Below are 57671 nucleotides of genomic sequence, written 5' to 3'. Positions count from 1 at the left end.
CCCTGGGATCGACGGTGACGGAACCCTGACCCTGACCCTGGGAAGCCACGACTTCTTCTGGCTGCGGATCCGTTCGGCAACCTCGAATCCGTCCTCGCCCTACACGCAGGCACTTCCCATCCTGTCCATCGAGAACTGACATGAACGAACCCACCCTTACTGCCATGTTGGTCCCTGTCCTGCGCGAATGGCTTCCGCGCCAGCGTTGGTTCCCGGTGAAGACGGCCGACTTTGCGCTGGAACAGGCGGGAAGTCTGAGGCTTGAGGACGTGTCAGGGCAGGCACGGCTGGAGGTTTTCCTGCTGGCCGTTTCATACCGCACGGCCGACGGCGGCAACCGGACGGACGTCGTCCAGGTTCCTTTGTGTTACCGGGAGTTCCCGCTCGCCGGAGCTGAGCGGGGACTGGTGGGTCGAAGGCCTGATGCCGGGATGCCTTGGATCTACGACGCCGTATATGACCCGTCCTTTGTGGCCGCGTGGCTGGAGCTGATCCGGTCAGGAGGGTCGCGCCCCGGTTCGGCGACGGGCCACAGCACCCGGTCGGACCACCGCCTGCCGACGGCCAATGGTGTCGTCAAGGTCCTCTCCGGAGAGCAGTCCAACAGCTCAGTCATAGTGGACGACGGCGAGTCGGCGGCTATTGTGAAATTCTTCCGGGTCCTGTCCGAAGGAGTGAATCCCGAGGTTGAGGTGGGAGCGGCGCTGACCGCCGTGGGCACCTCCGAAGTGCCGGCCACGCTTGGCTGGGTGCGCGGAGAATGGACCGTCCCGTTTTCGCAGCCACCGGGCCAGTTGCCTTCAGCTTCCCGGCAGGTCCAGGGCGAGCTGGCCGTGGCCCACGAATTCCTCGCCGGCGGCCGTGATGCCTGGCGCCTCGCGGTGGACGCCGCCCGCACCGGAACTGACTTCACCGCCGAGGCACACGGCCTTGGTGCCGCAACGGCAACTGTCCACCGCAGGCTGGCGGACGCTCTCGGCACCAGCGGTGAGTCTGTTCCGGGCGGGATCATTGCCCCCGGAGTAGCCCAACGCGTCCGGCAGGCATGGGCGGAAGCCGGTGCCGCCGTCGGGCCTTACGACGCAGAGTTGAACACGCTTCTTGGTGAGCTTGACGGCGTCCCGGCCGGCCCGCTGCAGCGGATCCACGGCGACCTGCACCTTGGCCAGATCCTCCAGGTCCCGGGCCGGGCCGATGAGCCTGGCCGCTGGGCCATCCTCGATTTTGAAGGCGAGCCGCTGCGGCCCATCTCCGAGCGGAACTTCCCTGACGTCCCGCTCCGTGACGTCGTGGGGATGCTGCGGTCCTTTGACTACGCCGCGGGCGCGGCCGAACGGGAATACCAGGGCGCCCACGTTCCCGCCTCCTGGGTGGACGATTGCGCGGATGCGTTCCTTGCCGGCTATGCCGCTGTCACTCCCGGCACGATCGACCGCGCCTCACCGCTCTTTGTGGCATTGTGGCTGGACAAGGCGCTCTATGAAGTGGTTTATGAATTGCGGAACAGACCCGACTGGCTGGCCATTCCTGCGAATGCGTCCAGACGGCTCCTCAGCGGTAAAGGCCCCGGCGATCATGCCGAGGCAGCAGCGGAAGGTATTAACATGACAGGCTCAGCACGTACAGACAGGCCCGGTGTGCCGCTCCACGTGGACGCGGACACGCTTGCCCGGGTGGGCAACGGGGAACACCATGCGCCGCACTCGGTACTCGGCGCCCATCTGGACGACCACGGACACGTGACTGTCCGGACGGTGAAGCACCTCGCAGAAGAGGTCAGCGTCGTGACCGCCGCCGGTACCGTTCCCATGACCCACGAAGCCAACGGTGTGTGGGTGGCGGTGCTGGAGCCGCTCCAGGCCGGCCATGTTCCTGACTACCGGCTGGAAGTTACCTACGCGGGTGCCGCACCCCAGACCATGGACGAGCCCTACCGCTACCTGCCCACCGTGGGAGAAGTGGACCTCCACCTCATTGGCGAAGGCCGGCACGAGAAACTCTGGGAAGTGCTGGGCGCACACGTCCAGCACTACAAGTCCTCCCTCGGTGACGTGGACGGTGTCTCCTTTGCCGTGTGGGCCCCGAATGCACAGGCTGTCAGGATCAAAGGCGACTTCAACGCCTGGGACGGCCGCGAAAATTCGCTCCGCTCGCTGGGCTCCTCCGGTGTGTGGGAAGTCTTCCTGCCGGGCGTTTTAGCAGGGGCGTGCTACAAATTCGAAATCAAGACCAAGAGCGGCTATTGGGTTGAAAAGGCTGATCCGCTGGCGTTCGGTACGGAGGTCCCGCCTCTGACCGCGTCCAGGGTGGTGGAGCCGTCCTACGCTTTCCAGGACTCCGAGTGGATGGAAGCCCGCGCCCAGCGTGATCCCCACAATTCGCCGATGAGCGTCTATGAAGTCCACCTCGGATCCTGGCGCCTCGGCCTGGGCTACCGCGAGCTGGCCAAGGACCTGGTGGAGTACGTCAAGTGGCTCGGATTCACGCACGTTGAGTTCATGCCGGTGGCCGAGCACCCCTTCGGCGGCTCCTGGGGCTACCAGGTCACGTCCTACTTTGCGCCCACCTCACGGTTCGGCCACCCTGACGAGTTCCGGTACCTCGTTGATGCCCTCCACCAGGCCGGAATCGGCGTTCTGCTGGACTGGGTCCCGGCGCACTTCCCCAAGGACTCCTGGGCCCTGGCCCAGTTCGACGGCGAACCGCTGTACGAGCACGCCGATCCAAACCTCGGCGAGCACCCCGACTGGGGAACGCTGATCTTCGATTTCGGCCGGACCGAGGTGCGCAACTTCCTGGTGGCCAACGCCCTCTACTGGCTTGACGAGTTCCACATTGACGGCCTCCGGGTGGATGCCGTGGCGTCAATGCTTTACCTGGACTATTCGCGGGAAGACGGCCAGTGGTCGCCCAACCGTTTCGGCGGCCGGGAGAACCTGGAAGCCATGTCGTTCCTGCAGGAAGTCAACGCCACCGTCTACAAGACCCACCCGGGAGCGGTGATGATCGCCGAGGAGTCCACAGCGTTCCCCGGCGTAACCGCCCCCACCAGCCACTCCGGGCTCGGTTTCGGCCTGAAGTGGAATATGGGCTGGATGCACGACTCCCTCAAGTACATCTCCGAGGACCCGGTCAACCGCAAGTGGCACCACGGTACGGTGACGTTCTCGATGGTGTACGCCTTCACTGAGAACTTCCTGCTGCCCATCAGCCATGACGAGGTAGTGCATGGCAAGGGCTCCATGCTCCGGAAGATGCCGGGGGACCGCTGGCAGCAGCTGGCCAACCTGCGTGCCTTCCTGGCGTACCAGTGGGCGCACCCGGGCAAGCAGCTCATCTTCATGGGCACCGAATTCGGCCAGGAAGCCGAATGGTCCGAACAGCATGGCCTCGACTGGTACCTGGCCGATATCCCCGCCCACCGCGGGATCCAGCTCCTCACCAAGGACCTGAACGAGCTGTACAGCTCGACGCCGGCGCTCTACACCCGGGACAACGAGCCCGGCGGCTTCCAGTGGATCAACGGTGGCGACGCTGACCATAACGTCCTGAGTTTTGTCCGTTGGGACAAGGAAGGCAGCCCCCTGGTGTGTGCCATCAACTTCTCGGGCGGACCGCATGTGGGCTACACCCTGGGAGTTCCGGCCGCCGGCGCGTGGACCGAAGTCCTCAATACAGACGCGGCGGCCTACGGCGGATCAGGTGTCCTGAACGCCGGTCAGCTGACTGCGACGGGCGAAGGGCGGGACGGCCAGCCGGCATCGCTGACCGTAACGCTTCCGCCCCTGGGGGCGGCGTACTTCAAGCCCGCCACCAAGGCGGCAGGAATACTGCAGTAGTGTGAGCCCGCTCTCTTAAATTGGCGGCAAAAAGCCCGGAATCCCTTGAGATTCCGGGCTTTTTCGTCAAACGGGCCTTGGGTGTCAAGGGGCTCTCGGGGGTCCCGGTGGCCATCCCGCCAAAGTGGTGGTAGAGTTTATTTCCGCGCTGCTCCACGGAGTCAGACCGAAAAAACCGACACGGAAGCCCTCAGGGCAGAGCGAGTCGGGATGCGGATTTGACAAGATGGAAGACAGTCGGTAAGTTTGAAAAGTTGCTCCGGAGCGATCCACGGCTGAGAAGTGTTGTGGTGGTGCCGGGTGTGTCTGTTGTTTGAGAACTCAATAGTGTGCCAAGTTTGTTGATACCAATTGTTTTATTGATTGGTTGTTTTGGCCAGGCCTGTCCACCCCGTGGATTGTGGTCTGGTTTTTACAGCTGGTTTCAAATTTTGCAGCCGTTTTGTCCCGTTTTCCCGGGGCTGGTGGTTGTGTTCGTTTTTGTTTTACTTCAACGGAGAGTTTGATCCTGGCTCAGGATGAACGCTGGCGGCGTGCTTAACACATGCAAGTCGAACGATGAAGCCAGCTTGCTGGTGGATTAGTGGCGAACGGGTGAGTAACACGTGAGTAACCTGCCCTTAACTCTGGGATAAGCCTGGGAAACTGGGTCTAATACCGGATATGACTCCTCATCGCATGGTGGGGGGTGGAAAGCTTTTTGTGGTTTTGGATGGACTCGCGGCCTATCAGCTTGTTGGTGAGGTAATGGCTCACCAAGGCGACGACGGGTAGCCGGCCTGAGAGGGTGACCGGCCACACTGGGACTGAGACACGGCCCAGACTCCTACGGGAGGCAGCAGTGGGGAATATTGCACAATGGGCGCAAGCCTGATGCAGCGACGCCGCGTGAGGGATGACGGCCTTCGGGTTGTAAACCTCTTTCAGTAGGGAAGAAGCGAAAGTGACGGTACCTGCAGAAGAAGCGCCGGCTAACTACGTGCCAGCAGCCGCGGTAATACGTAGGGCGCAAGCGTTATCCGGAATTATTGGGCGTAAAGAGCTCGTAGGCGGTTTGTCGCGTCTGCCGTGAAAGTCCGGGGCTCAACTCCGGATCTGCGGTGGGTACGGGCAGACTAGAGTGATGTAGGGGAGACTGGAATTCCTGGTGTAGCGGTGAAATGCGCAGATATCAGGAGGAACACCGATGGCGAAGGCAGGTCTCTGGGCATTAACTGACGCTGAGGAGCGAAAGCATGGGGAGCGAACAGGATTAGATACCCTGGTAGTCCATGCCGTAAACGTTGGGCACTAGGTGTGGGGGACATTCCACGTTTTCCGCGCCGTAGCTAACGCATTAAGTGCCCCGCCTGGGGAGTACGGCCGCAAGGCTAAAACTCAAAGGAATTGACGGGGGCCCGCACAAGCGGCGGAGCATGCGGATTAATTCGATGCAACGCGAAGAACCTTACCAAGGCTTGACATGGACTGGAAATACCTGGAAACAGGTGCCCCGCTTGCGGTCGGTTCACAGGTGGTGCATGGTTGTCGTCAGCTCGTGTCGTGAGATGTTGGGTTAAGTCCCGCAACGAGCGCAACCCTCGTTCTATGTTGCCAGCGCGTTATGGCGGGGACTCATAGGAGACTGCCGGGGTCAACTCGGAGGAAGGTGGGGACGACGTCAAATCATCATGCCCCTTATGTCTTGGGCTTCACGCATGCTACAATGGCCGGTACAAAGGGTTGCGATACTGTGAGGTGGAGCTAATCCCAAAAAGCCGGTCTCAGTTCGGATTGGGGTCTGCAACTCGACCCCATGAAGTCGGAGTCGCTAGTAATCGCAGATCAGCAACGCTGCGGTGAATACGTTCCCGGGCCTTGTACACACCGCCCGTCAAGTCACGAAAGTTGGTAACACCCGAAGCCGGTGGCCTAACCCCTTGTGGGAGGGAGCTGTCGAAGGTGGGACTGGCGATTGGGACTAAGTCGTAACAAGGTAGCCGTACCGGAAGGTGCGGCTGGATCACCTCCTTTCTAAGGAGCACCTACAACCATCCTGCCGGATGTATGTCCGTGTGGTGGGGTTGTCAGGAGTATATGCCCGTTGCGCAGACGATTGTTCTGCGGCGGGTGCTCAAGGGTGGAATATCAACAAGTAGCGGCCGCGTGTTTTTTGTCCCGTCCAGTACGGATGTCCTGTTGTGGTTTACCACGGCCGGTGTCCTGGAACGGTGGGGTGGGGAATGGGTGGTTTAGTGTTTGGCACACTGTTGGGTCCTGAGGCAACAGGGCCGGGTTCTTCCCTGATGGGGAGGGGTTCGGGTTTGTTTGTTTCTGGTTTCCTGGCTGCACCGATCATGCATGTTGGTCCCTTTGGGGGTTGTGTGTGGGGTGTGTGGTATGGGGTTGTTGTTTGAGAACTACATAGTGGACGCGAGCATCTTTTATAAGAAGCAATTTCCAAGAATATGAACCTGGATCTGTCCGGGCGTCTGTTGCTGTGGCCTTTGGGTTGTGGTGGTGGTGTCCGGGTGGTTTTCGTGGTTCTCTCGAAAATTAGTTTTTTTGATCTTTTGTGGTCAAGTTTTTAAGAGCACACGGTGGATGCCTTGGCATTAGGAGCCGAAGAAGGACGTAGGAATCTGCGATAAGCCTGGGGGAGTCGATAACCGGACTGTGATCCCAGGGTGTCCGAATGGGGAAACCCCGCCAGACGCGCGAGTGATCTGGTGACCCGCATCTGAACACATAGGGTGCGTGGAGGGAACGCGGGGAAGTGAAACATCTCAGTACCCGCAGGAAGAGAAAACAATAGTGATTCCGTTAGTAGTGGCGAGCGAACGCGGATCAGGCTAAACCGTTCCATGTGTGATAGCCGGCGGGCGTTGCATGGTCGGGGTTGTGGGACTTTCCGTACTGTCTCTGCCGGGACAGTGAGGTGTGATGTGCAGGCATAGGTGAACGGTCTTGAAAGGCCGGCCAGAGAGGGTGTGAGCCCCGTAACCGAAATGTTTTGTGCCGCCTGGAGAGTATCCCAAGTAGCACGGGGCCCGAGAAATCCCGTGCGAATCTGTCAGGACCACCTGATAAGCCTAAATACTCCCTAATGACCGATAGCGGACCAGTACCGTGAGGGAAAGGTGAAAAGTACCCCGGGAGGGGAGTGAAACAGTACCTGAAACCGTGTGCTTACAATCCGTCGGAGCAGCCTTTGTAGTTGTGACGGCGTGCCTTTTGAAGAATGAGCCTGCGAGTTAGTGTTACGTCGCGAGGTTAACCCGTGTGGGGAAGCCGTAGCGAAAGCGAGTCTGAATAGGGCGTTGCAGTGGCGTGATCTAGACCCGAAGCGAAGTGATCTACCCATGGCCAGGTTGAAGCGACGGTAAGACGTCGTGGAGGACCGAACCCACTTCAGTTGAAAATGGAGGGGATGAGCTGTGGGTAGGGGTGAAAGGCCAATCAAACTTCGTGATAGCTGGTTCTCCCCGAAATGCATTTAGGTGCAGCGTTGCGTGTTTCTTACCGGAGGTAGAGCTACTGGATGGCTAATGGGCCCTACAAGGTTACTGACGTCAGCCAAACTCCGAATGCCGGTAAGTGAGAGCGCAGCAGTGAGACTGTGGGGGATAAGCTTCATAGTCGAGAGGGAAACAGCCCAGACCACCAACTAAGGCCCCTAAGCGTGTGCTAAGTGGGAAAGGATGTGGAGTTGCGAAGACAACCAGGAGGTTGGCTTAGAAGCAGCCATCCTTAAAAGAGTGCGTAATAGCTCACTGGTCAAGTGATTCCGCGCCGACAATGTAGCGGGGCTCAAGTACACCGCCGAAGTTGTGGATTTCAGATAGTAGCCAAGCCGCCCACTTGTTGGGTTGGTTCAGGCGTCTGGAGTGGTAGGGGAGCGTCGTGTGGGCAGTGAAGTCGCGGTGTAAACCAGCGGTGGAGCCTACACGAGTGAGAATGCAGGCATGAGTAGCGAAAGACGGGTGAGAAACCCGTCCGCCGAATGATCAAGGGTTCCAGGGTCAAGCTAATCTGCCCTGGGTAAGTCGGGACCTAAGGCGAGGCCGACAGGCGTAGTCGATGGACAACGGGTTGATATTCCCGTACCGGCGAAAAACCGCCCATGCTGAACAGGGGATACTAACCGCCCGAGACCTGCCCGATCACCCTTGTGGTGTGAGGGTTTTGATGGAGCGCGGGACCTGATCCTGGGAGGCAAGCGTATTAACAGGTGTGACGCAGGAAGGTAGCCAAGCCGGGCGATGGTTGTCCCGGTCTAAGGATGTAGGGCGAACGGTAGGCAAATCCGCCGTTCATGATGCCTGAGATCTGATGGGACCCCCGTTTGGGGGGATTTGGTGATCCTATGCTGCCGAGAAAAGCATCGACGCGAGGTTTTAGCCGCCCGTACCCCAAACCGACACAGGTGATCAGGTAGAGAATACTAAGGCGATCGAGAGAATTATGGTTAAGGAACTCGGCAAAATGCCCCCGTAACTTCGGGAGAAGGGGGGCCCCAACCTTGATGGACACTTGCTGTCCGGAGGGGATCGGGGCCGCAGAGACCAGGGGGAAGCGACTGTTTACTAAAAACACAGGTCCGTGCGAAGTCGCAAGACGATGTATACGGACTGACTCCTGCCCGGTGCTGGAAGGTTAAGAGGACCGGTTAGCCTCACGGCGAAGCTGAGAATTCAAGCCCCAGTAAACGGCGGTGGTAACTATAACCATCCTAAGGTAGCGAAATTCCTTGTCGGGTAAGTTCCGACCTGCACGAATGGAGTAACGACTTCCCCGCTGTCTCAACCATAAACTCGGCGAAATTGCAGTACGAGTAAAGATGCTCGTTACGCGCAGCAGGACGGAAAGACCCCGAGACCTTTACTATAGTTTGGTATTGGTGTTCGGAGTGGCTTGTGTAGGATAGGTGGGAGACGTTGAAGCCCGGACGCCAGTTCGGGTGGAGTCATCGTTGAAATACCACTCTGGTCACTTTGGACATCTAACTTCGGCCCGTAATCCGGGTCAGGGACAGTGCCTGATGGGTAGTTTAACTGGGGCGGTTGCCTCCTAAAAAGTAACGGAGGCGCCCAAAGGTTCCCTCAGCCTGGTTGGCAATCAGGTGTCGAGTGTAAGTGCACAAGGGAGCTTGACTGTGAGAGAGACATCTCGAGCAGGGACGAAAGTCGGGACTAGTGATCCGGCGGTACATTGTGGAATGGCCGTCGCTCAACGGATAAAAGGTACCTCGGGGATAACAGGCTGATCTTGCCCAAGAGTCCATATCGACGGCATGGTTTGGCACCTCGATGTCGGCTCGTCGCATCCTGGGGCTGGAGTAGGTCCCAAGGGTTGGGCTGTTCGCCCATTAAAGCGGTACGCGAGCTGGGTTTAGAACGTCGTGAGACAGTTCGGTCCCTATCCGCTGCGCGCGCAGGAAATTTGAGAAGGGCTGTCCTTAGTACGAGAGGACCGGGACGGACGAACCTCTGGTGTGTCAGTTGTACTGCCAAGTGCACCGCTGATTAGCTACGTTCGGATGGGATAACCGCTGAAAGCATCTAAGCGGGAAGCTCGCTTCGAGATGAGATTTCCATACACCTTGTGTGTGAGAGGCCCCCAGCCAGACCACTGGGTTGATAGGCCGGATGTGGAAGCGAGGACTAACGACTCGTGAAGCTGACCGGTACTAATAGGCCGATAACTTACACCACACACCACCCCGCAAACGGATTCAAAAGCGTTTGCACCACGGGGTCGGTAAAAAGATAAACAAGACTGCTTGCGTCCACTATGTGGTTCCCAACCAACAAACCCGTCACACGGTAAGTTGCACAGGAACCAACAACTGAATAACAACACCACAGCTCCAACCAAAAACTGGAGCACAGTTGTAACCACAAATTTTCCCACCCCAAGCCAGGCCCAAACAAACAGGGCCCGGACGGGTGCGGAGCAAGGGTTACGGCGGTCATAGCGTGGGGGAAACGCCCGGTCCCATTCCGAACCCGGAAGCTAAGACCCACAGCGCCGATGGTACTGCACCCGGGAGGGTGTGGGAGAGTAGGTCACCGCCGGAACATCATTCAAGGCCAGGCCCCGACACACACGTGTCGGGGCCTGACCCATTTAAACAACAACACCCACCACACACCCACACCACCCACGCCAGCCCCAAGCAACCGGGGAACCCTCTGGCAGTACCTGCACCGATTCTCCCAACGCCCAGGCAGCACCCGCACGAACCCAGGGAACCCTCTGGCACTCCCTGCGCCGATCTTCCCAACGCTGTAGCAGCACCCGCAGAAAGTCCACGACCCCACGCCAGCCACACACCGCCGTCGGACCTTACCAGGAACTTTCCCCGAAGGTCGCTGATGACCAGACAGAGCGCTCCTTCAGACGGTGCAGGAAGTGAGAGAGCGTCCGCCCAAACGGTGCAGCAACTGCCAGAGCGTCCACCCAAACGGTGCAGCTACTGCCAGAGCGTTCCCTCAAACTGTGCAGCTACTGCCAGAGCGTCCGCCCAAAAGGTGCAGGTACTGCCAGAGCGTGCCCCAGGCGGTGCAGGAGGAGGGAGGGCCGGCGGCGTAGAGTTGGCGTCCATGGATAACCTTTTCAGCCACGCGAAGGCGTCGATCCCCGAAGACAACGAGGCAGGGGCAGAGCCCGATCCGGTGATCTCGACTGTGGTGGTGCCGGGGCCGGTTGCGCAGACCTTTGCTGGTTTCACCGACCACACCCATCTGTGGTGGCCGATGGAATCCAACAGCGTGTTTGGTGCGGGCTCCTACGTTGAGTTCGAGGACATTCTCATCCTGGAGACGGCTGACGATGGCAGGACGGCCGTCTGGGGCACCATCGACGACTGGCAGCCGCCGCTGTCCTTCCACGCCTCCTGGCACCCCGGCACAACGGCCCTGTGGTCCACCGAGCTGAGAGTCGCCTTCCGCGCCGTTGCCGAGGGCACAGAGGTGCGGCTGGTCCAGGATGGCTGGGAGGGTGCCGAGGATCCGGCTGCAACCCGGATGGCTGCCGCGGGCAGCTGGCCGGTGGTGCTGGACCGGTTTGTTCGATTTATGGGCGGCCAGGCGGCCTAGCCCGACGGCCAGGCGTCCTAGCCCTGCGAGGGCGGTACGGCTGTGCTGGAGCGGACCAGGAACTCCGTGGGGTATTCGTGGTCGGTGGCCGCGGGAGCCGGTGCGGTGAGCCTGGTACCGGGCTTGGCGCCGTCGTCGAGCGTTTCCAGCAGCATGCGGGCTGCGAGGGCGCCCTGGCCGCGGGCATCCTGGTTGATGGTGGTGAGTCCAAAGACTTCGCCGAGTTCGTGACCGTCCATGCCGATCACGGACAGATCCTGGGGCACGCGCAAACCGAAATCGCGGGCGGCGAGGATGGTACCGATGGCCATTTCGTCGGACGCGGCAAACACTGCGGTGGGACGCTCGGACGCCGTGGCCAGGAGGTTGCGGGCCCTCGCATACGCGCCCTGGATGGTGAAGTCCGCGGAGACCTCCCATTCGGGCCTGACGGCATGCCCGGCGTCCGCCATCGCCGCTTCGAAGCCGGCCTGGCGGAGACCAGGGAGCTTGAAGTCCCTGTTCAGCTCGGCGTCGCCCGTTATGTGTGCGATGCGGGTGTGCCCCAGCCCGATCAGGTGTTCAGTGGCTGTTCGGGCGAGGCGGGCGTCGTCAATCCTGATGGTCGATGCCCCGGCCAGCGCTCCGCCGATGCCCACAATGGGCCGGCGGATAGCCAGCAGCTGCTTGATCTCCGCCTCGCTGAGGACCAACGCCACCGCGATGACGGCATCGAGCCGTTTGCGCAGCAGGAAGTCAGCCAGGACGCTTTGGCGCCGTGCCGGCTGGTCGCCCACGTTGTAGAGCGTGAGGTCGTAGCCTGCATCCAGCAGGGTGGCGGACACCCCTTCAACCACCGAAGAGAAGTACCAGCGGTTGATAGTGGGCACAACCAGCCCTACATTGTGGCTCCGGCCGGAGGCCAGGCTGGAGGCATGGTAGGAAGGAATGAAGCCGAGCTCGTCGGCGGCTGCCTGCGCCAGCTGCCGGCTTTTCGTGGAGACGTTCGCCTTGCCGCTGAGTGCCCGCGACACTGTGGCGATGGAGAGCCCGGCGCGGTCGGCAACGTCCTTGATGCCCGCAAGTCCCACTATTCTGAGTCGCCTCCGTCAATCCGCAGCCATGCGGTCTCCCCGCTTGCCAGGAAGCGGCTCGAACCGGATTCCGCGCTGCGGAGCAGCATCCGGCCAACGGGCAGTTCGAGGGGCTCATGGTTGAGGTTCATGACCACCAGCGTAGCGCCGTTGAGGTAGGCCAGGGACGAACCGCTGCACCAGTCTTCGACCCACGCCAGGGATCCGCTGCCCAGGCCCAGTTCGCGGCGCAGGGCCAGCATGTTCCGGTAGAGGGAGAGGTGCGACGACGGCGATGCGGCCTGCGCGTCCCGCGCCAGTTCCGTGAAGCTCGGGGGAAGGGGGAGCCAAGGGTCCTGGCCGGAGCCGAAGCCGAGGTGCCGCTCTTCGGCGCGCCACGGCAGGGGCACCCGGCAGCCGTCGCGGCCAAGGCGTTCCCCGCCGGTGCGCGCGAACGTTGGATCCTGGCGCAGGTGCTCGGGGATGTCGATGCCGTCCGGCAGGCCGAGTTCCTCTCCCTGGAACAGGTAGGCGGCACCCGGAAGCCCGAGCATGAACATGGAGGCGGCAGCGGCGCGGCGCCTGCCAAGGCCGGTGTCCGGCTGGGGATCGGCCGGGCCGATCCCGTCACCGTCGCGGGGGCCGTGGCCGTTGTAGCCGAAGCGGGATGCATGCCGCACGACGTCGTGGTTGGAGAGCACCCAGGTACTGGGTGCGCCCACGCCGTTCAGGACTGTCAGGGAATCGGTAATGACACCCCGGAGACGGTGAACGTCCAGGCCGGCATGCAGGTACGGGAAGTTGAAGGCCTGGTGCATTTCGTCGGGCCGGACCCAGTGGGCCAGTCGGTCCAGGTCCACGCTGGCTTCCGCACACAGGATCCTGTCAGGCCCGTACTCGTCAAGGATCCTGCGCCAGGTCCGGTAGATGTCGTGGACGGCCGGCTGGCCAAACATAGGAGCCTCATGGCCGGGGAAACCGTCAGAGCTGCCGCCGTCGGCCCTCCCGCCCCAGGCAGGCAGGCCGGGAGCCTTGACCAAGGCGTGGGCAACATCCACCCGGAAGCCTGAGACGCCGCGGTCCAGCCAGAAACGGAGCACCCGCTCAAATTCGGCGTGGACAGCGGGGTTGTCCCAGTTGAAGTCCGGCTGGGACGAATCAAAGAGGTGCAGGTACCACTGGTCCGGCTGGCCGTCAGGGGCAATGACCCGCGTCCAGGCCGGTCCGCCGAAGTGGGACTGCCAGTTGTTCGGCGGCTCATGGCCCTCGAAGCCGGTTCCGTCGCGGAAGATGAACATATCCCGCTCAGGGCTTCCTGCCGGCGCGGCAAGGGCCGCCTGGAAAGCCGAATGCTGGTCCGAGCAGTGATTGGGAACAAGGTCCACAATGACGCGCAGGCCCAGGCGGTTGGCCTCGGCCATCATCACGTCGAAGTCCTGCAGGGTCCCGAAGATCGGATCCACATCGCAGTAGTCGCTGACGTCGTAGCCTGCGTCGCGCTGCGGTGACCGGTAGAACGGGGACAGCCAGACGGCGTCGACGTCCAGGTCTGCCAAATGCGGCAGTTCCTCCGTGATTCCCGCAATGTCCCCGATGCCGTCCCCGTTGAGGTCGCGGAACGACCGCGGGTACACTTGGTAGATGACGGCGGAGCGCCACCAGCCCGGAGCCTTGTCAGCGGCGTGGATGAGGGTGAGGGGACCCGTCAGGGCCGGTGTGGCGGAGATCACTGTATCTACAGACATGGGAGCCAGCTTAGACGCGCCGAGCCCAAAAACTGAAAACGCTTCCAGCGTGTTTCTTCGCGCCATGGGCGTAGTCGTGGAAGAGTGCGCCTCTGACCTGTGGAAACGGTTGCAGGAATGCGGGCCGACACATTACCCCTGAGTAACGTCATGCGGGCGCAACCTAGACTGGTACAAACATTTGCGACGACGGAACTGGAGGCTGCGTGGGCAGCATAGGTGAAGAGCTGGTGACCGCATTTGGCGGCGGGCAGGTCAGTACGGAACCGGACGTATTGGCCAAATACGCGGTGGACCAGGCCCCCATACTGGATTTCCACTTGCCGGAAGCCGTGGTCTTTGCCCGCTCCGTCAGCGACGTCCAGGACCTGGTCAGGCTCTGTGCCGCGAACGGCGTTTCGGTCGTAGCCCGCGGGGCTGGCACCGGCGTTTCCGGCGGGGCGCACGCCAGCAGGAACTCCGTGATCCTGTCCCTGGAACGAATGAACCGCATCCTTGAGCTGAATCCGGACGACGAGACCGCCGTCGTCGAACCCGGGGTGGTCAACGCTGCCCTGAACGAAGCGGCGGCCGCCTACGGCCTGATGTATGCCCCGGATCCGGCGAGCTTCCGCACGTCAACCATCGGCGGCAACGTCGCCACCAATGCCGGCGGCCTGCGCTGCGCCAAGTACGGGGTTACGAGGGACTCGGTCCTGGCGCTGGACGTGGTGCTGGCCGATGGTTCGCTCATCCACACCGGCCACCAGACGTTCAAGGGCGTGGCCGGCTACGACCTCACCGGGCTGTTCGTCGGTTCCGAGGGGACGCTGGGGATCGTCGTGGGGGCAACAGTGAGGCTCAAGTACCTGCCCCGCGACGTGCACACCATCGCCGCGTTCTACCCGGACTTCCGGCAGGCGGCCGCAGGGGTCCTGGCCGTTGGCAGGGCACGGGTGCAGCCGGCCATCATGGAACTGCTCGACGGCGGCACGCTCGCCCAGCTGGATGCGCTTCACGGCTCCGATCTGAGCTCCCGTGGCCTTTCGCTGCTCCTGATCCAGACAGACGGGTTCGGGGCCGAGGCGGAGGCCGCCGTCGTCCGTTCAGTCCTTGCCGCCGGCGGTGCCGTGGTCAGCACGGAATCCACTGCGGAGGCCGAGCAGCTCGTGGAGCTGCGCCGGAACAGCCGCGGCGTGGAGGTGGATGACGAATACCGGGTGGGCGAGGACGTGGCCGTCCCGCGGTCGCGCCTGGTGGACTACATCGCCGTTCTGGAGGGATTGGCCGCCACGCACAGCGTGAGCCTGAAGGTGGTGGCCCATGCAGGGGACGGTAACCTCCACCCCACCTTCTGGATCGACCGGGAGGGCGAGGCCGTGGATGCAGGCGCGATGGACAGGCTGAACCTTGCGCTGGACGGCTCTGTGACGGCTGCCCTGGAGATGGGCGGCACCATCACCGGCGAGCATGGGATCGGACAGTACAAGCTGCGCTGGCTCGGCCTGGAGCAGTCGGAACCGGTCCGGGAACTCCAGCGCAGAATCAAGGACCTGTTCGACCCGGCCGGCATCCTCAACCCCGGGAAGGCGATTTAGCGCAGCCGGGTTAACTGCTGGACTGGGGGCTCTCAGTCGTCGACGTCCGGGTATTCGTCGATCGATTCGTCGGCGCCGTACCTGGACTCTTCGGTCTCCACTTCCAGGATCTTCAGCAGCCCGGTGTCCGGGTTCAGCATGATCGCGGCCTCGTCCCGGCGGTGGCGCAGGATGGAATCGATGTAGGACTGCACCGCCTCCGCGAGCGGGATGTGCCGCTCCTGCTTTTCGGACATGTACCAGCGGTGTTCGAGGACCTCGTGGACCGCTTCAGCAGGCTCCAGCTTGCGGGAAAGGTCCCGCGGGATGGAGCGCACAATGGGCTCGAAGACCTGGCTCACCCAGAGGTGGGCGCTGTATTCCTCGTCCATCTCCGGGTTGTTGTCCGCGCGGAAGGTGTCCATGTCATTGAGCAGCCGCCTGGCCTGGTTCTCCTGGGCGTCGAGCCCGGTGAGGCGCAGGAGCCGGCGCTGGTGGTGGCCGGCGTCCACTACTTTGGGCTGGAGCTGGATGGTGGAACCGTTCTGGGTGGTCTTGATCGCGTATTCCTCGACGTCGAAGCCGAGCTCGTTGAGCCGCCGGATCCTGGCACCAACGCGCCACCGTTCGCCAAGTTCGAAGGACTCTTTTTCGGTCAGCTCGGCCCACAGGCGGCGGTAGCTTTCCATGATGAGTTCGCTGGTGGCCACGGGGTCCACCTTTTCCTCGATGAGGCCGCCGTCCAGGAGGTCCATCAGTTCGCCGGCAATGTTGACCCGGGCGATCTCGAGATCGTACTCGCGCTGGCCGGTGGAGAGGTCTGGGTAGAGCTCACCGGTCTCGGCATCCACCAGGTAGGCGGCGAACGCGCCTGCGTCGCGGCGGAACAGCGTGTTGGAGAGCGAGACGTCGCCCCAGTAGAAGCCGATGAGGTGCAGCCGCACCATCAGCAGGGCCTGGGCGTCGATGAGCCTGGTCAGGGTGTCCTTGCGCAGCATCTGCGAAAACAGGGCGCGGTAGGGCATGGAGAACTTCAGATGCCGCGTGACCAGGACGGGGTTCAGCGGACGGCCGTCCAGGGTGGTCCGGCCGGTGATGACCGCCACCGGGACGACGCAGGGGACATCCAGCCGGGCCAGTTTGCGGAGCATGTGGTATTCGTGGCGGGCCACGTGCTCGGAGGTCTCCTTGATGGCAATGACAGAGCCGCCGAGGTGGGCGAAGCGCACAATATGGCGGGAGATACCGCGGGGCAGGGCTGCCAGGTTTGCCGCCGGCCAGTCCTCCAAAGCGATGTGCCAAGGCAGGTCCAGGAGTTCGGGCTCGGCTGCGGCGGCCGTGATGTTCAGCGAGCTGGAGACGGCGGCAAGTTTGGAGTCGTTGGCGCTGGCTGCCTCAAACCGCGGCAGTTTGCCCACCTGTGCATAGTCGGTGGGTTCGTCGTGCCACTGTGCGCTGTTTTCATCGGTCATAGGTCAATTCTTCCGTACATTGGGGTGGCCTGGGCAACGGGCTCAAAGGCTGACGGGCACAAACGCCGACGGCGGCCCTCCCGGTGTGGGGAGAGCCGCCGTCGGTCAGGCGCGATCAGCGGTGGGGATTAGTCGCCCAGGCGCAGGCCGGTCTTGGTGTCGAAGAGGTGCACGTGGCCCGACTGCGGACGGACGTAGATGGAATCACCCTTCAGCGGAGGACGGCGGCCGTCGACACGGGCCACGATGTCGTGGTCCTTGCCGTCAAGCGTGGTGTGGCCGTAGACGTAGGCGTCGGCACCGAGTTCTTCAACAACGTCAACCTCGACCTTGAGGCCCTCACCCTGCGGTGCGGTCTCGAGGTCTTCGGGGCGGGAGCCCAGGGTGACGGTGCTGCCGTGTGCTTCTTCGAGGACGTCGCGCGGCACCGGGTAGACCGTTCCGCCGAACTGGACGCCGCCGTCGACGACGGGGAGCTCGAGCAGGTTCATGGCGGGAGAGCCGATGAAGCCGGCGACGAAGACGTTCTTGGGCTTGTCGTAGAGGTTGCGCGGGGTGTCAACCTGCATCAGCAGGCCGTCCTTCAGCACAGCCACGCGGTCACCCATGGTCATGGCCTCGACCTGGTCGTGGGTCACGTAGACCGTGGTGACGCCGAGGCGGCGGGTCAGGGATGCGATCTGCGTACGGGTCTGGACGCGGAGCTTGGCGTCAAGGTTGGACAGCGGCTCATCCATGAGGAAGACCTGCGGGTTACGCACGATGGCGCGGCCCATGGCAACACGCTGGCGCTGACCGCCGGAGAGTGCCTTCGGCTTGCGGTCCAGGTAAGGCTCAAGGTCAAGAAGCTTGGCGGCTTCACGGACACGCTCGGCGCGCTCTTCCTTGGAGACGCCGGCGATCTTCAGCGCGAAGCCCATGTTGTCCGCAACGGTCATGTGCGGGTACAGAGCGTAGTTCTGGAAGACCATGGCGATGTCGCGGTCTTTCGGGGGAACGTCGGTGACGTCGCGATCGCCAATGAGGATGCGGCCGGCGTTGACGTCCTCGAGGCCTGCGAGCATGCGCAGGGAGGTGGACTTACCGCAACCGGAGGGTCCAACGAGGACCAGGAATTCGCCATCGGCGATTTCAATGTTGAGCTTGTCAACAGCGGGCTTCTCTGTGCCCGGGTACAGACGCGTAGCGTTATCAAAAGTAACTGTAGCCACAGTTATCAATCCCTTCACCGGCAGGTACGTGCCGGACGATCCGTTGTGAATGGTTCATGTTTGTTCAGTTGTCCACGGCATCACAGCCGTGTACTCCCCGGCCGAAGCCGAGGAGTATCGCGTGACGCCGCACGGTTCTTGTGCGCCACATCACAACCAAGAGTATGTCAGACGAAAGACAAATCGTTGTGAATGTTACGAAGCTCACATGTGAGCTTCGCCAAGCCGGCTGTCCCTAGACGTCGCCGGGCTCCTCTTCGGCCACCACCAGGCTCCGCTCCTGGAGGAGGGCTTCCAGCAGTTCCGCCACATGAACGGGCGCCTCCACGCGGAATTCGGCCTGCGTGAAATCAAGGCCCACCTTGACGCCGACGTCGCCTGGTTCGAGGCGTGCCAAGGCGTCCTCGTCCGTGGCATCATCGCCCGCGAAGAGGACAGCGGTGGCCCCTGTGATCTGCCGCAGGAAGGTCAGGCCCTCGCCTTTGGACGCGTTGACCACCGAGGTTTCCAGGACGCGTTTGCCGTTCTTCAGGAAGACGCCCTTGCGGTCCTGCAGCACGGCGCGGGCGGCTGCCACCGCATCCTCTGCGACGTCGTCCGTAGCGAGCCTGGTGTGGAGGACCACGCCTGCCGGTTTGTCCTCCAGCAGCGTTCCGGGTGCCTGCTCAACAATGTCCTCGAGGACACTGCGGACTTCGGCAAGCAGCTGGCGCTGGTCCTCGTCCAGGGTCAGCTCCGTGGATCCGGGGCCAAGCCAGGCTTCGGCGCCGTGGCTGCCGATGAGCAGGGTGTCCACCGGCGGTGAAGCCGCCGCGCGCAGGCTGGCGAGGGCCCTGCCGGAGATGAGTGCCGTCGTCGTGCGCGGCAGGGCAGCAAGCCCGGCGAAGGCAACTGCTGAGCGTTGGAGGGGGCGGGCATCACCGGCACGGTCGACTATCGGGGCGATGGTGCCGTCGAAGTCCATGGCCACCAGCAGATGGTCCGTCCGGGCGATCCGTTGAAGGGCTTCGCGCAGTTCCGGGGACAGGGTCAGCGGTCCCTTGGCGTGGCGGGCATCAGGAGTCATCGCGCACAACTTTCTCGTTCAGGGCTTTGAGGAAATCAGCTGACCAGTGGTCGACGTCGTGCTCAAGGATCTGCTTGCGCATGGACCGCATACGGCGGCCGGCGTCCCTGGGGGACATGACGACGGCCTGCATGATGGTGTCCTTGAGGCCGTCGATGTCGTGCGGATTCATGAGCAATGCCTGTTTGAGCTGGTCCGCGGCGCCTGCGAACTCGCTGAGCACCAGGGCGCCGTCGTTGTCCTTGCGGGCGGTGACGTACTCCTTCGCCACGAGGTTCATGCCGTCCCGGAGCGCCGTTACCAGCATGACGTCGGCGGCGAGGTACAGCGCCACCATCTCCTCCACGGGGTAGCTGTGGTGAAGGTAGCGGACGGCTGTGTTCTCGATGGTGTCGTAGGTGCCGTTGATGTGGCCGACGGTTCCCTCGACCTCCTCGCGCAGCAGCCGGTACTGTTCCACGCGTTCGCGGCTGGGGCTTGCCACCTGGATCAGCGTGGCCTCACCCACCTTGAGCTTGCCCTCCTGGAGGAGCTCCTCGTAGGCCTTGAGCCGGTGCCGGATGCCTTTGGTGTAATCGAGCCGGTCCACGCCCAGGAGAATGGTCTTGGGGTTGCCGAGGTCCTGCCGGATCTGCCGGGCGCGCTCGATGATGTCCGGGTTGTTGGCAAGCTCGGTGATGTGGGCAACGTCGATCGAGATGGGAAAAGCCTGCGCACGCGCGATGTGCGTGACATTGCCGTCCTGGCCCTTGACGTGCACCTGCTGCTGTTTCACGCTGGCGCCCAGGAACCGGCGGGCGGAGCGCATGAAATTCCCGGCGTCGCTGGGGCGCTGGAAGCCGACCAGATCCGCGCCCATCAGCCCGTCGATGATGGCGTGGCGCCAGGGGAGCTGGGCGAAGATCTCCGGCGGTGGGAAGGGAATGTGGTTGAAAAATCCGATCCGCAGATCAGGCCGCGCTTCGCGCAGCATCCGCGGCACCAGCTGCAGCTGGTAGTCCTGGATCCACACTGTTGCGCCGTCGTCGGCGTGGCGTACGACGGCGTCGGCGAACCTTCGATTGACCTTGCGGTAGGCGTCCCACCAGGTCCGGTGAAACTCCGGCGGGGCGATGACGTCGTGGTAGAGCGGCCACAGCGTGGCGTTGGAGAATCCCTCGTAGTACAGCTCGACGTCGTCGGTGCTCAGCTGCACCGGGACCAGGTCCATTCCGCCGTGACTGAACGGTTCCACGGTTTCATCCGGAGCGCCGTGCCAGCCCACCCAGGCGCCGTCGGTTTTGGTCATCATGGGTGCGAGGGCCGTCACGAGGCCTCCGGGGGAGCGACGCCAGCCCGAGCCGTCGTCGCCGCTCTCGCCTGGCGTGGTGCGGTCGACGGGCAACCTGTTGGACACCACCATAAAGTCGTATTTGGTGGCATGGCCGTGGCTGTGCGCGGCCGGGCCGGTTTCAGTTCCGGCTGACGGTTTTTCCTGGACAGGTGATTGCATTGCGGCCCCCTGGGGTTGCTTGTGCCTCTAAGCAACCCTAATAGGATGGAATCTTCGGGGCTATTCGTCCGTTGGTCAATGGGGCGGAATACTTGAAGGCGCAAGCTCTCAGCTTTCTGCCCTAAAATGATGGAGTCGCCACAGAGTGGTCCCCCTATGTCGATCGACCCAAGGAACACATGAGCCCCGCAAATGAAATACGTAAGTCCAAAGCTGAGCGAACCTCGGAGGCGCGCGAAAAGGCGCGCCTGATCCGCGAGGCCCAGCTTAAAAAGGACAAGCGCAACAAGCTGCTCATCGGTTGGGGCATTGTGGTGGCCGTTGTTGCCATCCTGGCGATTGTGGCATTGGTGGTCACCACCAGCATCCGGCAGAACACCCCCATCGCGGACCAGGGTCCCGTGCCCGCCGGCGCCAACGTCAACGGCGGTGTGACCCTGCTGGCCAACACCGAGGTGAAGAAGACGGATGCCGCCACGGTGGACATGGCCAACCTTCCGGCCAAACCGGACACGTTGCCCAGCCCCGTTGTGGCTCCCGGTGCTGAAGCTGAAGCCGGGCAGCCGGTCAAAGTGATCGCCTACATCGACTTCATCTGCCCTGTCTGCCTCCGGTTCGAGAACACCTACAACGAGGCACTCACCACTCTTCGCAATGAAGGCAAAATCACCATGGAGTATCGGCCGCTGGGCTTCCTGGACCGCCAGTCCAGCACCAACTACTCCTCACGCGCCGCCAACGCCGCGGCGTGCGTAGCTGACAAGGCACCGGATAAGTACGCCGAGTACGTCAATGTGCTCTTCGCCAACCAGCCCGCTGAAGGCGGAGCCGGCCTCTCGGATGACAAGCTGAAGTCCCTTGCCTCGGATATCGGGGCTGATATCAACAGCTGTGTTGATGAGAAGACCTTCCGCCCCTATGTGAAGTACTCCACCGGCCTCGCTGAGAACACCGGGATCACCGGAACACCCACCGTCTTTATTGACGGCAAGAAGTGGGAAGGCACCACGGACCTGAACGCTGACATCCAGGCCGCGATCGACGCCAAGGCCTAAGCCTTCTTCGTCACCCTGAGGACCCGCCTCCGGAAGATTCCGGGGGCGGGTTCTTTTTTGCCCTTTTTCTGCCCTTTGGCGCACTCGCCGGGACTGCGGTTTTTACCAGCGCCCGGACTTGGGCTAACCTTATCTAGCGCCGTTGCGGCGCACGCCCCGCGTGGGCGCGCCTCCTTAGCTCAGTTGGCCAGAGCACCGCTCTTGTAAAGCGGGGGTCGTCGGTTCGAATCCGACAGGAGGCTCCGATTGTGGCTTTGACCTGCAGCTTTGTTCCAGGGCTCTCGCCGTGCAGGACTAGATTTCATTCAGGACCTGAGAGGTTTACGTCGGTTCTAAATCGTCCGCGCGGCTAGTAAACGGCCCTGACCTGCGGATCAAGTGCAGATGCCACTCACGCAAAGCCGGCCGATAAATTAGCAGGTAAGGGGTGGATCTTCGGTTGGAATCCGCTGGCGGGTCAAATCGGGCGCTGACCTGCGGGGTTACTTCCGCCAGCGGCCGGTAGAGGCCAGTTCCGCTCAGTACTCACCCTTTACTCACCCTGATCAGCGTCGCCGGCGCAGCTGAAGGCATCATCATGTGCTGTCCATAGGCCTAATGACACCACCCTACGAGTGGGGGAGTGAACCCAACAGTTCCGCGCGAACTTGGCACCTATCCAAGTCGGATCCGCTGCCATTTTCGCGCCCCTAGTTTTGGTGCCGACTTTTCGACACCGTGAACCAGCCTGAAAGGTAGCACCGACGAGAGGCGCCGCAGGTATCTGCCTCGCTGACTTGGGGCCGGGCTACCCAAATCTTTGGCACGGTAGCCCGGCTACCACTACATGGCTTACTTCATGAGGTGAATAAGGGAAGCCGTGATGTAGAGGATCGGAGTTACCAAACGCATAAGCTGCGGAGTGGTGGGATGGTACCGATCGTGCTGGCAGGAACAGGGTTTCTTGCGGGCCATACGGCGTCTCATTCCCGGCATGCACTGCATTCACGGCTTGCACGGGCATGAAGCGCATGCAAACATGAAGACAGACACACCAATTGCTGGTTGTCCTTTAGTCGGTGCCCCTCCGCGACCAAACCTTGGGGCGCCGGCTGCTTACGTTTCAAGCCTAGCCGGAAGATCGGGGATTAACCCACCCCCGGGCGGGATGGCCACCATTGCGGGCAGTTGAGCGCAGTCACGCGTAGATCAGCGCATTTTCGCGCTAGCATTGGGAACGCTTGCTCTCTCGCCCCAGCTGTCCCCGGAACAATCCACAGGCTTATCCACAGCCTGCTCTGCCAGTCCCGAGACTGTCAGGCGGCGGAAGACTACATCCTCGCGAGCACACCAGATTGAGCGGCACCAGGTGCCCGTCGAGTACATCTGGAACCCATCCACGGCCGAGGCGTTGCAGGCCGCGCATGATGCGATGACACCGGCCGCCGTCGAAGCCGCCGACACTACTACTAAGGAACGTCTGTACCTGATCGGCAAAGACGACATCAACGCTCCCACCATCGACCAGCTCAGGGAAGAGACCACCGTGAATTTCAATGGTGCCGGCGAAGACCACTTCAAGGACGTGGGCTTCGTGAACGCAGCCAAAGAATGGCATGAAGCCAAACTCCTCGCGGAGGTGGCTCCCAGGCACACCCAGGAACAGCCCCTCGAGCAGCGCTACGAACGCACCGAAGCTGATCTTCTTGCCCGCATTGAGGCCATGGGCCGCGAGTGAGGGCGAGAAGGCCGAAAGCAGCTCATCAGCTGAGTATGGCTCCGTAACCCATCACCAGGCGCTCGCCGCATCCCTTACGGCACAGCCACCAACGAGCAGGTGAAGGGCAGACTCGCAGCAGAACGCAGTGAAGGCACCCACCCCCCCAGACAGTGCCTGCACAGTTACGCGATGTCCTCAAGTTTGCCGTAGACAAAGTGGATCAATCCAGCCAATCCCAGCCGGGCAGGGTGTACCCGCTACAAGGTGAGTTTCCGCACTCCATCTGTCAGATTGGCATCCAAGACCGTTCATCAGAAGGCTGCAGGAAACACCTTCTGGACCCTATCTTGACGGTGTTTGAGTGGCAGCCAGACGCCTAGCTGGGGTGTACCCAAAAACATTGGAGCCAGTGCCCGCAAGATCAAGCTCGGGCTGCATGAGGTCCCAGACCTTCCTCGAGCAAGGCGGTGGGCGCCGCCCGGAGCGGTCTTGTCCAGAGCGCAGTGACGGCAGCTCCGAGGAGTACGCACCTGCGGAGAAAACGCCCGCGACCACCTTGGCAGCCGTACTCGGCTTACGAAGTCAGAAATACCCATGGTCGGGCCCGCATCTCGTCACCCGGCCCGGGCAGCTCCGGGACCTCTTCTCCTGCCCGCTGGCGTCGCCCGCCGGTTATGCGTGCGTTTGGTCCGAGAAACTCGCCGCCACTTCTCCTTGGTTTGCAGGCCCTCTTGACAGCCATGTGATCCAGGCCGCAATATCGTTGCATAGTAATTGAGTAGCTGCATAAAAATTTGCAGCCACAACTACGCCGCTGAGGCAGAGGAGACGATGATGACTTCACCCAAGATGTTCCGTATGGGCGGTGCCGTCCTGACGGCCGCCGTTCTGGCACTCTCGCTTGCTGCCTGCGGCGGCAACGCCCCCGCCGCCGAAGGCCAGAAAAAGGTGATCGGCGTCTCGGTGGCCGACCAGAAGTCGCTTTTCTACGTGGCCGAGGTGGCGGGCATCAAAGACGAGGCCGAGAAGCTCGGCTACGAGGTCAATATCACAGCGGCAAACAACGATTCGTCGGCCCAGATCAAGCAGGTTGACGACCTCCTCACCAAGGAGATCGGTGCGCTGATCTTCACCCCCCAGGACTCGACGGCCGCTGCGGCCGGCGTGCGGGCAGCCAACAAGGCCGACGTTCCCGTTGTAGCCGTCGACCAGCGCCCGGAGTCCGGCCAGGGCAAGCTCGCCACTTACATCGCGACCGACAGCGTCAAGGCCGCCTACGAGCTGTGCACGTGGATGTTCGAGCAGATCGGCGGGGAGGGTGAGATCGCAATCCTGCACGGCGTTCTCGGGTCCACCGCCGAGATCCAGCGCACCGAGGGATGCCAGAAGGCACTCAAGGAGACGCCCGGCGTCAAGGTTGTCGCCGAGGAAACAGCCAACTGGGACGAGACCGAAGCATACAAGGCTACCCAGAACATCCTGACCGCCCACCCCGACATCAAGGCGGTATTCGGCGAGAGCGACGCGATGTCACTCGGTGCCTCGAAGGCGGCCAAGGCCTCCGGCAAGACGATCTTCTCGGTGGGCATCGACGGCTTCCCGACCATGTTCGACGGCGTGACGAGTGGCCTGACCCAGGCGACGATGGCCCAGCAACCGTACATGATGGGTCAGCTCGCGGTGCGCAACGCCGTCGCCCTCATGGAGGGCAAGGGAGTGGACATTCCGCAGGAGCAGTACCAGGACACCGTGCTGATCAACAAGGACACGGTGGCCAAGCACAAGGTCGAAGACTTTTACGGCCCGGACGCCCAGTCCTTCAAGTGATCACGGCCATGACGACACATCCAGCATCCGCCGGCCTGGAGGGTACGGGCCTGATGAAGGCCTACTCGGGGGTTACAGTCCTGAAGTCGGTTGACTTCCGGGTCCTGCCGGGCAGCGTCGTCGGCCTCGTGGGGGAGAACGGCGCGGGGAAGTCAACCCTCAGCTCGATCATCACAGGCGTGGTGAAGCCGGACGGCGGGAGCATGCGGCTCGACGGGGCGGACTACGCCCCGTCGAGCCCGGCCGAAGCCCTCCGGCAGGGTGTGGCGCTCATCCACCAGGAGACGCGCCTCATCCAGGACCTCTCGGTCGCCGAGAACATCTTCCTCGGCCGGCTTCCCCGCCGGGGAGGCCGCGTGGACTGGGAGCATGTCCGCCGGGAGTCGCGGGCGGTCCTGGATTCGCTCGGTGTCGACCTCGACGTGCGGCGTCCGGTCCGTGGGCTTTCCATGGCGATGCAGCAGGAGATTGAGATTGCCAAGGCTCTCAGCCGGCAGCCCGGTTACGTCGTCTTCGACGAACCCTCGGCCTCCCTCGGTGAATCCGAGACGGAGCACGTCCTGGAGAGGATCCGCGCGCTGCGGGCCGGCGGCACCGGCGTCGTCTACATCTCCCACCGCCTCGACGAGGTCCAGGAGGTCGCGGACCAGATCGTCTGCCTGCGCGACGGTTCCCGTGTCCAGTCCTGGAACTCGGGTGACGTGGACAAGGAGAAGATCATCAACGCGATGGTCGGGCGCGAGTTCACGTACGAGCACGTTCCGCCCCTGCCGAGCCGCGAGACCACCGTGCTGGAAGTCCGCGGCCTCGGGCGGCGCGGTTCGTTCGCAGACATCAACTTCGAGCTGGCGGCAGGCGAGGTCCTCGGGATCGCCGGCCTCGTCGGTGCAGGACGGACCGAGGTGGTCCGTGCTATCGCCGGCGTGGACCGGCCCGACTCGGGCGAGGTGGTTCTCGAGGGCCGCAAACTCCCGTGCACCAGCCCCCAGTCGGCGATCCGCGCCGGGATCGTCATGGTCCCCGAAGACCGCAAGGGCCAGGGCCTGAACCTCGACCGCAGCGCCGAGGAGAACGTGACCCTTCCCTGGGAACGCGAGCTCTCCCGGAAGGGCCTCCTCACCCGGAAGGCGATCCGGGAAGTCGCCGCCGTGCAGGCCCACAGGCTCGACGTCCGCGGCAACATGGCGCTTCCGGTCAAGTCAATGTCCGGCGGCAACCAGCAGAAGGTCCTCATCGGCAAGTGGCTGGTCAAGGACCCGAAGGTCCTCATCATCGACGAGCCGACCCGCGGCGTCGACGTGGGCGCCAAGATGGCCATCTACGAGATCATCCGGGCCCTCGCAGCCGAGGGGATGGCGGTCATCGTCGTCTCATCCGAGCTGGATGAGGTCCTCGGCCTCTCGCACCGGGTGCTCGTGATGTCGGGGGGCCGCCAGCGCGGGATCCTCCACCGTGGCGAAGCCACCCCCAAGAGCGTCATGTCGCTGGCCGTGCACTCGGCCTCCCGGACGCCATCCACCCTCACTCCCCAGCAGTAGAAAGAGCATCAGCCATGCCAACAACGGATCGAGATGTCAGCCAGAGGTCCTCGGGGCACGAAGACCGGACAGCGGAAAGCGTAAGGACCGTCCCGTCCAGGGGCCAGGGCGCCGGGGACAAGGGCGCCGCGTACAAGGGTGCAGGGGCCAAAGGCGTCCGCGGCACGGCGCTGCGCGAGGCGGCAGCCAAAATTTTCCGGACGGTGCCAGGGCCGCTGCTCGGCCTTCTCGCCGTCATGATCGCGCTGTCTGTGTTGTCCCCGTACTTCCTGACGTGGCGCAACCTGACCAACGTCGTCACCCAGATCTCTGACATCGGCATCATGGCGGTGGGCGCCGCGCTCGTGATCCTGATCGGCGGAATCGACCTGTCTGTGGGCTCCACACTGGCCCTGTCGCTCATGACCAGTGCCTGGCTGTACCGCTCGGCGGGGCTGCCGTTCGAACTGTGCGTCGTAGCCGGCCTCGCGGTCGGCGCGTTGGTCGGCCTGGTCAACGGGGTGCTCTCGACATATGGCCGCATCCAGCCGTTCGTCGCCACCCTCGCCACGATGTCCGCCGGCGCCGGCCTGGCCCTGTACCTCACCAACGGAAACCCGATCAACGGCTTCCCTGAGTGGTTCCTGGCCATCACCAGCAACGAGATCCTTGGGATCCCGCTCGAGGGCCTCATCATGGCCGCCACCTTCCTCCTCGCGGCCTACTGGCTCCGTTTCCGCCCCTCCGGACGCGCACTGTACGCCATCGGCGGGAACGCCGAGGTGGCGCGGCTCTCCGGGCTGAACGTCACGCGTATCAAGATCGGCGTCTACGTCATCGCCGGGGTGCTCGCAGCGCTCGCCGGCATCATCGTGGCATCCCGGCTCGACTCTGCACAGCCCACGGCGGGCGCAGCCGACCTCCTGAACGTCATCGCTGTCGTCGTGATTGGCGGCGCGAGCCTGTCCGGCGGCTCCGGCGGCATGCTCAACACGTTCATTGGACTGCTCATCATTGGTGTGCTGAACAACGGAATGTCACTCCTGAACGTCTCGCCCAACCTCCAACCGGTCGTGATCGGCATCGCGATCATCGTCGCCGTGCTGACCGACCGGGTCAGCCGCTCCCGCCAAGGCGCCTGACGGCGCACCCCCGTTCCGAGAGGACACCATGACCACCGACACCTACGTCGTAGAGCCCATCGAGGCGCTGCTCGCCGAGGCCGATCCCGACCAAACGCTCGCTCCCTGCGGGCTCCGGCAGCTCATCATCGGCCCCGGCGCCGTTGGGGCAGTGGCCGACGCCGTCACCCGGCTCCTGCCGGCCGCGCAGACTGGCAGCGCGGCCACGCCGCCGCGGGTCTCGCTCCTGGTGGACCGTACCCGGATCGCGCGTTCCGGGGAGGACGTCAAAGACCTCATTCAGGCCCAGCTCGCCGCCAGGTTCACTGTGGTCCGCACAGTGCTCGACGACGGGCACGCTGAACTCCACGTCGTCGACAGCGTCCTCGATGCGGCCGCTGAAGTCGTCCTTGGCGCCGATGCCGTCGTAGCTGTCGGCGGCGGCACCATCAGCGACATCGCAAAGGTAGCAGTCCAGCGTGCAGGTGCCGCAGGCAGAACCCTGGTCCTGGTTTCGGTTCAGACAGCCGCCTCCGTCGACGGGTACACCGACGACGTTTCCGTGGTTCTGCGGGACGGGGTGAAACGCACCATACCCTCCTGCTGGCCGGACGCAGTCATCTCCGACACGGACGTTATCGCCGAGGCGCCGGAAGCCATGAACCGTGCCGGATTCGGCGAGATGACGTCCATGCTGGTTGCTCCGGCGGACTGGCGGCTGGCTTCGCTGGTCGGCACCGACCCGACGTGCAAGCCCAGCGCCGTGCGCCTGCTCGGCATGGTCGGCAAGGACCTGGAGAGCTGGAGCGCAGGGGTACGGGAGGCCCAGCCAGAATCGGTGGGGGCCCTCGCCCGCGCCCTTGCACTGCGCGGGATCGTCACCGGTGTCGCCGGAACGACGGCCGTCCTGTCCGGCGTCGAGCACCTTATCAGCCACATGCTGGACCAGTACCACGGCGCCCATGACCAACCCATCGGCTTCCACGGTGCCCAGGTGGGGGCCGGTTCCGTGATTGCCGCCAGCGCCTGGGACATGCTGTTCGAGCGGCTGGCAGCAGCACCCGGCACCCGGCCGCGCCTGGCAGCCCTTGACCACGGACCGGCCAGGAAAAGAGTCCTTGCCGCCTTCGAACGGGTCGATCCGAGCCTGCGCGTGGCCGAGGAATGCTGGCGTGACTACTCCACGAAGCTCGATACCGTGGGGCGCGAGCTGGCCCGGGTCGGTGCGTTGCTGGAGGGCTGGACAGGCGTCCGCGGGGAACTTAGGGACCTCGTCCGGCCCGCGGAGTCGATCGCCTCGGCGCTCGCGGGCGCCGGTGCCGCTGCCACCCTGGCCGAGCTTGAGCCTTCGGTGGATGCCGAACTGGGGCGGTGGGCGGTCGAGAACTGCGCCCTCATGCGCAACCGTTTCACGGTCGTGGACCTGCTGACGCTCCTCGGCTGGTGGGAGGCCGCGGACGTGGCCGAGGTGCTGGAGCGCGCGGCCCAGGCGGCGGCAGCTGCGGGCGCGGAAAGGAAGTGAAACCATGCTGCGCGACTATGTGATCGGCGTCGACTGCTCCACCACGGCCGCCAAGGCCGTCGTCTGGAACGCCCGTGGCGAGGCACTCTCGCAGGCGCGCTGCGCCTTCGGCCTCAGCCAGCCCCGTCCGGGGTGGGGGGAACAGAACGCCGAGGACTGGTGGACCGCCTCCGCTGAAGCGATCCGGCGGGCAGCCCAGACCGTGGACACCTCCCGGATCGGCGCCATCTGCATTACCCATCAGCGGGAGAGCTTCGTTTGCCTCGACGACGAGGGCATCCCGCTCCGGCCGGCCATGCTGTGGCTCGACACCCGTGCCACCGGGGAGGTATCCACCTTCGGCACGGAAGACGTCCACCGCCTCACCGGCAAGCCCGCCAACCCGACCCCGGCCTGGTACAAGCTCCACTGGCTCCAGGCCCATGAACCGGACACGGTCTCACGCATCGGCAAGGTGGTGGACGTTCACGGGTTCCTGGTCCACCGCCTCACCGGTGCCTGGCTCACTTCCTGGGCCTCGGCGGATCCGCTCGGGCTGGTGGACATGTCCACCTTCGAGTACGACGACGGTCTGGTCGCCGCGGTGGGCCTTGACTGCGGGCAGCTCAGCGAACTCTGGCCACCCGGCAGCGTCCTGGGCAATCTCACGGACGACGCCGCCGCGCGCCTAGGCCTTCCGTCGGGAGTCGCCGTCGTGGCTGGCGCGGGGGACGGGCAATGCGCGCAGCTGGGTGCCGGGGCAACCTCGGGCGGCCGGGCCTACCTTAACCTTGGCAGCGGAATCGTGTCGGGGACGTTCGCGGAGCAATATTCCTATGCACGGGAGTACAGGACGCTGTCGGCCGCCGTTCCCGGGGCCTATACCTTGGAGACCTTCATCGGCGGCGGCACCATCAACCTGGTCTGGTTCATCGAGAAATTCTCTGGAATCGACGCCCAGGGCCTCGGCCTGGGGCTGAGCCCCGAGCAGGTCCTTGAGACCGCCGCGGCTGCTCTTCCCCCCGGTTCAGAGGGCCTGCTGGCCCTGCCGTATTGGACCGGCGCCCTAACTCCATACTGGGACCACAATGCGCGCGGTGCCCTGCTCGGCCTCACCGGCGTTCATGGCAAGGCGCACGTGTACCGGGCGCTGCTTGAGGGCCTCGCTTTCGAACAGCGGCTCCTGACCACCGGGGCGGAGAAGGCCCTGGCAGAGCCCGTGGCCGAAGTGGTCGCCCTGGGCGGCGGCTCGCGCAGCCCGGTCTGGTGCCAGATTATCGCCGACGTCATGCAGCGCAGCGTCTCCGTGGTGCGCGATCCGGAGAGCACCTGCCTTGGTGCGGGGATGTTGGCCGCGGCCGCTGTGGGCATCCACGATTCCGTGGCCTCCGCCGCCAAGGCCATGAGCGGAACAGGGCTGTCCTACGAGCCCCGACCCGCCGCGGCCGCAGCGTACGAGCGGCTCTACGACGTCTACCGCGATATTTATCCGGCCAACCGGGCTGTTTTCGCCAAGCTCGCGGAGGCAGCGCGATGAATGCTTCAACGACCCTGACGTCCAGGCCGGTGAGAGCCTATGCCGGCTATCTCTTCGACCTCGACGGCACGATCTATCTGGGCGATGAGTTGCTCCCGGGGGCTGCGGAGCTGGTGCACGGGCTCCGGGAGGCGGGACGCGAGACACTGTTCCTCTCCAATAACCCCACCAAGAATCCGCAGATGTACGCGGACAAGCTGACCCGCCTGGGCCTGCCGACCCCCGTCAACCGGATCGTGAACCCGCTGGTCACCATCGTCGCGTGGCTGCGCAAGGAAGCTCCGGGGGCGGGAGTCTTCGTCATCGGTGAAGAGCCGCTCCAACAGGCCATCCGCTCGGCCGGTTTCCGGCTGACCGAGGATCCCCGGGACATTGACGTCGTGGTCGCGAGCTATGACCGCGGCTTCGACTACCGCAAGCTCCAGATCGCCTTTGACGCACTCTGGCAGCACCGGCGGGCGCGCCTGGTGGCCACAAACCCCGATGCCTACTGTCCCATGCCGATGGGCCGCGGGGAGCCTGACGCCGCGGCAGTGATCGCCGCGATCGAGGCGTGCACCGGAGTGCGGTGCGAGGCCAACGTGGGAAAGCCGGCCGGAGTCATGCTGCAAACGGCGCTGGACGTCCTGGGGCTCTCCGGATCGGACTGCGTCATGGTGGGGGACCGGCTGCAGACAGACATCGCCATGGCGGTGGACGCCTGCATGGATTCTGCCCTCGTCCTCACGGGCGAGGCCACTGTGGAGATGGCGGGGCTGCTGCCCCCTGAGCGGCAGCCGACTATGGTGCTGCCGCGCATCGATGCACTCCTGGAGCCGTTCCGGGCGTCTTGAACGGGCGCAGTCAAGGCTGTACCGCGCGATCGGCCGAAGCTATTGCCAAGTTCGGCTACCCGCGAATAGAATTAGAATTCATACTATGAATATTTACTCAGAAAGGAGCCGTGATGGATCTTTCATCGCAGAATTTGCTGGAGATGCAGCGGCGCATGCTGCGGATCCGCCGTTTTGACGAGCGGGCATCCCGGATGGTCAAGCGGGGCCAAATCCCGGGCACCGTGCACACCAGCATCGGTCAGGAGGCGCAGGTTGTCGGCGCGTGCATGGCGCTCGGGGACGGCGACTACATGTCGGGGAACCACCGCAGCCACGGCCACCCGATCGGGAAGGGCTCGCCGCTGGGCCCGCTCATGGCCGAGCTCGTGGGCAAGGCCACGGGAGTGTGCGGTGGCAAGGGCGGATCGCTGCACCTGGCCGACTTCGCAGTGGGCAGCCTCGGCGAGTCCGGCATCGTGGGGTCCTCGATCCCCATCGCCACCGGGGCCGCGCTCTCGAGCAAGGTGCTCGGCAACGGCAAAGTGTCCCTGGCCTTCTTCGGCGACGGCGCGGCGAACCAGGGCTGTCTCTACGAGGCGATGAACATCTCCGGGGTCTGGAACCTGCCGGTGGTGTTCCTCTGCGAGAACAACCAGTACGCCCTCTCCACCCCGGCACACACAGTGACCTCGGGCGTGATCGCGGACCGGGCTGCCGGCTTCGGGATGCCGGGCGTGCGGGTCGAGGACGGCCAGGATGTGCTGGCGGTCTTCGAAGCAGTCACGGCTGCGGTGGAGCGCGCCCGCCGGGGTGAGGGACCCTCGCTCGTGGAAGTCATCACGTACCGGTTCAACGAGCACTCCGAGGGTCTGCGCCTGGGCACGGACTACCGTGACGCGGACGAGAAAGCCGCCTGGGCCGGGCGCGACCCCATCGTCCTTTTCCGTCAGTACCTCGAGCGCGAGGGGATCGCCACGGCTGAGGAGCTCGACGCTCTCGAGGCCGAAGTCCTCGCCGAGGTTGACGAAGCCGTGCGCTTCACCGACGAGAGCCCCTACCCCGACCCCAGTGTCGCCTTCAAAGACCTCTACACCGAACCGATCGGAGCGATCGCATGACTGTCATGAGCTACCTCGGCGCCATCGGCGCCGCCCAGCGTGAGGCGATGGACGCCGACGAGCGGGTGGTCATCATCGGCGAGGACGTCGAGGCCAACGTGTACGGCACCACCGGTGCCGGCAAGTCGCGCAAGGACAAGGGCGACTTCCTGGAGATGTACGGGGCCAACCGCATCCGCAACACCCCCATCTCCGAGGAAGTCATCGTCGGTGCCGCGATCGGTGCCGCGATGACCGGCCTGCGGCCCATCGTGGACCTCTCGTACTCGAGCTTCCTGTACATGGCAATGGACCAGTTCGTGAACCAGGCCGCCAAGAACCGGTATATGTTCGGCGGGCAGGCGTCCATCCCGGTCGTGTTCCGCTCGGCCATGTTCTACGGGCTCAACACCGGCGCTCACCACTCCGACCGCCCGTACCCGATGTTCATGAACGTCCCGGGGTTGAAGATCATTGTCCCGTCCACCCCGTACGACGCCAAGGGCCTGCTCAGGACCGCGGTGGACACCGACGACCCGGTCCTGACCTTCGAGGCGTGCACGCTCTGGGGCAGCAAGGGTGAGGTCCCGGAGGAGGAGTATCGTATCCCGTTCGGCCAGGCCAATGTCGCCAGGACCGGCGACGACGTAACCGTCGTCGCGATCGCCAGCGCCGTTCCGGAGGCCCTCGCGGCCGCGGAGTCGCTCGCCTTGGAGGGCGTCTCGGTAGAGGTCATCGACCCGCGCACCCTCGTCCCGTTCGACACCGAGGCCGTGATCCGCTCGGTACAGCGCACCGGGCGGCTGGTCATCGCTGATCCGGCCCACCGCACCTGCTCGGCCGCGGCCGAGATTTCGGCCATCGTCGCCGAGGAGGCGTTCGAGTCCCTCAGGGCCCCGATCGTCCGCGTCACCACCCCGGATACCCAGATCCCGTTCAGCCCCGCCCTCGAGAAGCAGCTCTATCCGAACCGGACAAAGATCGAGGACGCGATCCGCCGGATCACGGGCTTGATGGCGAACACCCTGAACACCGAACTCACATCGCCCGCACCGCGCATGTGACACCCCGTACAGAACACCAAAGCAAGGAGAAAGAAAATGGCAAGAGTTGAGGTCCTGCTGCCCCAGTGGGGAATGGGCATGAGCGAAGGCACCATCGCCACATGGCTCAAGAACGTCGGCGACACCGTCACCGAGGACGAGCCGCTGGCCGAGGTCGAGGCCGAGAAGGTTGAGGAGACCCTGGAATCCCCCGCATCCGGCGTCCTTGCCGAGATTGTCGTCCCCGAAGGCGAGACCGTGGATGTCCGATCGATCCTCGCTTACATCGAGACGGCCTGACGGGCCAGAGCTAGGAAGGGGAACAGATATGCCACAGGTCGATCCACGTCAGATCGTCAAAGACGCAGCCGACGGCAGATACGCCGTCGGAGCATTCAACATGCACAACGAGGAGACCACGGAGGCGCTGGTCAGGGCCGCAGAGCGTGCCAAGTCTCCGGTTTTCCTCCAGGTGGGCCGGGCGATCGTGCCCCACATGGGGCTCAAGAAGGCCTATGAGATGACGCGCCGCATCGCCGAGGAGTCCGAGGCCGAGTATGTAATCCATTTGGACCACGGACCGTGGGAGGAAGTGTTCGAGGCCATTAAGCTCGGGTTCACCTCCATCATGTACGACGGCGCGCACCTTCCGTTCGAGGAGAACATCCGCACCACGCGGAAGGTCGTGGAGGTGGCGCACTCCTTCGGCATCCCCGTGGAGGCCGAGCTGGGGAAGATCCCCGACGCCGACCAGCAGGTCGACTGGCAGTCCTACTACACCAATGTTGCCGAAGCGGAGCGTTTCGTTGCGGAAACGGGAGTTGACTTCCTCGCTATTTCCGTGGGAATCGTGCACGGTGTTCCGCTGGCGACAGCGCAGCCTCTGGACATCCAGAGGGTCAAGGAGATCGAGTCCGCCGTGGGCATTCCGCTGGTCCTCCATGGCGCGTCCGGCGTCCCGGATGACGAGATCCGCGCTGCAATGGCCGCCGGGGTGCACAAGTTCAACGCCGACACGGACCTGCGGCTCGCGTTCCGTTCAGGCATCGAGGCCGTGTGGTCAAACGGCGACCGCCAGCTCGAGGATGCGATGGCGGAAGGCCGGGAGCGGATGATCAACGCAACCATCGAGAAGATGGAGCTCTACGGGTGCGCGGGCAAGACACGGGGCCTGGCGCAGGTGCAGCGGTGACCGCTGTCGAGGAGGAGGGCAGGACTGTCGTCCCGCTCAAGGGAATCCGGCGCACTGCTGCGCGGCGCATGGTCGCCGCGTGGGAGGCGCCGGCTTTCCATCTCGCCGTCGAGGCGGACATGGGGGCTGCGCTCCGCGTGAAGGAGCGCAGCCCTGGCGCCACCGTCACGGATGCGATCCTGGCCGCCTGTGCGGCCGCGCTGCGGGACCACCCGGCCCTCAACGCTCACTACGCAGAGGAAACGGTCACCCGGTTCGACCGTGTCAACGTCGGCATGGCCGTCGATACGCCGGCCGGGCTGGTGGTTCCTGTCATCAAGGACGTGACGTCCCTGGGTCTGGCGGGTATCGCGGCTGCGCGCAGGGACGTCGTCCAGCGCGCCCGCGAGGGCAAGCTCACCATGGAGGACGTGACGGACGGTACCTTCACCGTCTCCAACCTCGGCATGATGGGCATCGACGCCTTCGATGCGATCCTCAACGTCCCGCAGGTGGCCATCCTCGCGGTCGGAGCAACACGCCAGCAGTTCGTCCCGACGGATGACGGGACCGGCGCGTGGAGGCCCCGCGCCAGGCTTACCCTCACGTGTGACCACCGGGCCGTTGACGGTGCCACCGGAGCCCGTTTCCTGGCCGCTATCCGGGACAACCTCGAAGCGAGCTGACGAAGACTCATCCGTGCTGTGAGGGGCCCGGGCAACCGAGAGGTTGCCCGGGCCTCCTTTATGCCTGCTCTGCCCCTTTGCGGGCCTCTGCCCGCCGCAAGCCTGGGGGCATCCCACCAGTGCCTGTGCTCCCGGAGGGCGATGCCTCATGCTGGCTGCCATCCACGGGCGCGGGTACCAGCTGCACCCGTCACGAGACATGCAGACTCTTTAGGCACAATGCCGTTTACTTTGTGTTTTTTGGTGTTCGTTTGAGTGGCCAGTGGGACATTTTGCGTTTGACGGCTTCAGTCAGTTTGTGAGGGGGAAAAAGCCGGGCGCGCGGCGAGGGATCGCCGCGCGGCCCGGAGGGCGGGTGTGAAGGAGAACTGCAGGGGGGTCTTCGTCGAATTCTGCGGCGACGGCGCCGATGAGGGACCGGATCGCGTAGTGCGCGCAGAGGTGGCCGTAGATTTCCTGCAGCACCCCGTCCGGTGTTTTGGAGCGCAGGACGATGTCGGTGAACCGTTTGAGAACAACGCCAAAGCCATCACTCAACCGCTCGGGACCCTCCGGAATCACCCATCCACTACGCGCCATGCCGAAAGAATCACACAGCTGTGCTAAGTAACGGCGTTGCCTTTAGACATGAGGGAACCCCCGGCCGTCACGGCCGGGGGTTCCCTGGTTGCGGGGAGGCGGTGCGTGTTCAGCTAAGGCGGGAGACGACTTCCTTTACCAGGGGCCATACACGGGTCACTGAGGTGTGGTTGACGGTCTCCTTGGGCGAATGGAGGTCATGCAGCTCTGTGCCGATGGAGATGATGTCCAGCCCGGGGATCTTCTGGCTGAACATGCCCAGTTCGAGGCTGCACTGGGAGACGTGAACGTCGGCGTCGTGGCCCATGACGTCACTGAATGCCTCACGTGCCGTCTTCAGCAGCGGCGAATCGGGCCGGTACGGGAATTCGGCCGCGTCCAGCCCGTACTCTTCTACGGTGACCCCGCCGCCTGCCAGTGCGGCCAGCGCGCGGACACGGTCCAGGATCTCGTGCTTGCGGGATGTGACGGCGGCGGTAATCGTGGCCATGAGCCTGGCTCCCTCGGGTGTGGTGCGCACGGTGCCGAGGTTGTTCGAGCTTTCCACAATGCCCGGAACGGTGAGGCTCCAGCTGAGGACGCCGTTGGGGACAAGCGCGGTCAGGCGGGCAAAGCGGGCGCCGGCCTCGGGGGAGAAGACCCGGTCGGGGGCCTCGGCAGCCGCCAGTTCGAGGCGCAGCCCGGGTTCAGCCTTCCGGTACTCGTTCTGCAGCTCACCCTCGAGCTCGAAGATCACCTTGCGCACGCCGTCCGTGTCCTCGGGCCGCACGAGCAGGGTGCTCTGGGCGTCCGCCGGGATGGCGTTGTTCTGGGCACCGCCATGCGGCTCAGAGATCCGCACGTCGTACTTGGCGAGCACGGTGTTGAGTGCCCGGGCGAGGACCAGGACGGCGTTGGCGCGCTCAAGGTGGATGTCGAACTCGCAATGGCCGCCGGACAGGCCGCGGACCTTGAGCAGCAGTGCCTCCGAATGCGTCCTGGGAGCCGGTTCCCACTCGGCGGGGATGTCCACCGTGAAGGTTATGTCGCCGCTGCAGCCGGCGAGGATCTCCTTATCGGTGATCCAGTTGAAGTCGATCATGCGCTTGCCTGACAGCTTCGAGGTGTCGAACCCGGCGGCTCCGACCTTCCCCTTTTCCTCCATCGCGGTCAGGACCGCTTCGAGGGGAGGATGCGGGATGTCGGTGGAGTCAAGGAGGGCCAGGATGTAGGAGACGCCGATGCCGTTGTCGGCGCCCAGGGAGGTGCCGTTGGCCGTGACGAAGTCACCGTCGATGAGGAGCTCGATCGGGTCCCGCTCGAAGTCGTGCACCACGCCGTCTTCCTTCTCGCACACCATGTCGAGGTGCCCGTGGAGGATGAGCGGCGGTGCGTCCTCCAGCCCGAGCTGGCCGGGCTTGCGGACCAGGACGCAATGCAGGTCGTCTTGGGTGGCTTCCAGGCCGCGGTCCCGGGCGAAGCCGACGACCCAGTCGGCGACCTCTTTCTCGTTGCCCGAGCCGCGCGGGATGCCGGCGAGGGTCTCGAAGAAGGAGAACACCTCCTGCGGTTGGAGTGCTTTCAGGACTGACATGGGGTGGGTACCTTTCGGGAAGGGTATGGGAGTCCCCGCGGCGTTGCGGAGGACGGGAACATGACGTGTGTGGTGGTAGGCAGTGCTATTTGACCACTTCGTTGTGGCCTCGGCCCATAGTAAGTGCTACAGCGGCGATGATAACCAGGCCGTAGACCAGGCTCTGCGCCTGTGGTGTAACGCCGACGGCGGCCGCACCAATCGGCACGAGCGCGACGGTCAGGGCGCCGAAGACGATGTTGATCGGGTTCGTAATGCCACCGGTGATGGCCGTTCCGCCAACGATGGCGGCGGCGATGCCCGGCAGCAGCAGGTCACTTCCCAGGCCGAAGGACGACGCCGCCCCGGCCTGCGCAATGACGAGGACCCCGGCGACGCCAGCCATAAGGCCGGAGAGGGCGAAAGCGAGGACCTTGAGCCATCGGGTCTGCAGGCCCGAGAACAGCGCACCTGTCTCGTTGAGTCCCACCGCGGTCATGCCCTCGCCCGGGCGGGTGAACCGGAGGAAGGCCCACAGGCCCACCGCCAGGACCACACCGACCCAGAAGGCCAACGGCAGGCCGGCGAACGCGGTCCCAAACAGGGGAGCGAGCAGCTGGCTGTTCGCCGTGGCATACACGGTGGTCGCATCGCTGATCACCAGTGAAGCTGCCTGCAGGATGCCGAGCGTGCCGAGCGTCAGGGCGAAGGACGGGATCTGGCCGAACGCAACCAGGAAACCGTTGGCGGCTCCGATGAGCGTAACCAGGCCGAGGGTGACCACGGGCGCCGCGGGACCGAGTGGTCCAAGAGTCTGGGCGAGGATGATCGCCGCGAATATCACGATCGCTGCATTGGACAGGTCGATCGAACCCACGTGGAGCACCATGGCATGTCCTAGCGCGACCAAGAGGATGGTCGCGGCCTGAACGGCAAGGATTGCCATGCCGCCGCCGGTCAGGAACGCCGGCCGGAGGATGGCCACGAGGGCGAACAGGGCAAGGAACACCGCGAACGGCCCGATGCTGAACCACAGATTCCGTGGCGGCCGGCGCACGGACATCGTCTTGCCGTCGGCGGCTGCCGGCACCGTGGCCGGCTGCTCGAGAAGAGCTTTCTTTGACATGGGATTCACACCATCTTTTCAAGCAGGTCGAGAGACGTCGGGCTGTCAACGGAGAGATCGAAGCGGGCGGTGATTTCGCCGTCGCGCATCACGATGATCTCGTCCGCCATCTCGAGGGCCTCCTCGAGCGTGTCGGGCAGCAGGATCACAGCAGCGCCATTCTCCTGGGCGGCACGGATCTGGTCGTTCACCGTTTGTGATGCTCCCGGGTCGAGGCCGCGGAGCGGGTGATCAAGGATCAGGACGCTGAGCTCCTCAGCGCGCAGCCACTTGGCCATGACCACCTTTTGTTGGTTGCCGCCGGAGAAGCGCCCAAGGGGCAGGCGGGGATCCCGGGGCCGGACGTCAAGGCGTTCGAACCATTCCTCGGCTGCCTTCATGCGGGCCTTGCGCCGAAGGATCGGGCCCTTGGCTGCCTCCCGGGGATGTACGAGGGTGAGGTTCTCGGCAGCGCTCAGCCCGCCGACAATGCCTTCCACCTTCCGTTCGGAGGGGATGTAGGCCAGTCCGTGCCGGACGGCGCGGCGCATCGACCAGCCTTGGACGGAACGGCCTCCCACCTCGAGGGTGCCGGAGTCCATAGGCTCGGCTCCGAAGACCGCACGGCAGACGGATTCGCGGCCGGAACCCATGGCGCCCACGATGGCGAGGGACCGCCCCGAGGAGACAGCGAACGAAACGTCCTTGAAGTGCCCTTTCCTGCCCAGCCCTTTTGCTTCGACGGCGGCCACGGCGCCCACGGCGCTTCCGCCCTTGCGCACCCGCGCCCGTGATTCCTGGCCGATCATGAGGCGGAAGAGTTCCTCTTCGGTGACTTCCTCCCGCCGCACGTCTGCCACAACTTCGCCGTGCCGCATGACCACTACGCGGTCGCAGATCCGGAGGACTTCGTCGAGCCGGTGGGAAACGAACAGTACCGAGCCGATTTCCCGCAGTGAACGGATCTCACGCTCTAGGATTGCCGTTTCGTTGCGCTCCAGCACGGAGGTCGGCTCGTCGAGAATCACCAGCGGTGTTGCGTGGATGGCCTCGTCCACCCGCAGTGCGCGGGCGATTTCGACCATCTGGCGGTCCACGAACGAGAGGTCGCTGACCTTGGTCCTCGGGTCGATCGTGGAGCCCACGCGGGCGAGGATAGCGGCTGCCTCCTGGTTCAGCCGCTTCCAGCGGTAGAACCCGTAGCGGGTGGCCGCGTCCTTGGAGGACAGGGCATTCATTGCGATGTTCTCCGCAACGGACAGGTTGGACAGGAGCGACTGCTCCTGGTGCACCACGCCGATGCCCGCGGCAACGGCGTCCTGAGGCCTGCGGAACTTCACGGGCTGGCCGTCTGCCTCGATGACTCCGGAGTCCGGCTGGTACAGCCCGGTGAGGATCTTCAGCAGGGTCGATTTGCCGGCGCCGTTTTCACCGATCAGCCCGACCACCTCGTGGCGCGGGACCTCGAGGGAGACATTCTTGACCGCGTGGGTCGCGCCGAAGGATTTCGAGATGTTGGTCAGCTTAAGTGCAGGGGGGGCGACGCCGGTGCGGGGCGCCAGGGAAGCGTTCGTCATTTTACGATCCTCAGTCTGCTGCGGTGCGGCCAGGTAGCCACGAGGACAGCCGCGATCAGGACGGTTCCGGAGACCGCGGATTGGATGTTCGGGCTGACTCCGCTGAGGATGAGCCCGTTGTTGAGGACGGTCAGCATGAGCACACCGATCGCGGTGCGGAGGATACCGCCCTTACCGCCTCCCAGGGAGGTGCCGCCGATCACCACGGCCGCGATGGTCAGGAAGAGCGTACCCACGCCGATGGTGGCCGAGCCTGCGCCGAGCTTGAGGGCCGCCAACACGCCGGCGGCCGCGCTGCACGCGCCGGCGACAACGAACACGTAGAGCTTGTACCGGAGCACCGGAATGCCGTTGCCCTTTGAGATCTCTTCGCTGTCACCGATCGCGTAGGCGAAGCGCCCGAGCCTCGTGAAGCGGGCCACGAACATCCCGGCCAGGACGAACGCGGCGGCGAGCAGGAAGGAGTTAGGCAACCCGAAGGTGAGGGTCGAGGGCCAGGCCTTGATGCCGCCGTCGGGCAGGAAGGGGATGGCCTGGTCGCCGAAGAGTACGGTGGCGATCCCGAGGCCCACGAACCAGACGCCGAGCGTGACGATGAAGGAGGGCACCTTGAGGCGCGTGTGGACGAGGCCGCTCATCAGCCCCAGGCCCACGCCGACCGCGAGCGCCGCAACAATGGCCCACGGGCCCAGGTCAGCACTCCCGCGGCTGTTGGCCGTCATGAGGACGAAGGTCATGCCTGCCGCGCCCATCACACCCTCGATGGAGAGGTCAATTGAACCGGTCAGGATGACCAGGGTGGCGCCGACGCCGAGGATCAGCGGAAGGGACGCGTGGTCCAGGATGGTCCGCAGGTTCTCCGGCGTCAGGAACGTCGCGGGGTTCAGTGCAGTGAAGACGGCGATCAGTCCGAGCAGGGCAAGCACTTCGCCGAGGTTCTTGACCTGGAACCGGCGGCCTGTCCGGAGGGGTGGCTGTGATGGGGCGGGCGCCGCCTCGAGGAGGCCGGTCCCGGTGTCCTTGTCTATCATTACTCTCACCTGTCGTGGTTACTGTGGATGGGGCGGCTCCGAGCCCGCCTGCGCGGTGCCCGGAGCCGCCCTGCGGTTGCGATCCGTCAGGGCAGTTTCTCCGGGCCGCCCGAGACCAGCGGGACGGGCTCGGTGTCCCAGGGGCCCTTCTCGATGAGCGTGTCCATCCACCCGTCGATGTCGCCGTCGAACTTCGTAAATTCGGAGAGCTTGTCCGGGGTGACGCAGCTCAGCTTGAACAGGCTGTTGCGCTTCTCCTTGGGCAGCTCAGAGGGTTTGATCTCGCCAGTGGCTGCCAGGTAGGAGGTGTAGAGGCCGATCGCGGCGGCCATGAATCCACGGTGGAAGGTCTCGCCGGCGATCGCGCCGCCGCCCATGTTCTGCTTCATCATGTCGATGACCGGCGGGTAGAGGCCGTCCGAGGCGAACTTGACGTCGTTGATCCGGCCCGCATCCTTCACGGCCTGCACGGCGCCGATGATCATGCCGTCGTCGGCGGCCCAGATGCCGTCGATCTTGTCTCCGTGTTTGGCGAGGAGGTTCTGGGTCTCCTTGAGGCCGAGCTGCGGGTCCCAGTTGGCCGGGCGCGTGTCGAGCAGGTTCACGTCCGGGTAGGCCTTGAGCGCGTCCTTCAGGCCGGCCACGCGGGTCTGGCTGGTGGTGCTGTCGAGCACGCCCGCGAGTGCCACGACGTTGCCCTTGCCGCCGATGCTGTCGGCGAGCGCCTTGGCCGTGCACTGGCCGCTCTCGACCCCGGAGTGCTTCTGGAAGGCGACGAAGTTATCGCCCTGGTCCCACGGCTCGAAATTGTCCGGCTTGTTCCACCAGACTGTCGCGTAACCGCCTGCGGCCTTCACGGCGTTGATGATGGGCGGAGCATCCGAGCTTGCGACGGTGTTGACCATCAGCGCCACCTTCTTGCCCTGGGCAAGGATGGCCTGGATCTTGGAGATCTCGGTCTGCGAGCTGCCCTCGGAGTCGACGATCTCAAGGGGCACATCGAGCTTCTTGGACAGTGCCTTGGCGCCCTCGATCATGGAGGCCATATAGGGGTTGGTGGTGTTGATGACGGATGCAACGAGGACGATGTCCTTCTTGTCAATCGGCTGCTGGGAGCTGGCAGCGGTCGACGAGCAGGCGGTGGTGGCCAGAAGGCCGGCCACGAGCCCGAATGCCGCAATGCGGCGCCGAACGGGTTTTTTGAGGTGCATCAAAGACTCCTTTGTGAGAGACGACCAGAAGCGAGTGCAGTTTCGAGGAAGATATTTATTCAGCCACTGCATTAGCATTCTTAGAGTGTGCTTCATCTCACAGCAGCCTGTCAAGAGGCTCGCGGAATGAGGCTTAAAAGACTGTGGGGAGCCTGCTCGACAGGCTCCCCACAGCTGGTCAGGCGGAGGTCAGCGGAAAGTGCGGAAGAACGTCCTCACGTCGTCCACATACGTGTCCGGCACCTCGAGCGGGGCGAAGTGGCCGCCCTCGTCATGTACGCGGTACTGCTGGAGGTTGAAGTATTTTTCCGTCCAGGTCCGCGGCGGCTTGTAGATTTCACCGGGATAGATGCCCACCGCAGTGGGCGCGCCCACGACGGGGAACCTGTCGTGCGAGGGCTTCCAGGGATTCCCCCGGCATTCCCAGTAGTAGCGCGAGGACGTGCCCCCGGTGTTGGTGAGGAAGTACACCGCAGCTGTCGTGACGAGGTCTTCCCTCGGCCACACCCGTTCAAAGGCCTCGGTCCCCGTGCCCCGTTCCTCGAGGCCCCAGAAGTACCGCTTCTCGGTGATCCAGGCCAGCTGTGCTGCAGGGGAGTCCGCGACGAGCGCGGCCAGGGTCTGGGGCTTTGTCAGCTGGATCTCGCCGTAGCCGCTCTCCTTCTGGACGAAGAGCTTGCCGCGTTCGAACCAGCCCTTCTCTTCGGCCTCGTTGTACTCGCTCTCGTCGGGGAGCCCGAGAAAGGGGTCGTACTTCACGCCCGGAGGGGCGTCGGGGTGCTCGGCGAGATAGTGGCTCATCTGGGCCGGGAAGTGCGTGTAGACGCCATAGACGTCCTGCTCGTACTTGTGGCCGTGCTGCTGGGCGATGAGGGCGCCCCAGTCACCGCCGGCCGTCGCGTACTTCTCATAGCCCAGGACGTCCTTCATGAGGGCGTTCTCCAGGTCCGCGGTCCGCCACCAGTTCCAGCCCGGTTCGGTCAGCGGCGAGGAGAAGCCGTACCCCGGGAGGGAGATGAGGACGACGTCGAAGGAGTCTGCCGGGTCTCCTCCGTAGCTCGCCGGGTCGGACAGCGGGCCGATCACCTTGCGCAGGTCCCAGAAGGTCCAGGGCCAGCCGTGATGGATGAGCAGGGGCATGGGGTTCGGCCCCTTGCCCTTAACATGGATGAAATGCAGCGGGACCCCCATGAGCTCCGTCTTGAAGTGCGGCAGCTCGTTCATGCGCCGCTCGACGTCCCGCCAGTCGTACTCGTCGATCCAGTACTCGATGAGCTGCTTGTGGTAGTCGGTGTTGTATCCGTACCGCCAGTCATCGTTGGCGAAGTCCACCGGATACCTCGTGCGGCGAAGCCGCTCGTTCATATCCTTGATGTCCTCATCCGGGATCGAGATGGTGAAGGGCGTGATCTCGCCTTCGTTCTGCGCAGCCATTGCGCCTCCTTGTGAAGTGGGTGGTTCGGTTTCAGTGCTCAGGTGATGTTGTACAGGGCCCGCGCTTCTTCATGGGTCGCTATCGGCCGGCCTACCTCCCGCGCGATCTCCTGGGCCTGCTGCAGGAGTTCGAGGTTGGTGGGATTGCGGGCGGGATCATAGAAGAGCTCGAGGCCGGTCTTGATGTGGCCGCCGAGCTCGATGGCCCGGCGGAGGATGGCGGTGTCGTCGAGGGCGCCCTGCCCCCAAACCGAGATGTACCAGGGGTGCTTGACCTTTGCTTCCTCGATCATGGAGAGGTAGTAGTAGAGGCTTTCAAGGCTGGGTTTCATGCCGTTTGTGCCGATCGGGTCCATGGCAGTGAGCCCGTAGTCGCCGATGAGGTAGAAGTCCCACATGGAGCCCTGCGTCGAGAGGCCCCGGTTGACGTAGTGCATGGCGTGGCGCAGGTGGCCTGGCTCGTATATGCCGAACACCATGGCCAGGTCCCTTTCGCGGAACATTTTGACCTGGCTTGCCACGCGCTGGTAGTTGAACCCGAACTCCGGTCCGGAGAGGTAGCCTTCCGCGTCCTCCTCGACGGCGAAAAGCGTCAGGCCGGTGTCGACGCAGCCGATCCGCACATTGCCGCCCTCGTACAGGTGCGGCACGTGCTCGAGCCCGTTTTCATGAGGCAGCAGCCGGAGGTTGTTGCAGGTGGTGGGGTACCACGTGATGTCCGGGTGCTTCTCGAGGACCCGGTCCCACGTGCGCATGTAGTCCTTGTAGGCGTTCTCCCCGAGGAGGTCGAAGCTTGTGTTGTGCGCGTGGATTGCACCTGCGCCCGCTTCCCAGCACCTGATCGCGTCCTCCGCGATCTCCTCGTAGGAGATGGGCGTGTTCGGGTTCATCTCCTTCGTTCGGATCCCGTTGATGTGGGACTCGATCACCACCGGATAGTCCCATGTGGGCTTCATGTCGGCGTATTTGTCAAGGGCGGTGGGCACAGTACCTCCTGGCAGATGGAGTGGCGCCGATCCACTGGCAGTCATCCGCCGGGGGTGTGAATCGTTATGCGCACTTCTAATGAATATGCCATCGATCATGGGACGTACATCACACCATTGTCAATAGGTGCCTGGCGCTGACCCCGGGTCAGCCCTTCGCTGCGGGCGTACGACGGCGGCTGGGACGCCTTGCCGGGTCCCCTTGTGTCCGGGGTGAGGATGGAGCGGAATCGACCAGGAACTGGGCGGTCCTGACGTCGGTGACGAGCGTGTCCACCCACCCGCCGGCCGCCGCTGCCCTGATGGCCCGGTGCTTGCGGGCGCCGCCGGCAACGGCCCACCGGTGCCGCGCGTTGCGCAGCTGCTCCCGGGTGATGCCGACCACCAGGTCCTCGAGTTCCGAGTCGATCGGATTCCCGTCAGCGTCCAGGAAATGCAGGCAGACTTCCCCTACCGCTCCGAGTTCACGCACGCGGGCGAACTGCGCGTCCGTGAAGAAGTTGTCGCCGGGGCGCAGGTCCGGATCGATCTCGTCGGCGCCGATACCCACCAGCGCCAGGTCCACCGAGTCGAGCATCTGCAGCGCCTCCCGCGCGTGCGGATCGCCGCTCAGCAGGAGTTCCTTCATCTCCGGGCTTGCTGCAACGCCGGGGGTCCGGAGGAAAACGGGCTGCGCCCCGGTGAGGGCGGCGAACTGCTGGGTGGACCGGGCCGTGGCGTGCTGGAGCGGGGGCGGGCCGAGGTCGCCCAGTGTTTCGATGACGTGCTTGCACCGGGTGCGCATGGGCAGCATGGTGTCGATCATCATCCGCATCGTCTTGCTCCAGGAGGTCAACGCGATCGTGCGCACCTCGAAGGCCACGTCCTGCAGGAGCGAGGCCATCGTGTGCGCCAGGTCCTTGCCCAGCTCTTCCTCGTTATCGCTGACGGCGTCGATGATGTGGACCTCACTGAGTCCGTAAAGTGCCTCCACGCGTTCTTCAAGCTCCGCGTGGACGTGCGGCGGCACCGCCACTACGGTCCGTACAATCGAGGCCTCCTCGGCCTGGGCCAGCAGCCTCGAGACGCGGGACTGTGAAATCTGCAGCCGCTTGGCGATGTCGGTCTGGCGCATCTCGTGGGTATGGTAAAGGCGCGCCACCTTGATCATCAGCCGCTGCGCGTCGACGTCGGTCATCAGACTCCTTTTGTTTCCTGGCCTATTTTAGGGCCCCTTGACACGTGACCCGGGGCACATAACACTTGTAGATGGAAATGCAGCCTATAAATATTTATTCTATTGCTCGTGGGGCCGGAAGGGAAGCGCTATGGAGGAGTTCAGCAGTCCGTTCGACATCGTAGTCGTCGGGGCAGGCATCAACGGCTTGGGGATCGCCCGTGACGCCGCCGTCAGGGGCCTGCGGGTGGTTTTGCTCGAGCAGGACGACATCTGCAGCGGAGTCTCTGCGTGGTCGGGGCGGCTGGTCCACGGCGGGCTCCGCTACCTCGAGCACCGCGACTTCGCGCTTGTGCGCGAATCGCTCCGGGAACGGGAGCTCCTCTTCCGCCTGGCCCCCCACCTCGTCAAGCCGTTGCGGCTCATCATGCCACTGAGCTCGCACAGCCGCCGTCCTGCCTGGCTCATCAGAATCGGCATGTTCCTCTATGACGCACTGTCCTTCGACAAGAAGACCCAGGGCCACGAAGTCCTGAACCGCACCGCGATCCTCCGCCGATTCCCGGGCATATCCCCCGAAGGTCTTCGCGGGGCGGTGGTCTTCACGGACGGCCAGGTCGAATACGCGGAGCGCCTCTGCACCGAAGTCGCCGTCGCGGCTGCGGGCGCCGGGGCAGTGATCCGGACGAAGTCGCGGGTCGAAGAGCCCATCCTCGAGGGAGGTCGGGTCGTCGGGGTGCGCTACCGGGACACCCTGACCGATGAGATGCATGAGGTCCGTGCGCCGATCGTCCTTAATGTCGCAGGCCCCTGGATCGACCGGATCTTCCGGCGGGGTGCGCCGGACCAGCCCCGCCTCAACGGGGGCACGAAGGGCAGCCATCTGGTCGTGGACTCCTTCCCCGGCGCCCCGGACGACGTCGTCTACTACGAGTCCAAGACCGATGGCCGCCTTGTCCTCGTGATTCCGTGGATGGGCCGGTACCTCATCGGAACCACGGACCTCCGTTTCGACGCCGATCCCGGCGAGGCGCGCTGCGACGCCGACGAGATGGACTACCTGCTCGGCGAGGTGAACGAACTCATTCCCAGCGCGAACCTCACGTCAAACGACGTCCTCTTCACCTACTCGGGCGTCCGCCCGCTGCCGTACGCACCGGATGTCGAAGAGTGGGAGATCCCCCGGAGCCATGTCCTCCACGACCACGCCCCGGACCTCCCCGGCCTCATCACCGTGGTGGGCGGGAAGCTCACCACCTACCGGCAGCTTGCTGAGGACGCGGTGGACGATGCCTTCAAGCGGCTCGGGCGCAGAAGCCCGAAGTGTGTCACGGCGAGCCTTCCCCTCCCCGGTGCGGCCGGGGACTTCGAGGAGGCCCGGGTGGCGCTCCGCGCCGAAGGCCTCGCCGACGTGACGGTCGAGCGGCTTCTGGCCCTCTACGGGATCCGGGCACTCGACGTCGTAGCCCAGGCGGGCCGGGCTGGCGGCGGCTTTTCCGTCCTCGATCCCGCGACGGGTGCACTCGAAGTCGAGATCCTCCTCGCGGTACGGCATGAGTTCGCAAAGACGCTCACGGACGTCCTCGCCCGCCGCATGCTCCTGGCGTTCGAGCCCGGGCATGGCCTCGACGTCGCCGAGCGGGCTGCCGCCGTCATGGGCGCCGAGGTGGGCTGGGACGAGGCCCGCCAGGCAGCGGAAGTCCGTGGCTACCGCGAGTGGCTCGAACGGCTCGCCGTTCCCTCCCGTGCCGCGCAGGAACGGCCCGCAGTCGAGGGCTCCACGCCGTGAGCCCGCGGTACGTCCTGGCACTCGACGAAGGATCGACCAGTGCCCGTGCGGTCCTGGTCTCCCTCGAGGGAAAGATTGTGGCGGAGGCCCGACATCCCGTGACCCCGCTCTTCCCGAAGCCGCGGTGGGTGGAGCTCGATCCCATGGCGCTGTGGGAGGCCCAGCGGCAGAGCATGCAGGCCGTCATGGCCAAGGTTGGCGCGACCACCGACGACCTCGCCGCGGTTGGCATCACAACGCACCGGGAGTCCTGCCTGCTCTGGGACCGGCGGACCGGCGAGCCCGTCCACAACGCGATCATGTGGATGTCCAAGCAGACGGATACGATCGTGCAGCGCTGGAGCACGGACGGTCTCGACGACGAGTTCCGGCAGCGGACCGGACTTTTCAACGACTCCTTCTTCAGCGCCTCCAAGCTCGCGTGGGTGCTTGAGAACGTCCCCGGCGTCCGGGAACGCGCCGAGCGGGGGGAACTCGCTGCCGGCACGGTGGACACCTGGCTGCTGTGGCAGCTGACCGGCGGCCGCTCGCACTTCACGGACCACAGCGAGGCGTCCCGGACAGCGCTCTTCTCCCTCGAGACCCGAGACTGGGACGAGAAGCTCATCGAGGCCTGCGGAATCCCCGCACGCCTGCTGCCCCCGGCGCTGCCGTCCGATTCGCACTTCGGCGATATGCGCCCCGCCGACGTCGGACTGCCAGGGGCGTCCAGCGTGCCCGTCATGGCGATCATGGGCGACCAGCAGGCCGGCATGTTCGGCCAGGCGTGTTTCGCCACCGGATCGGTGAAGAACACCTACGGTACCGCGGGTGTGCTCACCGCCAACAGCGGCCCGACGCCCGCCATCCTGGACGGGCTCACCGCCAGCGTGGGCTGGACGGCGGGAGGGACCACCGCCTATGAGGTAGAGGGTGTCGTGTTCCACTGCGGCCAGACGCTGCAGTGGATGCGGGAGCGCCTGGGCATCATCACCGCCGAGACCGACTTCGAGGAACTCGGGCGCCGGGTGCCGGACACCAGGGGTGTCTATATCGTGCCCGCCTTCGCCGGCCTGTGCGCGCCGCACTGGTCGCGGGACAGCACGGCCAGCATTGTCGGACTCACGCTGGAGACCGGCGCCGAGCACATCGTGCGCGCCGGGATCGAGGCCATGGCTTACCAGACGCGGGACAACATTGACGTGCTCGTCGCCGGCGGGAACCCGGTTCCCGAGCTCAAGGTGGACGGCGGCGCGGCGCGCAGCGACCTCCTGTGCCAGTTCCAAGCGGACATCCTGGGCATCCCGGTGCTCCGCCCCACCGAGCTTGAGCGGACGGCGCTGGGCGTCGCGCACCTCGCGGGCATGGGGGTCGGCCTCTGGAGCCGGGACGCCCTCGAGACCGGGTGGCAGCTCGACCGGGTGTTCGAACCCGCGATGGCGGGCGACCGGCGCGAGGGGCTTTACGCCGGATGGTGCGACGCCGTGCGGAGCGTGACGGGGCGCAATCCCGGCTCCGGAACACCGTGACGGGCGCGCACCCGCCCTTCGGCGCCGGCGTCGTGCGCGTTGTCCGTGACCGGCGGCCGCGCCCCGGCGGCGAGGACATGGAATTCATCGCGGACCACCTTGCCGCGCTTCCCGGCGCGGCCGGCGGAGAGCTGAACCTCTCCCGGCCGCTTGCCACGGCAGCCTTCAGCCGCCGTGATTCCCTCCGCCCCGGCTACCAGGAGGCCCTCGCGGTCCTGGCCGGACGCGGCTATGCGCCGATCATCAGGCCCGTCGGGGGACACCTCGCGGTGTACGGCCCCGGTGACCTGGTGGTCCACCTCTGGGCACCGCACCCCGACGCCCGGTCCTCGATCCGTGAGCGCTTCGAGGCCTTCGGCGAAGGGGCCGCCCTGGCCCTGCAGGGGCTCGGCGTCGACGCGCGCGTCGGTGCCGTGCCCGGCGAATACTGCACCGGCGAATTCAGCGTCAACGATTCCGGCCGCGCCAAGCTGGTGGGGACAGGGCAGCGCCTCACCAGGCACGGGTACCTGTTCAGCGCCGTCGTCATGGTCGAGGAGGCCGCGCAGGCGCGGGCGGCCCTGGCCGAGGCGTACGCGCTCATGGGCCTCGACTTCCGCCCGGAATCCGTGGGCTGCGTCGCGGACGCTGCACCGGGCGCCACCGTCGAAGACGTCTCCGAAGCCCTGGTGGACACACTCCTGCCGTTGCTGCATTCCAGTGCCACGCCCTTCCAATTCCCATCCCCGGCGCGCAGCGCGGCGCGCGCCAACCACCACTCGTCCAACACCCTGTCAGGAGCCTCCCGTGTCTAACCAGTCCGCCCGGTCCACTATCCAAGCCCTCAAGGACCATCCCCGGGCGCGCGTCCTCATCGTGGGGGGCGGCATCAACGGCGTGGGCACCTTCCGTGACCTTGCGCTCCAGGGCGTCGAGGTAGCGCTCGTGGAGAGGGGCGATTTCTGCCAGGGTGCCTCCGGAGCCTCATCCCACATGATCCACGGCGGAATCCGGTACCTCGAGAACGGGGAATTCCGACTCGTGCACGAGTCGGTCGTCGAGAGGAACCGGCTGCTGCGCATCGCACCGCACTACGTCAAGCCGCTGCAGACCACCATCCCGGTGTTCTCGACGTTCTCAGGGCTGTTAAACGCCCCGCTGCGCTTCATCACCCACCGGTCGGGCAAGCCCCAGGAACGTGGGGCGCTCCTGGTGAAGGTGGGCTTGAGCCTGTATGACGCGTTCTCCCGCCGCGGCGGGACGGTGCCGAGGCACCGGTTCCTCGGACGCAAGCGGTCCTTGGCAGAGTTGCCGGCCCTGCGGGCGGACGTAAAGTACACGGCCACGTACTTTGACGCTTCGGTGCATGATCCCGAGCGGCTCACCCTGGACGCGCTCCGGGACGGGCTTGAGGCGGGGTCCCATGCGCGCGCTGCCAACTACGTGTCCCTCGTAGGGACGGACGACGGCGGCGCCCGGCTCCGTGACGAGCTCACCGGTGAGGAATTCACCTTCGAGGCCGACGTCGTGGTGAACATGACCGGCGCCTGGGTGGACAACACGAACGGCGCCCTGGGATCGCCGTCGCGGTTCATGGGCGGGACCAAAGGCTCGCACATCGTCCTGGACCACCCCGGGCTTCTGGCCGCCACCGCCGGCAGGGAGATCTTCTTCGAGCACAGCGACGGACGGATTGTCCTCATCTACCCCATGGGCGACCGCGTGCTGGTGGGCACGACGGATGTAGACGCGGGGGAGGACCTCGAGCCCGTGTGCACGGACGCTGAAATCCAGTATTTCTTCGATCTCATCCACCACGTGTTCCCCACTGTCGCGGTGGCCCGGAAGGACATCGTGTACACGTTCTCCGGTGTCCGGCCCCTGCCGCGCCATGATGAGACGGCCCCGGGTTTCGTGTCCCGGGACTACCGCATCGAACGCTCAGTGGTCCCGGGCACCGACCGGCCGGTGCTGAGCGTGGTCGGCGGGAAGTGGACCACCTTCCGGGCATTGTCCGAGCATGTGGCCAACGAGGTCCTGGGCTTGCTGGGGCGCGGCCGCGCCGTGAATACCGCGGACCTTCCGATCGGGGGAGGACGGGGCTACCCCGTTGATGAGGCGGGCGTCCAGGCCTGGATCACGGGCCGCACTGGGCCGGGGGCGGAGCGCCAGCGGGTCCGGACCCTGCTCGCCCGCTATGGCACCCGTGCGGAGGATGTCCTGGCGTACCTGGCCCAAGGAGAGGACGCCCCGCTGCGGAGTACTGCCGGGCTGAGCGTGCGTGAGCTGGCCTGGATGGCTGAGCACGAGCACGTGGCCCACGTCGCCGATGTCCTGATCCGCCGGACCAGCCTGGCGTTCCGTGGCCTGGTCACCGCCGAACTTGCCCACGAGGTCGCCTTGCACCTGGCGCCCCATCTCGGCTGGGACGCCCACCAGGCGCAGCATGAGGCAGAGGCAGCATTGTCGCTGCTCGCTGAACGCCACAGCCTCGACACGGTAAATGCGGGGGTCCTGCTGTGACGCTCGCACCAGAAGGACGGCGCCTGTTGCGCGTCGAGGCCCGCAACGCCGAGGTGCCCGTGGAGCGCAAGCCGGAGTGGATGAAGGCCAAGGTCCAGATGGGCCCGGAGTTTGTCCAGCTCAAGAACCTGGTCAAGAAGGAAGGCCTGCACACGGTGTGTGAGGAGGCCGGCTGCCCCAACATCTTCGAGTGCTGGGAGGACAAGGAAGCCACGTTCCTCATCGGCGGTTCCGAATGCACCCGCCGCTGTGATTTCTGCCAGATCGATACGGGCAAGCCCTCCCCGGTGGACATGTTTGAACCCACCAAGGTGGCCCGGTCCGTCCAGGCGATGCAGCTGCGCTACGCCACGGTGACGGGTGTGGCCCGGGATGACCTGGCGGATGAGGGTGTGTGGCTGTATGCCGAGACGGTCCGGAAGATCCACGAGCTGAACCCGGGCACCGGCGTGGAACTGTTGATCCCTGACTTCTCCGGCAAGCCCGAGCACATCGCGGCGATCTGTGATTCGAAGCCGGAGGTCTTCGCGCACAACGTCGAGACCGTGCCCCGGATTTTCAAGCGGAGCCGGCCCGCGTTCCGGTATGACCGGTCCCTGGATGTCATCACGCAGGGCCGGAAGCTGGGGATGGTGACCAAGTCGAACCTGATCCTGGGCATGGGCGAGACCCGTGAGGAGATCTCCGAGGCGTTGCGGGACCTGCACGAGGCAGGGTGTGACCTGATCACCATCACCCAGTACCTGCGCCCGTCCGAACGGCACCTTCCGGTGGACCGGTGGGTCAAACCCCAGGAATTCGTGGACCTCCAGAACGAAGCCACAGAGCTGGGCTTCCTGGGCGTCATGAGTGGCCCGCTGGTCCGCTCCTCCTACCGGGCCGGCCGGCTCTGGGCCACCGCCATCGCCAAGAAGGAGCTGCAAACGCGATGAGAGAAAGGAACGGACACCATGTTGGCAGATATCAATGAGGCGGCGGAAGCACTGCGTAGCGGGGGCGCCGTCATCGTCGTTGATGACGAGGACCGGGAAAACGAGGGAGACATCGTCATGGCGGCCGAACATGCCACGGCAGAGTGGCTCGCATGGATCATCAAGGTGTCGAGCGGTTTCGTTTGCGCCCCGATGCCAAATGACATCGCGGACACGCTTGAGCTGCCGCTAATGACGCAGGACAACAAGGACTCCCTGCGTACCGCCTACACCATCACCGTGGACGCCGCAGATCAGGTGACGACAGGGATCAGCGCCAAAGACAGGGCTCGGACCCTGCGCGTCCTCGCCGACCCGTCCTCGGCTCCCACCGATCTGATCCGGCCGGGCCATATCCTTCCTCTCCGTGCGGTAGACGGAGGGGTGCGACAGCGACCCGGCCACACAGAGGCTGCAGTGGACCTCCTCACTATGGCCGGCATCCGGCCTGTCGGCGTGATCGCCGAAGTCGTCGCCGACGACGGGGAAATGATGCGTCTCCCCGGATTGCTCGCGCTAGGCCGGAAGAAGGGACTCCCGGTCATCAGCATCGCTCAACTGGTCGAACGGCTCGAAACGCAGGAGCCCCGAGTGCAGCACTTAAAGGCCCGCTCGAGGTGACCTGCGGCAGTGGCGTCTCGGCATCAGTCTCCCGCCGCCGTACTCAAGGGCCTGGGCAGGAACACGAGGTCTTAGACGAGTCCGCGGACAGGCACCAGGAGATCCACCTACGCAGCCAGGCGCCCCACCATGTGCTGCTTGCACCAACCGCTCCCCTGCTTGCCCGCTGGGGTAAGCCGAACGCAGAACCGAAAGAGGAAGCATGATCGACCACGCCACCCAGCCTCCGGACTTGGCCGCAGATGTGCTGGTCCAGCTCGCACAATGGCCCGGCGCCCCATCTGTTGTCGTCGTGGGAGCGGAGGGGGTCCTTGGTTCCCACGACAATGGCGGAGTCTATCGGCTGGCCTCGGTGACCAAACTCCTCACTGCCCTCACCGTCCTCGTCGTCGCAGAGCATGGAGAGGTCTCGCTCGACTCTCCGATCGGCCCCCCGGGCTCCACACTTCGCCACCTTCTCGCCCATGCCTCAGGTCTCGGATTCGAGGAGGATGAGGTCCGGGCTGCCGTCGGGGCCAAGAGGATCTACTCGAACCGGGGCATGGACCTGGCCGCGGCCTACCTCAGCGCCCAAACCGACAGGCCCTTTGAAACTGAGATGAGCGAGCGGGTCCTGCAGCCGCTCGGGATGCACCAGACATCGCTCGCGGGCCCCCCGTCCAAAGGAGGCCTGGCACCCATCGGCGACCTCGCTCGACTTTCCCAAGAGCTCTTGCAGCCTCGCACGCTCCCCAGCTCCGTGGTGGAAGCGCTGTCCGAGGTTGCTTTCCAAGGGCTGGCCGGGATACTGCCCGGGTTTGGCCGTCAAAATGACAACTCATGGGGTCTGGGTGCCGAGGTGCGGGGCATCAAGGAACCCCACTGGACGAGTCCGTACAATTCTCCCGCCACTTTCGGGCACTTCGGCATGGCGGGCAGCTTCCTCTGGGTCGACCGTGAGGCAGGTGTGGCATGCGCCGCGCTGTCCACCGTCGATTTCGGGCCTTGGGCCACACGCGTTTGGCCAGCGGTATCTTCCGACGTCCTTAGGTGTTACAGCGGTTCGCCCCCACAGCCCACAAGCCAGGCTGGAGCAGCTGAATCCGGCCCCAGCGTGACGCCGGGACCTTAAGTCAAAAGGGTCGGTCGTCCGCTCCGCCTCGAAGTCCCTAACGGCGAGGCGCCGGAATAGCAGAACCGGCCTCTGGGGCTGGGTCTGTCGACAGGTGCAGCCCACATGAAAACATCCCGAACCCTGCGCGCGGCTTGCTGGTAAAGCTGGACGTATCTCTCCAAGGAAAAACAAAGCGATGCACTGTTCCCACTTCGTCGTCGAGGACAATCCGAACAAAATATTCTCGACGGACGACGTCAAAGTCTCGTTCCGCAAGGAACCCGACGTAGGTAGGGTCTGGACGATGTCCTATGAGCAATTAGCCGACCTCAAGGAGGTCATAGCCACATTCCTAGCCGCGAAACAGCTTGGATAGGCAGCCGGATCCCCGTCACTCCTTATCCTGCCAAGTCCTCGGGGTGCTCATCGGAACGTTCGTCCACGCCGCCAACTAACCCGCCCATCAATATGACCGAATGAGGTAGGTGCCTGATCCGGCAGCAGTAGGCACTGGGTTTGACCTTCCATAACTGTCCCTAGAAACTGCGGTTTGTCCCTTTAGAAAGGTTGCAGGTCTTGGATATCTACCCCAATACCCAGCCGTATTCCCAATTTGTATCGGTAGCAAACCGTCACGACCTGGAAGCTGCACTCCAGCAAGCCGTTGAGCGTGCGATTGCAAGAGCAATGTTGTTTCCCGTCAGGGGGATACTCGTTATTCGCCACGACCACGGGTCATTCACAGTGACATTATCTGAATCCGTCCCGTTCGGTACTACGGTGGAGCTGGATCTACGTGACTGCGCCCAGGCCTGACCAAGTCAATGCCACAGCCCGGGGAGCCGGGGCGTCCGCTACCCTCCCTGCGTGAAGCTTCGGTTTCGGCCGAGAGCTCTCTCCGAGGGGTACTAGTAATTCCATCAACAAGATGGGTGTCCTTCTTCGCGTCATGCTCGGACAGGTGAGTCAGTAGGATGCTATTTCGGTGCGATAAGCCCCTGCCGCGCCCAGCCAGTATCAAACGGCCCCTTCCGGCTGCACAAGGCGCCGATAGGGGAGATCCCTCAACCTGCCAGGCTCCGCATCAATGGTGCTGCCTGGGATTGAACGATAGCGTCGGCTAGCGGGTCCGTGCAGCCTGCATCCAGCTCATGCTCCCCGCAACGAAGCTCAACGGGCCCGCAGCCGGGACTTCGCCGAGCCGTGTACTGCTCTTGCCGTGTTGTGGTCATGGGCGTGCTCAAGATGAGATCGCATTCTGAAACGCCGACAATGGACCTTTCGTTAGGTAGAAGCGAATCGCCCTGTTCGGGGGACGTCGTGGCGAAATGGCCGCCTCTCTGACCGCGGAACGGGCGGCATGGGACAGGGGCGGTCTGGCTCCTGAAAGAGTCTGCCTTCGGTCATGCGCTTGGCGCGAACATCTGTCAATGAAGGACAAGAGGGTCACAATCTCTAATTGAGAGGAGGACTTTTCGCAAAGGGCAGGGGGACGCCGCTACAGCAGCCAGCAATTGTCACCGACTCACCTTTTACTCACCCCAATCAACGACAAAGGACAAGTATTCATCAGTCGTCGTGGATCGCAGAAACCTCTAGATTCCGGGCAAAGCGCCACCGTCCCGGCTTGCAGACAGGCGTCAAGATCTAAAGCGGGGGTCGTCAGTTCGAATCTGACAGGAGGCTCCGATTGCGGCTTTGACCCCGGTTTACCCCACAGGGCAGCGTGTGCAGACGACGTCCTGTAGAGACTCCACTTTGACTCAATCAGCATCTGCGGCGCACGGTGGCGGGTACGGCTCGTCGTCGTCGCGTGAGGACCTTGAATGGTCAGCACGCTCCAGCAGCCGTGACACCACGTAGCCGCTGACGAGTCCCCAAAACGCCGGGTGGATGTTGAAGAGACTCAGGCCGGAGATGGTCACGACGAACGTGACCAGCGACCCCAGCGTGAAGGCTGTGGCGAACGCAGTCACAAAGGCCTGCTGGAGTGCCCGCAGCATCGCAATGCCGCCCAGGGCAAGGATGAATTCCCGGGGTGTGGCGAGCATGAGCCGGGTGAGCGCCGGAGCCAACAACGCGCAGGCCATCGCCAGTACGCCGAATACCACGGCAGCTGTGTACTGGCGCTGCCGTGTTCCCGAGGACGTCATGAGGGCGTTGGTAGGGCCCGTGACGCATGCTGAGACAGCACCGCAGCATGCATTGAGCAAGGAAAACGCGCCCGATGCGATGGCGAAAACGTTGACCGGCGGATGGTGGCCGGCGGCACGGAGAACCGCGATGCCTTGGCCATTCTGGACGAACAGCACGGTGACGGCCAAGGGAACAACGAGCTCGAGCTGGGCGGCCCAGGTGAACTCGGGAACGGTGAAGACCGGGGTGGCCAGAATCGGCCCGCCCCCTTGGAAAGAGAATTGACCACTTGCCGCCACGGCGAGGCAGCCAACCACAAGAGTTCCCAGCACCGGTGGAAGGAACCGGCCAAGGGCCGGTATGGCCGTCAGGATCAGGAATGCGGCCACCATGGGGACCGCCACCACGGGGTTCGCCTGTGTGGAGACAACGATGTCCGTGCCGAATTTTAGGAAGACAGCGGCCACCATGGACATGACAATGGGCATCGGAACCACTTCCATGATCCGCCGCACCACTCCGGAGGCGCCCAACGCGAGGACCAGAATTCCGGACGCGAAGAAGGCCCCCACCACTTCGGCAAAGGAGAGGTGCTGAAGGGACGGACCCAGAAGCACCGTCCCGGGAATCGACCAGGCGAAGCCCAAAGGCTGTTTATAGAGAAGGGACATGAGTAGGGTGGCTGCCCCGCCCGAAAAGAGGATGCCAAATACCCACGACGCCAGTTGGGCTTCGGTGAGTCCTCCCGCCGCTCCCACGGCCAGTGTGACGGCTATGGGGCCCGAGGCTGAGAAAATGAGGCCGATCAAACCGTTGGAAACATAGGGCAGGCCCAGATC

Annotated in this window: 38 protein-coding genes, 1 tRNA gene, 3 rRNA genes and 2 pseudogenes (2 of these 44 running past the window's edge); 28 read left to right on the top strand and 16 right to left on the bottom strand. The window is 64.4% G+C overall.

Features of this window, described 5'->3' with window-relative positions; all coding sequences use genetic code 11:
- From treS to AC1MCA_RS06525, 6 genes are all read left to right on the top strand, one after another.
- Positions 1-139: the 3' end of a maltose alpha-D-glucosyltransferase gene (gene treS, locus AC1MCA_RS06550; protein WP_108599398.1), read on the top strand. 1658 nt of this gene lie to the left of the window's left edge; the window shows 139 of its 1797 coding nt (coding positions 1659-1797); its start codon lies beyond the left edge, outside the window; the stop codon is at positions 137-139.
- Between the two features lies 1 nt (position 140).
- Positions 141-3839, top strand: a complete 3699-nt coding sequence (locus AC1MCA_RS06545) for a 1,4-alpha-glucan branching enzyme (RefSeq protein ID WP_479802076.1) — start codon at positions 141-143, stop codon at positions 3837-3839.
- Between the two features lie 490 nt (positions 3840-4329).
- Positions 4330-5852: ribosomal RNA gene (locus AC1MCA_RS06540) — 16S ribosomal RNA — on the top strand.
- Between the two features lie 543 nt (positions 5853-6395).
- A 23S ribosomal RNA gene (locus AC1MCA_RS06535) occupies positions 6396-9532 on the top strand.
- Between the two features lie 249 nt (positions 9533-9781).
- Positions 9782-9898 (top strand): 5S ribosomal RNA (gene rrf, locus AC1MCA_RS06530).
- Together the 16S, 23S and 5S rRNA genes form the textbook arrangement of a ribosomal RNA operon.
- 525 nt (positions 9899-10423) lie before the next feature.
- The gene (locus AC1MCA_RS06525) at positions 10424-10918 is read left to right on the top strand and encodes an SRPBCC domain-containing protein (RefSeq protein ID WP_479802074.1); all 495 of its coding nucleotides are present in this window, start codon (positions 10424-10426) and stop codon (positions 10916-10918) included.
- A 17-nt stretch (positions 10919-10935) separates the two neighbouring features.
- Here AC1MCA_RS06525 and AC1MCA_RS06520 read toward each other — a convergent pair whose 3' ends face one another.
- Complete coding sequence (locus tag AC1MCA_RS06520) at positions 10936-11988, bottom strand: LacI family DNA-binding transcriptional regulator (protein ID WP_479802072.1); 1053 nt, start codon at positions 11986-11988, stop codon at positions 10936-10938.
- Complete coding sequence (locus AC1MCA_RS06515) at positions 11988-13715, bottom strand: glycoside hydrolase family 13 protein (protein ID WP_479802070.1); 1728 nt, start codon at positions 13713-13715, stop codon at positions 11988-11990. The genes AC1MCA_RS06520 and AC1MCA_RS06515 overlap by 1 nt, the downstream gene beginning before the upstream one ends.
- 206 nt (positions 13716-13921) lie before the next feature.
- On the opposite strand from AC1MCA_RS06515, the gene AC1MCA_RS06510 reads away from it, so the two are divergent.
- Complete coding sequence (locus AC1MCA_RS06510; protein WP_479802068.1) at positions 13922-15292, top strand: FAD-binding oxidoreductase; 1371 nt, start codon at positions 13922-13924, stop codon at positions 15290-15292.
- 32 nt (positions 15293-15324) lie between these two features.
- On the opposite strand, the gene AC1MCA_RS06505 is transcribed toward AC1MCA_RS06510, so the two are convergent.
- From AC1MCA_RS06505 to AC1MCA_RS06490, 4 genes are all read right to left on the bottom strand, one after another.
- Positions 15325-16743 (bottom strand): DUF4032 domain-containing protein, encoded by a 1419-nt coding sequence (locus tag AC1MCA_RS06505; RefSeq protein WP_479802066.1) that lies wholly within the window; start codon positions 16741-16743, stop codon positions 15325-15327.
- 128 nt (positions 16744-16871) lie between these two features.
- Positions 16872-17954, bottom strand: coding sequence for an ABC transporter ATP-binding protein (locus tag AC1MCA_RS06500; RefSeq protein ID WP_108600704.1), 1083 nt, complete (start codon positions 17952-17954; stop codon positions 16872-16874).
- Positions 17955-18189: 235 nt separating this feature from the next.
- Positions 18190-19020, bottom strand: a complete 831-nt coding sequence (otsB, locus tag AC1MCA_RS06495) for a trehalose-phosphatase (protein ID WP_479802064.1) — start codon at positions 19018-19020, stop codon at positions 18190-18192.
- The gene (locus AC1MCA_RS06490) at positions 19010-20512 is read right to left on the bottom strand and encodes an alpha,alpha-trehalose-phosphate synthase (UDP-forming) (RefSeq protein ID WP_108600702.1); all 1503 of its coding nucleotides are present in this window, start codon (positions 20510-20512) and stop codon (positions 19010-19012) included. The genes otsB and AC1MCA_RS06490 overlap by 11 nt, the downstream gene beginning before the upstream one ends.
- Positions 20513-20691: 179 nt before the next feature.
- Between AC1MCA_RS06490 and AC1MCA_RS06485 the strand changes: the two genes are divergently transcribed.
- The 14 genes from AC1MCA_RS06485 to AC1MCA_RS06420 all read left to right on the top strand — a co-directional run bounded on the left by AC1MCA_RS06485 (position 20692) and on the right by AC1MCA_RS06420 (position 35581).
- A complete protein-coding gene (locus AC1MCA_RS06485) occupies positions 20692-21567 on the top strand; it encodes a DsbA family protein (protein WP_108600701.1) in 876 nt (291 codons plus the stop codon).
- Positions 21568-21735: 168 nt separating this feature from the next.
- Positions 21736-21809: transfer RNA gene (locus AC1MCA_RS06480), tRNA-Thr, on the top strand.
- 1106 nt (positions 21810-22915) lie between these two features.
- On the top strand, positions 22916-23284 hold the full coding sequence (locus AC1MCA_RS06475) for a hypothetical protein (RefSeq protein ID WP_479802061.1): 369 nt from the start codon (positions 22916-22918) through the stop codon (positions 23282-23284).
- Between the two features lie 816 nt (positions 23285-24100).
- Entirely contained in the window at positions 24101-25093 is a 993-nt protein-coding gene (locus AC1MCA_RS06470) for a substrate-binding domain-containing protein (RefSeq protein WP_479802059.1), read from the top strand.
- Positions 25094-25101: 8 nt separating this feature from the next.
- Entirely contained in the window at positions 25102-26631 is a 1530-nt protein-coding gene (locus AC1MCA_RS06465; protein WP_479802057.1) for a sugar ABC transporter ATP-binding protein, read from the top strand.
- Between the two features lie 14 nt (positions 26632-26645).
- Complete coding sequence (locus AC1MCA_RS06460) at positions 26646-27752, top strand: ABC transporter permease (protein WP_479802055.1); 1107 nt, start codon at positions 26646-26648, stop codon at positions 27750-27752.
- Between the two features lie 28 nt (positions 27753-27780).
- Entirely contained in the window at positions 27781-29253 is a 1473-nt protein-coding gene (locus AC1MCA_RS06455) for an iron-containing alcohol dehydrogenase (RefSeq protein WP_479802053.1), read from the top strand.
- Positions 29254-29257: 4 nt separating this feature from the next.
- Positions 29258-30769, top strand: coding sequence for a xylulokinase (locus AC1MCA_RS06450; RefSeq protein ID WP_479802052.1), 1512 nt, complete (start codon positions 29258-29260; stop codon positions 30767-30769).
- Complete coding sequence (locus AC1MCA_RS06445) at positions 30766-31602, top strand: HAD-IIA family hydrolase (RefSeq protein ID WP_479802050.1); 837 nt, start codon at positions 30766-30768, stop codon at positions 31600-31602. The genes AC1MCA_RS06450 and AC1MCA_RS06445 overlap by 4 nt, the downstream gene beginning before the upstream one ends.
- 113 nt (positions 31603-31715) lie before the next feature.
- Positions 31716-32702 (top strand): thiamine pyrophosphate-dependent dehydrogenase E1 component subunit alpha, encoded by a 987-nt coding sequence (locus AC1MCA_RS06440; RefSeq protein WP_479802048.1) that lies wholly within the window; start codon positions 31716-31718, stop codon positions 32700-32702.
- Positions 32699-33745, top strand: a complete 1047-nt coding sequence (locus tag AC1MCA_RS06435; protein WP_252573779.1) for an alpha-ketoacid dehydrogenase subunit beta — start codon at positions 32699-32701, stop codon at positions 33743-33745. The genes AC1MCA_RS06440 and AC1MCA_RS06435 overlap by 4 nt, the downstream gene beginning before the upstream one ends.
- Positions 33746-33781: 36 nt before the next feature.
- On the top strand, positions 33782-34024 hold the full coding sequence (locus AC1MCA_RS06430) for a lipoyl domain-containing protein (protein ID WP_252573777.1): 243 nt from the start codon (positions 33782-33784) through the stop codon (positions 34022-34024).
- A 28-nt stretch (positions 34025-34052) separates the two neighbouring features.
- Positions 34053-34916 carry a class II fructose-bisphosphate aldolase gene (locus tag AC1MCA_RS06425; RefSeq protein ID WP_252573775.1) on the top strand — a complete coding sequence of 288 codons (864 nt, stop codon included), beginning with the start codon at positions 34053-34055 and terminating at the stop codon, positions 34914-34916.
- Positions 34913-35581 carry a 2-oxo acid dehydrogenase subunit E2 gene (locus tag AC1MCA_RS06420; RefSeq protein WP_479802045.1) on the top strand — a complete coding sequence of 223 codons (669 nt, stop codon included), beginning with the start codon at positions 34913-34915 and terminating at the stop codon, positions 35579-35581. The genes AC1MCA_RS06425 and AC1MCA_RS06420 overlap by 4 nt, the downstream gene beginning before the upstream one ends.
- Before the next feature lie 287 nt (positions 35582-35868).
- On the opposite strand, the pseudogene AC1MCA_RS06415 reads toward AC1MCA_RS06420, so the two are convergent.
- From AC1MCA_RS06415 to AC1MCA_RS06375, 9 genes and pseudogenes are all read right to left on the bottom strand, one after another.
- Positions 35869-36079 (bottom strand): annotated as a pseudogene (locus AC1MCA_RS06415) (IS4 family transposase); the annotation flags it as partial.
- Between the two features lie 190 nt (positions 36080-36269).
- Positions 36270-37733: a beta-Ala-His dipeptidase gene (gene pepD, locus AC1MCA_RS06410; protein ID WP_479802043.1), complete on the bottom strand. Its 1464-nt coding sequence runs from the start codon at positions 37731-37733 to the stop codon at positions 36270-36272.
- An 85-nt stretch (positions 37734-37818) separates the two neighbouring features.
- Positions 37819-38838 carry an ABC transporter permease gene (locus tag AC1MCA_RS06405; protein WP_479802040.1) on the bottom strand — a complete coding sequence of 340 codons (1020 nt, stop codon included), beginning with the start codon at positions 38836-38838 and terminating at the stop codon, positions 37819-37821.
- A 5-nt stretch (positions 38839-38843) separates the two neighbouring features.
- Entirely contained in the window at positions 38844-40394 is a 1551-nt protein-coding gene (locus tag AC1MCA_RS06400) for a sugar ABC transporter ATP-binding protein (protein ID WP_479802038.1), read from the bottom strand.
- A complete protein-coding gene (locus AC1MCA_RS06395; RefSeq protein WP_479803301.1) occupies positions 40391-41425 on the bottom strand; it encodes an ABC transporter permease in 1035 nt (344 codons plus the stop codon). Before AC1MCA_RS06395 ends, AC1MCA_RS06400 begins: the two co-directional genes overlap by 4 nt.
- An 86-nt stretch (positions 41426-41511) precedes the next feature.
- A complete protein-coding gene (locus AC1MCA_RS06390; RefSeq protein WP_479802036.1) occupies positions 41512-42636 on the bottom strand; it encodes a sugar ABC transporter substrate-binding protein in 1125 nt (374 codons plus the stop codon).
- 189 nt (positions 42637-42825) lie between these two features.
- A complete protein-coding gene (locus AC1MCA_RS06385) occupies positions 42826-44070 on the bottom strand; it encodes an epoxide hydrolase family protein (RefSeq protein WP_479802034.1) in 1245 nt (414 codons plus the stop codon).
- A gap of 38 nt (positions 44071-44108) precedes the next feature.
- Positions 44109-45056: a beta-keto acid cleavage family enzyme gene (locus AC1MCA_RS06380; RefSeq protein ID WP_479802032.1), complete on the bottom strand. Its 948-nt coding sequence runs from the start codon at positions 45054-45056 to the stop codon at positions 44109-44111.
- A 148-nt stretch (positions 45057-45204) separates the two neighbouring features.
- A complete protein-coding gene (locus AC1MCA_RS06375; RefSeq protein WP_479802029.1) occupies positions 45205-46233 on the bottom strand; it encodes a sugar-binding transcriptional regulator in 1029 nt (342 codons plus the stop codon).
- A 130-nt stretch (positions 46234-46363) separates the two neighbouring features.
- On the opposite strand from AC1MCA_RS06375, the gene glpD reads away from it, so the two are divergent.
- The 7 genes and pseudogenes from glpD (at position 46364) to AC1MCA_RS06340 (ending at position 54714) form a co-directional block, all read left to right on the top strand.
- Positions 46364-48001, top strand: a complete 1638-nt coding sequence (glpD, locus tag AC1MCA_RS06370; protein WP_479802027.1) for a glycerol-3-phosphate dehydrogenase — start codon at positions 46364-46366, stop codon at positions 47999-48001.
- Complete coding sequence (locus AC1MCA_RS06365; RefSeq protein ID WP_479802023.1) at positions 47998-49509, top strand: FGGY family carbohydrate kinase; 1512 nt, start codon at positions 47998-48000, stop codon at positions 49507-49509. The genes glpD and AC1MCA_RS06365 overlap by 4 nt, the downstream gene beginning before the upstream one ends.
- Positions 49506-50303, top strand: a complete 798-nt coding sequence (locus AC1MCA_RS06360) for a lipoyl protein ligase domain-containing protein (protein WP_479802021.1) — start codon at positions 49506-49508, stop codon at positions 50301-50303. Before AC1MCA_RS06365 ends, AC1MCA_RS06360 begins: the two co-directional genes overlap by 4 nt.
- Positions 50296-52011, top strand: a complete 1716-nt coding sequence (locus AC1MCA_RS06355; RefSeq protein ID WP_479802019.1) for a glycerol-3-phosphate dehydrogenase/oxidase — start codon at positions 50296-50298, stop codon at positions 52009-52011. The genes AC1MCA_RS06360 and AC1MCA_RS06355 overlap by 8 nt, the downstream gene beginning before the upstream one ends.
- On the top strand, positions 52008-52943 hold the full coding sequence (lipA, locus tag AC1MCA_RS06350) for a lipoyl synthase (protein WP_479802017.1): 936 nt from the start codon (positions 52008-52010) through the stop codon (positions 52941-52943). The genes AC1MCA_RS06355 and lipA overlap by 4 nt, the downstream gene beginning before the upstream one ends.
- 18 nt (positions 52944-52961) lie before the next feature.
- Positions 52962-53567 (top strand): annotated as a pseudogene (gene ribB / locus AC1MCA_RS06345) (3,4-dihydroxy-2-butanone-4-phosphate synthase); the annotation flags it as partial.
- Between the two features lie 238 nt (positions 53568-53805).
- Positions 53806-54714, top strand: a complete 909-nt coding sequence (locus AC1MCA_RS06340; RefSeq protein ID WP_479802015.1) for a serine hydrolase domain-containing protein — start codon at positions 53806-53808, stop codon at positions 54712-54714.
- Between the two features lie 1745 nt (positions 54715-56459).
- Here the strand turns inward: AC1MCA_RS06340 and AC1MCA_RS06335 are convergent.
- Positions 56460-57671 carry the 3' portion of a benzoate/H(+) symporter BenE family transporter gene (locus AC1MCA_RS06335; RefSeq protein WP_479802013.1) on the bottom strand. 33 nt of this gene lie beyond the right edge of the window, so the window shows 1212 of its 1245 coding nt (coding positions 34-1245); its start codon lies beyond the right edge, outside the window — the gene reads right to left on this strand; its stop codon occupies positions 56460-56462.

The sequence above is a fragment of the Arthrobacter sp. BK1 genome (assembly GCF_056680055.1).
Note: the sequence above shows the minus strand (reverse complement) of the source record. Positions and strands in the feature narration are given on the sequence as shown.

Bases quoted from the DNA above. Each gene is read 5' to 3' on its own strand.
- AC1MCA_RS06400 (WP_479802038.1), bottom strand. From the start codon at position 40,394: ATGACGAACGCTTCCCTGGCGCCCCGCACCGGCGTCGCCCCCCCTGCA.
- glpD (WP_479802027.1), top strand. From the start codon at position 46,364: ATGGAGGAGTTCAGCAGTCCGTTCGACATCGTAGTCGTCGGGGCAGGC.
- AC1MCA_RS06455 (WP_479802053.1), top strand. From the start codon at position 27,781: ATGACCACCGACACCTACGTCGTAGAGCCCATCGAGGCGCTGCTCGCC.
- otsB (WP_479802064.1), bottom strand. From the start codon at position 19,020: ATGACTCCTGATGCCCGCCACGCCAAGGGACCGCTGACCCTGTCCCCG.
- AC1MCA_RS06485 (WP_108600701.1), top strand. From the start codon at position 20,692: ATGAGCCCCGCAAATGAAATACGTAAGTCCAAAGCTGAGCGAACCTCG.
- AC1MCA_RS06440 (WP_479802048.1), top strand. From the start codon at position 31,716: ATGGATCTTTCATCGCAGAATTTGCTGGAGATGCAGCGGCGCATGCTG.
- pepD (WP_479802043.1), bottom strand. From the start codon at position 37,733: ATGTCAGTCCTGAAAGCACTCCAACCGCAGGAGGTGTTCTCCTTCTTC.
- AC1MCA_RS06430 (WP_252573777.1), top strand. From the start codon at position 33,782: ATGGCAAGAGTTGAGGTCCTGCTGCCCCAGTGGGGAATGGGCATGAGC.
- AC1MCA_RS06470 (WP_479802059.1), top strand. From the start codon at position 24,101: ATGACTTCACCCAAGATGTTCCGTATGGGCGGTGCCGTCCTGACGGCC.
- AC1MCA_RS06340 (WP_479802015.1), top strand. From the start codon at position 53,806: ATGATCGACCACGCCACCCAGCCTCCGGACTTGGCCGCAGATGTGCTG.
- AC1MCA_RS06395 (WP_479803301.1), bottom strand. From the start codon at position 41,425: ATGATAGACAAGGACACCGGGACCGGCCTCCTCGAGGCGGCGCCCGCC.
- AC1MCA_RS06460 (WP_479802055.1), top strand. From the start codon at position 26,646: ATGCCAACAACGGATCGAGATGTCAGCCAGAGGTCCTCGGGGCACGAA.
- AC1MCA_RS06375 (WP_479802029.1), bottom strand. From the start codon at position 46,233: ATGACCGACGTCGACGCGCAGCGGCTGATGATCAAGGTGGCGCGCCTT.
- AC1MCA_RS06445 (WP_479802050.1), top strand. From the start codon at position 30,766: ATGAATGCTTCAACGACCCTGACGTCCAGGCCGGTGAGAGCCTATGCC.
- AC1MCA_RS06490 (WP_108600702.1), bottom strand. From the start codon at position 20,512: ATGCAATCACCTGTCCAGGAAAAACCGTCAGCCGGAACTGAAACCGGC.
- AC1MCA_RS06515 (WP_479802070.1), bottom strand. From the start codon at position 13,715: ATGTCTGTAGATACAGTGATCTCCGCCACACCGGCCCTGACGGGTCCC.
- AC1MCA_RS06425 (WP_252573775.1), top strand. From the start codon at position 34,053: ATGCCACAGGTCGATCCACGTCAGATCGTCAAAGACGCAGCCGACGGC.
- AC1MCA_RS06505 (WP_479802066.1), bottom strand. From the start codon at position 16,743: ATGACCGATGAAAACAGCGCACAGTGGCACGACGAACCCACCGACTAT.
- AC1MCA_RS06405 (WP_479802040.1), bottom strand. From the start codon at position 38,838: ATGTCAAAGAAAGCTCTTCTCGAGCAGCCGGCCACGGTGCCGGCAGCC.
- AC1MCA_RS06450 (WP_479802052.1), top strand. From the start codon at position 29,258: ATGCTGCGCGACTATGTGATCGGCGTCGACTGCTCCACCACGGCCGCC.
- AC1MCA_RS06390 (WP_479802036.1), bottom strand. From the start codon at position 42,636: ATGCACCTCAAAAAACCCGTTCGGCGCCGCATTGCGGCATTCGGGCTC.
- AC1MCA_RS06465 (WP_479802057.1), top strand. From the start codon at position 25,102: ATGACGACACATCCAGCATCCGCCGGCCTGGAGGGTACGGGCCTGATG.
- AC1MCA_RS06525 (WP_479802074.1), top strand. From the start codon at position 10,424: ATGGATAACCTTTTCAGCCACGCGAAGGCGTCGATCCCCGAAGACAAC.
- AC1MCA_RS06435 (WP_252573779.1), top strand. From the start codon at position 32,699: ATGACTGTCATGAGCTACCTCGGCGCCATCGGCGCCGCCCAGCGTGAG.
- AC1MCA_RS06385 (WP_479802034.1), bottom strand. From the start codon at position 44,070: ATGGCTGCGCAGAACGAAGGCGAGATCACGCCCTTCACCATCTCGATC.
- AC1MCA_RS06545 (WP_479802076.1), top strand. From the start codon at position 141: ATGAACGAACCCACCCTTACTGCCATGTTGGTCCCTGTCCTGCGCGAA.